This is a genomic window from Photobacterium kishitanii (assembly GCF_003026355.1).
In the GTDB taxonomy this organism is placed as follows: Bacteria; Pseudomonadota; Gammaproteobacteria; order Enterobacterales; family Vibrionaceae; genus Photobacterium; species Photobacterium kishitanii.
Window position 1 is genome coordinate 115,344 of the sequence record NZ_PYON01000010.1, and the last position, 49,806, is coordinate 165,149.

The 49,806-nt window shown below is 41.2% G+C and carries 53 protein-coding genes (1 of these 53 cut by a window edge); 20 read left to right on the forward strand and 33 right to left on the reverse strand.

Features of this window, described 5'->3' with window-relative positions; genetic code table 11:
• Positions 1 to 495: the 3' end of a uracil-xanthine permease family protein gene (locus tag C0W29_RS13055; protein ID WP_045042387.1), read on the forward strand. The gene continues 915 nt to the left of window position 1, outside the view; only the last 495 of its 1,410 coding nucleotides appear in the window; its start codon lies off the left edge, out of view; the stop codon is at positions 493 to 495.
• A gap of 80 nt (positions 496 to 575) precedes the next feature.
• Here C0W29_RS13055 and envZ read toward each other — a convergent pair whose 3' ends face one another.
• Both envZ and ompR read right to left on the reverse strand, forming a co-directional pair.
• Positions 576 to 1,910, reverse strand: a complete 1,335-nt coding sequence (envZ, locus tag C0W29_RS13060) for a two-component system sensor histidine kinase EnvZ (protein ID WP_036789313.1) — start codon at positions 1,908 to 1,910, stop codon at positions 576 to 578.
• A gap of 3 nt (positions 1,911 to 1,913) precedes the next feature.
• On the reverse strand, positions 1,914 to 2,633 hold the full coding sequence (ompR, locus tag C0W29_RS13065; RefSeq protein ID WP_036789310.1) for an osmolarity response regulator transcription factor OmpR: 720 nt from the start codon (positions 2,631 to 2,633) through the stop codon (positions 1,914 to 1,916).
• A gap of 507 nt (positions 2,634 to 3,140) precedes the next feature.
• On the opposite strand from ompR, the gene greB reads away from it, so the two are divergent.
• Positions 3,141 to 3,614, forward strand: coding sequence for a transcription elongation factor GreB (gene greB / locus C0W29_RS13070; protein WP_045045208.1), 474 nt, complete (start codon positions 3,141 to 3,143; stop codon positions 3,612 to 3,614).
• Positions 3,615 to 3,761: 147 nt separating this feature from the next.
• Positions 3,762 to 6,104, forward strand: a complete 2,343-nt coding sequence (locus C0W29_RS13075) for a Tex family protein (RefSeq protein WP_166418989.1) — start codon at positions 3,762 to 3,764, stop codon at positions 6,102 to 6,104.
• A gap of 48 nt (positions 6,105 to 6,152) precedes the next feature.
• Here the strand turns inward: C0W29_RS13075 and C0W29_RS13080 are convergent, their stop codons facing one another.
• Both C0W29_RS13080 and bioH read right to left on the reverse strand, forming a co-directional pair.
• Complete coding sequence (locus tag C0W29_RS13080; protein ID WP_235869021.1) at positions 6,153 to 6,614, reverse strand: ATP-dependent Lon protease; 462 nt, start codon at positions 6,612 to 6,614, stop codon at positions 6,153 to 6,155.
• Between the two features lie 113 nt (positions 6,615 to 6,727).
• Positions 6,728 to 7,492: a pimeloyl-ACP methyl ester esterase BioH gene (gene bioH, locus C0W29_RS13085; RefSeq protein ID WP_045045209.1), complete on the reverse strand. Its 765-nt coding sequence runs from the start codon at positions 7,490 to 7,492 to the stop codon at positions 6,728 to 6,730.
• A 35-nt stretch (positions 7,493 to 7,527) separates the two neighbouring features.
• Between bioH and C0W29_RS13090 the strand changes: the two genes are divergently transcribed.
• Both C0W29_RS13090 and nfuA read left to right on the forward strand, forming a co-directional pair.
• Positions 7,528 to 8,238, forward strand: a complete 711-nt coding sequence (locus tag C0W29_RS13090) for a ComF family protein (protein ID WP_045045210.1) — start codon at positions 7,528 to 7,530, stop codon at positions 8,236 to 8,238.
• A 129-nt stretch (positions 8,239 to 8,367) separates the two neighbouring features.
• On the forward strand, positions 8,368 to 8,952 hold the full coding sequence (gene nfuA, locus C0W29_RS13095) for a Fe-S biogenesis protein NfuA (protein ID WP_107174181.1): 585 nt from the start codon (positions 8,368 to 8,370) through the stop codon (positions 8,950 to 8,952).
• A 68-nt stretch (positions 8,953 to 9,020) separates the two neighbouring features.
• On the opposite strand, the gene C0W29_RS13100 is transcribed toward nfuA, so the two are convergent.
• The 6 genes from C0W29_RS13100 to C0W29_RS13125 form a co-directional block, all read right to left on the reverse strand.
• On the reverse strand, positions 9,021 to 9,410 hold the full coding sequence (locus tag C0W29_RS13100) for a 3D domain-containing protein (protein ID WP_036789298.1): 390 nt from the start codon (positions 9,408 to 9,410) through the stop codon (positions 9,021 to 9,023).
• A 114-nt stretch (positions 9,411 to 9,524) separates the two neighbouring features.
• Positions 9,525 to 10,862 (reverse strand): MATE family efflux transporter DinF, encoded by a 1,338-nt coding sequence (gene dinF / locus C0W29_RS13105; protein ID WP_045045211.1) that lies wholly within the window; start codon positions 10,860 to 10,862, stop codon positions 9,525 to 9,527.
• A gap of 83 nt (positions 10,863 to 10,945) precedes the next feature.
• Positions 10,946 to 11,875, reverse strand: coding sequence for a heme o synthase (gene cyoE / locus C0W29_RS13110; RefSeq protein WP_045045212.1), 930 nt, complete (start codon positions 11,873 to 11,875; stop codon positions 10,946 to 10,948).
• A complete protein-coding gene (locus C0W29_RS13115) occupies positions 11,868 to 12,923 on the reverse strand; it encodes a COX15/CtaA family protein (RefSeq protein WP_045045213.1) in 1,056 nt (351 codons plus the stop codon). Before C0W29_RS13115 ends, cyoE begins: the two co-directional genes overlap by 8 nt.
• Positions 12,924 to 12,952: 29 nt before the next feature.
• Positions 12,953 to 13,486 (reverse strand): hypothetical protein, encoded by a 534-nt coding sequence (locus tag C0W29_RS13120; protein ID WP_045045214.1) that lies wholly within the window; start codon positions 13,484 to 13,486, stop codon positions 12,953 to 12,955.
• Complete coding sequence (locus C0W29_RS13125; protein ID WP_230850440.1) at positions 13,483 to 14,166, reverse strand: SURF1 family protein; 684 nt, start codon at positions 14,164 to 14,166, stop codon at positions 13,483 to 13,485. Before C0W29_RS13125 ends, C0W29_RS13120 begins: the two co-directional genes overlap by 4 nt.
• Before the next feature lie 70 nt (positions 14,167 to 14,236).
• On the opposite strand from C0W29_RS13125, the gene C0W29_RS13130 reads away from it, so the two are divergent.
• On the forward strand, positions 14,237 to 14,449 hold the full coding sequence (locus C0W29_RS13130) for a DUF2909 family protein (protein WP_036789288.1): 213 nt from the start codon (positions 14,237 to 14,239) through the stop codon (positions 14,447 to 14,449).
• A gap of 11 nt (positions 14,450 to 14,460) precedes the next feature.
• Here C0W29_RS13130 and C0W29_RS13135 read toward each other — a convergent pair whose 3' ends face one another.
• The 5 genes from C0W29_RS13135 to lexA form a co-directional block, all read right to left on the reverse strand.
• Positions 14,461 to 15,363, reverse strand: coding sequence for a cytochrome c oxidase subunit 3 (locus tag C0W29_RS13135; RefSeq protein WP_045045215.1), 903 nt, complete (start codon positions 15,361 to 15,363; stop codon positions 14,461 to 14,463).
• Positions 15,347 to 15,925, reverse strand: coding sequence for a cytochrome c oxidase assembly protein (locus tag C0W29_RS13140; protein WP_045045216.1), 579 nt, complete (start codon positions 15,923 to 15,925; stop codon positions 15,347 to 15,349). Before C0W29_RS13140 ends, C0W29_RS13135 begins: the two co-directional genes overlap by 17 nt.
• An 11-nt stretch (positions 15,926 to 15,936) precedes the next feature.
• Positions 15,937 to 17,526, reverse strand: a complete 1,590-nt coding sequence (gene ctaD, locus C0W29_RS13145; RefSeq protein WP_045045217.1) for a cytochrome c oxidase subunit I — start codon at positions 17,524 to 17,526, stop codon at positions 15,937 to 15,939.
• Between the two features lie 18 nt (positions 17,527 to 17,544).
• The gene (gene coxB, locus C0W29_RS13150) at positions 17,545 to 18,681 is read right to left on the reverse strand and encodes a cytochrome c oxidase subunit II (protein WP_036789280.1); all 1,137 of its coding nucleotides are present in this window, start codon (positions 18,679 to 18,681) and stop codon (positions 17,545 to 17,547) included.
• 282 nt (positions 18,682 to 18,963) lie between these two features.
• Complete coding sequence (gene lexA, locus C0W29_RS13155; protein ID WP_036789278.1) at positions 18,964 to 19,584, reverse strand: transcriptional repressor LexA; 621 nt, start codon at positions 19,582 to 19,584, stop codon at positions 18,964 to 18,966.
• A 350-nt stretch (positions 19,585 to 19,934) separates the two neighbouring features.
• Between lexA and plsB the strand changes: the two genes are divergently transcribed.
• On the forward strand, positions 19,935 to 22,373 hold the full coding sequence (gene plsB / locus C0W29_RS13160; RefSeq protein WP_045045218.1) for a glycerol-3-phosphate 1-O-acyltransferase PlsB: 2,439 nt from the start codon (positions 19,935 to 19,937) through the stop codon (positions 22,371 to 22,373).
• Between the two features lie 54 nt (positions 22,374 to 22,427).
• Here plsB and ubiA read toward each other — a convergent pair whose 3' ends face one another.
• On the reverse strand, positions 22,428 to 23,291 hold the full coding sequence (ubiA, locus tag C0W29_RS13165) for a 4-hydroxybenzoate octaprenyltransferase (protein ID WP_036789275.1): 864 nt from the start codon (positions 23,289 to 23,291) through the stop codon (positions 22,428 to 22,430).
• Entirely contained in the window at positions 23,285 to 23,827 is a 543-nt protein-coding gene (locus C0W29_RS13170) for a chorismate--pyruvate lyase family protein (protein WP_036789273.1), read from the reverse strand. The genes ubiA and C0W29_RS13170 overlap by 7 nt, the downstream gene beginning before the upstream one ends.
• 169 nt (positions 23,828 to 23,996) lie before the next feature.
• Here C0W29_RS13170 and C0W29_RS13175 point away from each other — a divergent pair, with 169 nt between their 5' ends.
• Entirely contained in the window at positions 23,997 to 24,419 is a 423-nt protein-coding gene (locus tag C0W29_RS13175; RefSeq protein ID WP_045042393.1) for a flagellar basal body-associated protein FliL, read from the forward strand.
• Positions 24,420 to 24,478: 59 nt separating this feature from the next.
• Here C0W29_RS13175 and glpD read toward each other — a convergent pair whose 3' ends face one another.
• From glpD to ftsY, 9 genes are all read right to left on the reverse strand, one after another.
• On the reverse strand, positions 24,479 to 26,011 hold the full coding sequence (gene glpD, locus C0W29_RS13180) for a glycerol-3-phosphate dehydrogenase (protein WP_045042394.1): 1,533 nt from the start codon (positions 26,009 to 26,011) through the stop codon (positions 24,479 to 24,481).
• A 230-nt stretch (positions 26,012 to 26,241) separates the two neighbouring features.
• Complete coding sequence (locus C0W29_RS13185; RefSeq protein ID WP_036789267.1) at positions 26,242 to 27,003, reverse strand: DeoR/GlpR family transcriptional regulator; 762 nt, start codon at positions 27,001 to 27,003, stop codon at positions 26,242 to 26,244.
• Between the two features lie 119 nt (positions 27,004 to 27,122).
• Complete coding sequence (gene glpT, locus C0W29_RS13190) at positions 27,123 to 28,493, reverse strand: glycerol-3-phosphate transporter (protein WP_036789265.1); 1,371 nt, start codon at positions 28,491 to 28,493, stop codon at positions 27,123 to 27,125.
• Between the two features lie 354 nt (positions 28,494 to 28,847).
• On the reverse strand, positions 28,848 to 29,687 hold the full coding sequence (gene glpG, locus C0W29_RS13195) for a rhomboid family intramembrane serine protease GlpG (RefSeq protein WP_045042395.1): 840 nt from the start codon (positions 29,685 to 29,687) through the stop codon (positions 28,848 to 28,850).
• 110 nt (positions 29,688 to 29,797) lie between these two features.
• Positions 29,798 to 30,118 carry a thiosulfate sulfurtransferase GlpE gene (glpE, locus tag C0W29_RS13200; protein WP_036789261.1) on the reverse strand — a complete coding sequence of 107 codons (321 nt, stop codon included), beginning with the start codon at positions 30,116 to 30,118 and terminating at the stop codon, positions 29,798 to 29,800.
• A 545-nt stretch (positions 30,119 to 30,663) separates the two neighbouring features.
• Positions 30,664 to 31,524, reverse strand: a complete 861-nt coding sequence (gene rpoH, locus C0W29_RS13205) for an RNA polymerase sigma factor RpoH (RefSeq protein ID WP_036789664.1) — start codon at positions 31,522 to 31,524, stop codon at positions 30,664 to 30,666.
• 178 nt (positions 31,525 to 31,702) lie between these two features.
• Entirely contained in the window at positions 31,703 to 32,635 is a 933-nt protein-coding gene (ftsX, locus tag C0W29_RS13210; RefSeq protein ID WP_045042396.1) for a permease-like cell division protein FtsX, read from the reverse strand.
• Positions 32,625 to 33,293 (reverse strand): cell division ATP-binding protein FtsE, encoded by a 669-nt coding sequence (gene ftsE, locus C0W29_RS13215; RefSeq protein ID WP_036789257.1) that lies wholly within the window; start codon positions 33,291 to 33,293, stop codon positions 32,625 to 32,627. The genes ftsX and ftsE overlap by 11 nt, the downstream gene beginning before the upstream one ends.
• A 4-nt stretch (positions 33,294 to 33,297) precedes the next feature.
• Positions 33,298 to 34,704: a signal recognition particle-docking protein FtsY gene (gene ftsY, locus C0W29_RS13220; RefSeq protein ID WP_045042397.1), complete on the reverse strand. Its 1,407-nt coding sequence runs from the start codon at positions 34,702 to 34,704 to the stop codon at positions 33,298 to 33,300.
• 84 nt (positions 34,705 to 34,788) lie between these two features.
• Between ftsY and rsmD the strand changes: the two genes are divergently transcribed.
• Together rsmD and C0W29_RS13230 are read left to right on the forward strand one after the other, a co-directional pair.
• Positions 34,789 to 35,394, forward strand: a complete 606-nt coding sequence (gene rsmD, locus C0W29_RS13225; RefSeq protein ID WP_036789253.1) for a 16S rRNA (guanine(966)-N(2))-methyltransferase RsmD — start codon at positions 34,789 to 34,791, stop codon at positions 35,392 to 35,394.
• Positions 35,391 to 35,657 (forward strand): DUF1145 domain-containing protein, encoded by a 267-nt coding sequence (locus tag C0W29_RS13230; protein ID WP_036789251.1) that lies wholly within the window; start codon positions 35,391 to 35,393, stop codon positions 35,655 to 35,657. Before rsmD ends, C0W29_RS13230 begins: the two co-directional genes overlap by 4 nt.
• Positions 35,658 to 35,716: 59 nt before the next feature.
• On the opposite strand, the gene C0W29_RS13235 is transcribed toward C0W29_RS13230, so the two are convergent.
• Positions 35,717 to 36,034: a putative signal transducing protein gene (locus C0W29_RS13235; RefSeq protein WP_045042398.1), complete on the reverse strand. Its 318-nt coding sequence runs from the start codon at positions 36,032 to 36,034 to the stop codon at positions 35,717 to 35,719.
• An 842-nt stretch (positions 36,035 to 36,876) separates the two neighbouring features.
• Positions 36,877 to 37,239, reverse strand: a complete 363-nt coding sequence (locus C0W29_RS13245) for a DUF4145 domain-containing protein (protein ID WP_373455548.1) — start codon at positions 37,237 to 37,239, stop codon at positions 36,877 to 36,879.
• A gap of 188 nt (positions 37,240 to 37,427) precedes the next feature.
• Between C0W29_RS13245 and C0W29_RS13250 the strand changes: the two genes are divergently transcribed.
• Positions 37,428 to 37,760: a DUF2500 domain-containing protein gene (locus C0W29_RS13250; protein WP_036789249.1), complete on the forward strand. Its 333-nt coding sequence runs from the start codon at positions 37,428 to 37,430 to the stop codon at positions 37,758 to 37,760.
• Between the two features lie 51 nt (positions 37,761 to 37,811).
• On the opposite strand, the gene C0W29_RS13255 is transcribed toward C0W29_RS13250, so the two are convergent.
• Both C0W29_RS13255 and C0W29_RS13260 read right to left on the reverse strand, forming a co-directional pair.
• Positions 37,812 to 38,816 carry an acyltransferase gene (locus C0W29_RS13255; RefSeq protein WP_045042399.1) on the reverse strand — a complete coding sequence of 335 codons (1,005 nt, stop codon included), beginning with the start codon at positions 38,814 to 38,816 and terminating at the stop codon, positions 37,812 to 37,814.
• Between the two features lie 151 nt (positions 38,817 to 38,967).
• Positions 38,968 to 39,690 (reverse strand): SDR family oxidoreductase, encoded by a 723-nt coding sequence (locus tag C0W29_RS13260; protein ID WP_045042400.1) that lies wholly within the window; start codon positions 39,688 to 39,690, stop codon positions 38,968 to 38,970.
• 206 nt (positions 39,691 to 39,896) lie between these two features.
• On the opposite strand from C0W29_RS13260, the gene C0W29_RS13265 reads away from it, so the two are divergent.
• The 3 genes from C0W29_RS13265 (at position 39,897) to C0W29_RS13275 (ending at position 42,355) form a co-directional block, all read left to right on the forward strand.
• Positions 39,897 to 40,742 (forward strand): LysR family transcriptional regulator, encoded by an 846-nt coding sequence (locus C0W29_RS13265; RefSeq protein ID WP_045045219.1) that lies wholly within the window; start codon positions 39,897 to 39,899, stop codon positions 40,740 to 40,742.
• Positions 40,743 to 40,863: 121 nt separating this feature from the next.
• Complete coding sequence (locus C0W29_RS13270; protein ID WP_107174180.1) at positions 40,864 to 41,751, forward strand: patatin-like phospholipase family protein; 888 nt, start codon at positions 40,864 to 40,866, stop codon at positions 41,749 to 41,751.
• Positions 41,752 to 41,878: 127 nt separating this feature from the next.
• Positions 41,879 to 42,355, forward strand: coding sequence for a Dps family protein (locus C0W29_RS13275; protein ID WP_045042403.1), 477 nt, complete (start codon positions 41,879 to 41,881; stop codon positions 42,353 to 42,355).
• Positions 42,356 to 42,501: 146 nt separating this feature from the next.
• Here the strand turns inward: C0W29_RS13275 and C0W29_RS13280 are convergent, their stop codons facing one another.
• Together C0W29_RS13280 and rhtB are read right to left on the reverse strand one after the other, a co-directional pair.
• Positions 42,502 to 43,728: an EAL and HDOD domain-containing protein gene (locus C0W29_RS13280; RefSeq protein WP_045045220.1), complete on the reverse strand. Its 1,227-nt coding sequence runs from the start codon at positions 43,726 to 43,728 to the stop codon at positions 42,502 to 42,504.
• A 92-nt stretch (positions 43,729 to 43,820) separates the two neighbouring features.
• On the reverse strand, positions 43,821 to 44,438 hold the full coding sequence (gene rhtB, locus C0W29_RS13285; protein WP_045042405.1) for a homoserine/homoserine lactone efflux protein: 618 nt from the start codon (positions 44,436 to 44,438) through the stop codon (positions 43,821 to 43,823).
• Between the two features lie 202 nt (positions 44,439 to 44,640).
• Here rhtB and C0W29_RS13290 point away from each other — a divergent pair, with 202 nt between their 5' ends.
• Both C0W29_RS13290 and C0W29_RS13295 read left to right on the forward strand, forming a co-directional pair.
• The gene (locus C0W29_RS13290; RefSeq protein ID WP_045045221.1) at positions 44,641 to 45,609 is read left to right on the forward strand and encodes an alpha/beta fold hydrolase; all 969 of its coding nucleotides are present in this window, start codon (positions 44,641 to 44,643) and stop codon (positions 45,607 to 45,609) included.
• Positions 45,610 to 45,765: 156 nt separating this feature from the next.
• Positions 45,766 to 46,569 carry a Cof-type HAD-IIB family hydrolase gene (locus tag C0W29_RS13295; RefSeq protein WP_045042407.1) on the forward strand — a complete coding sequence of 268 codons (804 nt, stop codon included), beginning with the start codon at positions 45,766 to 45,768 and terminating at the stop codon, positions 46,567 to 46,569.
• 66 nt (positions 46,570 to 46,635) lie between these two features.
• On the opposite strand, the gene C0W29_RS13300 is transcribed toward C0W29_RS13295, so the two are convergent.
• On the reverse strand, positions 46,636 to 47,094 hold the full coding sequence (locus C0W29_RS13300; RefSeq protein WP_045042408.1) for an EVE domain-containing protein: 459 nt from the start codon (positions 47,092 to 47,094) through the stop codon (positions 46,636 to 46,638).
• Between the two features lie 61 nt (positions 47,095 to 47,155).
• Here C0W29_RS13300 and C0W29_RS13305 point away from each other — a divergent pair, with 61 nt between their 5' ends.
• The 4 genes from C0W29_RS13305 to C0W29_RS13320 all read left to right on the forward strand — a co-directional run.
• The gene (locus C0W29_RS13305; protein ID WP_036789228.1) at positions 47,156 to 47,575 is read left to right on the forward strand and encodes a hypothetical protein; all 420 of its coding nucleotides are present in this window, start codon (positions 47,156 to 47,158) and stop codon (positions 47,573 to 47,575) included.
• A gap of 80 nt (positions 47,576 to 47,655) precedes the next feature.
• Entirely contained in the window at positions 47,656 to 48,237 is a 582-nt protein-coding gene (locus tag C0W29_RS13310) for a tRNA-uridine aminocarboxypropyltransferase (protein ID WP_045045222.1), read from the forward strand.
• A gap of 130 nt (positions 48,238 to 48,367) precedes the next feature.
• Complete coding sequence (locus tag C0W29_RS13315) at positions 48,368 to 48,835, forward strand: outer membrane lipoprotein (RefSeq protein ID WP_045042410.1); 468 nt, start codon at positions 48,368 to 48,370, stop codon at positions 48,833 to 48,835.
• Positions 48,836 to 49,529: 694 nt separating this feature from the next.
• A partial coding sequence (locus tag C0W29_RS13320; protein WP_146147153.1) for an amino acid permease occupies positions 49,530 to 49,806 on the forward strand: 277 nt, incomplete at its 3' end.

The following is a 49,806-nucleotide window of genomic DNA, read 5'->3' on the forward strand; positions in this document are numbered from 1 at the left end:
TTAGCAGATGGGCTTAACTCTGCAATGGCGGCAGTATTTAATAGCTTTCCCAACTCAACCTTTAGTCAAAACAACGGCATCATCCAACTAACAGGGGTTGCCAGCCGTTACATCGGTTATTTTGTGGCGGGTATGCTGGTGCTATTAGGCTTATTTCCTGATGTGGCAAATTTAGTACAGCTGATCCCTGAACCGGTATTAGGTGGCGCAACGATTGTCATGTTTGGCACCATTGCAGCTTCAGGTATTCGAATTATTTCTCGCTGTCATCTCGACCGCCGTGCAATTTTAATCATGGCACTGTCTTTTTCTATGGGTTTAGGCATTGCGCAAAAGCCAGAGATTCTGCAGTTCTTACCTGAGATTGTGAAAAGTATTTTATCTTCAGGCATGGCGGCCGGTGGTATCACTGCCATTTTATTAAATATCATTTTACCTGACGATAATGCAGCTGAACACGACCTAATTGATGATGCAAAGGTCGCTGAACACTAATTATTACGCCAATTAAAAAAGCCCGCCTCAAATGAGAGCGGGCTTTTTATTAGACGTTTTTTAAGCGTGCGCTTAAACCATTACTGTTTTAGTTTATGTAATGGCAAACTAATCTCAACTCTCAGGCCACCTTCACTGCGATTACGCACCGAAATTGCCCCTTCATTTTGATCAATAATTCGCTTCACAATCGCCAACCCAAGTCCTGTACCTTCGGTTTCATTACCTCGTGCAGAATCACCGCGAGTAAGAGGTTGAAACATCTTCGTGACTTGATCCGGTGCAATACCTGGACCATCATCCTCAACACAAAACCATGCTGATTTACGATCAACCGATGCGCCACTGGATAATTTAACCCAGCCATTACCGTAACGTTGAGCATTAATCACCAAGTTGGCAACGGCGCGTTTAAGTGCCACAGCATTGGCTAACACTGTACCTGGAATCGGAGTGAATTGCTGTTCAATAACGTTGCCATAACTACCTTCAGTATGGGCGACATCTTCTAACAACAGATTAAGATCAATATCTTCTACATCTTGTTTTTTAGTCGATTTTAAATAATCCATAAACTGACTAATAATCGCGTTACATTCTTCAGTATCAATGATCATTGAATCGGCTAAATAACTATCTTCAGGCGACATCATTTCAGTGGCTAATCGAATTCGCGTTAATGGGGTACGTAAATCATGACTGACTCCCGCCATTAATAAAGCCCGATCATCTTCAAGCTGCTTGATACCTTGTGACATTTGATTAAATGCCTTGGTAACCGATCGAATCTCAGACGCCCCTTGTTCCGGTAACTGTGGTGGTGTTTCACCGCGTCCAACCTGCAAAGCCGCTTGTTCCAGCTCAACCAAAGGCCGATTTTGAATGCGAATAAACAGCCAACCGCCTGCAATCACTAAAAAAGCAATAATTAAGCTATAACGAAATAATGGTGCAAAGTCATCTTCTTGCAGTTCTGATAACGGAATCCGCATTAGAAAGTTTGGCATCGCATCGGTTTTCATCCATAGCACGTAACTATGAGCGCCAAGCAATAACCGCACGTCTGTTGGTGAATGTAATTCACGCGACATTTCCTCACTCAAATAACTAATATGAGTGGCATCATTAAATTCTTCGGCTCCGGGAGAATTAGGAGCATGTAAGGTCACGCCTAACTCTTCAAGCAACTTACGTCGAATAGGTCGATTAAGATAAATAGTTTGGCCATCGGCCATTTTAATATCTTCTTTCAACATCAACTTTACTTCGTAAGCTAAAATTCGATTAAACTGCTGAATACTTGGAAGAAGCGCGTAGTTCACTATTGTTAGATACGAAAAAATCTGGCTTGCGATTAACAAGCCAGCTAACAAGATCAGTGTTCGCGCAAAGGTACTTTTGGGCGATAACCGCATGACTTATGACTCACGACCATCGGGTACGAATACATAACCTAAACCCCATACCGTTTGAATATAACGCGGGCGACTAGGATCTTCTTCTACCATACGGCGTAAGCGTGAAATCTGCACATCAATTGAACGTTCCATGGCTGAATATTCGCGGCCACGAGCCATATTCATTAGCTTGTCACGAGACATTGGTTCACGCGCATTGGTAACTAATGCTTTTAATACCGCAAACTCACCGGATGTTAGTGGCATAGGGGCATCACCACGGAACATTTCACGAGTACCAAGATTTAGACGGAATTCACCAAACTCAATCACTTTACTAGAAACACTCGGTGCACCCGGTGCTTCAATCGTTTGACGGCGTAATACCGCTCGAATACGCGCTAATAATTCGCGAGGATTAAACGGTTTTGGCAAATAGTCATCGGCGCCAACTTCAAGACCAACAATACGATCAACTTCATCGCCTTTGGCTGTTAGCATTAAAATAGGCAGCATGTTGTTAGCATTACGTAAGCGACGGCAGATAGACAAACCATCTTCACCAGGTAACATTAAATCCAATACCATCAGGTGAAAAGTTTCACGTGCAAGTAAACGATCCATTTGCTCGCCATTAGCAACACTACGTACCTGAAATCCTTGCTCAGAAAGATAACGCTCCAGCAACGCACGTAAACGCATGTCGTCATCGACCACTAATATCTTATAATTTTCCTGCATTTTTCACCTTCATCGATCACGATAGCGTATTGTTACTAAGTGTACGCGAGTCGTAAAAACTAACGCTTAATTTGACTGTGAACGCCCTTTTCTAAATAGCCATTGGATAAAAATATCGCCAATTTACTACATCGAAATGATCGTTATCATCACCGCCGACATTGATTGTAGGGTAGCAATAATCACAACACACAATAATCACTGCAAGCTATAAATTATACCATGCTAATTACTATCATGATTATGTTATTAAGATTCCAACAACATTCACCAACCACCCTTTCAGTATGCCTTTATAGCATGGCGCTTCATATCTGAACACCACTTTACCTGAGAGATTAATTTACCACGCGAACAAGATTACATTTCACATATTTTGCTATATTTTACCATTAATTCCCTTGGTGAATATCGACCCACTCTATCGTCGCAATTTAGCGGGATGCTACTTTCTATTTTGTGCTGGCAATGATAGAACAATGCCAAACCTATCGTTCGAGAATAATGATGAGAACCAATTTAATTACCCGTGAAGGTTTTAATAAATTAGAACAAGAATTAAATTATTTATGGCGTGAAGAGCGTCCAGAAGTCACCAAGAAAGTCACCTGGGCAGCAAGTTTAGGTGACCGCAGTGAAAACGCAGATTATCAGTATAATAAGAAACGGTTGCGTGAAATTGATCGGCGGGTACGCTTTTTACGTAAACGGTTAGAAGCCGTTAAAGTCATTGATTATTCACCACAACAAGCTGGCAAAGTCTTCTTCGGGGCTTGGGTCGAAATTGAAAATGACGCGGGTGAGCAAAAAACGTTTCGAATCGTTGGCCCTGATGAAATTTATGGTCGTAACGATTACATCTCAATCGACTCCCCAATGGCGCGGGCTTTATTGAGCAAACAAGTAGATGATGAGGCTATAGTGACGACTCCACTAGGTAAAAAAATGTGGTTTATTAATAATATTCGTTACCACGACTAAACAATTTATCATGTCTAAACCAGCATCTCGACCAACAAAAATCAATGGGTTAGATATGGCCTAACACACTCTTCACCGCGGCTGACTTGCCAGACCAAGATTCGGCCGTAGAATGGAAGCTTAACGATCAACAAGAGATATCAACGGATGAGCAACGCTATCAACCAACAGATCGCCACCGAACTGAATGTGCGCACGGAACAAGTGAATGCGGCAGTCACCCTTCTTGATGACGGTAATACGGTGCCCTTTATTGCCCGTTACCGTAAAGAAGTCACTGGCGAACTGGATGACACCCAACTACGTAATTTAGAGTCACGCTTAGGCTACCTGCGTGAACTCGATAGCCGCCGTCAGGTGATTCTAAAATCAATCACAGACCAAGGTAAACTGACCCCAGCATTGGCCGCTGAAATTAATAGTGCTGACAGTAAAACCCGCCTTGAAGATCTCTACCTGCCTTATAAACAAAAACGCCGCACTAAAGGTCAAATTGCGATCGAAGCAGGGATTGAACCATTGGCTGAATTGTTATGGAGCCAACCCCAACATACGCCAGAGCTTGCTGCAGAGCAATATCTTAACCCTGAGCAAGGTTTTGCCGATAGCAAAGCGGTGCTTGATGGTGCACGAGCAATTCTAATGGAGCGTTTTGCAGAAGATGCAGCGTTACTAGAAAAAATCCGCCGTCAATTAAATACTCATGCTGAACTCACCTCACGCATCATTGAAGGCAAGGAGCATGACGGCGCAAAGTTTAAAGATTACTTTGACTATAATGAGCCAGTAAAAAACATTCCCTCCCATCGTGCATTAGCCTTATTCCGTGGTCGAAATGAAGGCTTTCTACAACTATCACTTAATGCTGATCCTAATAAGGATGAAGTAGTCCGTAGCTCATATTGTGAAGTCATTATTGCTGAACATTATAACGTTAGCTTAGGAACCCAAGCCGCTGACACATGGCGCAAGCAAGTAATAAGTTGGGCATGGCGTATTAAAATTTTAATGCACATGGAAACCGAGCTAATGGGTATTTTACGTGAAAAAGCCGAAGACGGTGCGATTCAAGTTTTTGCCGATAATCTGCATGATTTATTAATGGCTGCCCCTGCAGGACCACGAGTAACGCTCGCACTAGATCCCGGCTTACGCACCGGTAGTAAGATTGCCGTCGTTGATGAAACCGGCAAGGTACTAGATACCGCGACTATCTACCCTCACCAACCACACAACAAAATTGCCGAATCAACCAAAACTGTTGTAGCACTGATTAACAAGCATAACGTTAATCTAATTGCGATTGGTAATGGCACTGCTTCACGTGAAACAGATGCGTTTGTGGCTAAACTTATCAAAGACAATCAGCTTAAAGTACAGAGCGTAATGGTCAGTGAAGCTGGTGCATCAGTTTACTCAGCATCAGAACTGGCAGCGAAAGAATTTCCAAACCTTGATGTATCTATTCGTGGTGCGGTTTCCATTGGGCGTCGCTTGCAAGACCCATTGGCAGAGCTAGTTAAAATCGATCCAAAATCAATCGGTGTTGGCCAATACCAACATGATGTTAGCCAAAGCATGCTCGCTAAACGCTTGGATGTCGTCGTCGAAGACTGTGTAAACGCCGTTGGCGTAGATGTTAATACCGCTTCAGCCGCCTTACTAACGCGCGTTGCTGGGTTAAACACCACTATTGCGCACAACATTGTAAATTATCGTGATGAAAATGGCCGCTTTGATGCTCGCACTGCACTGAAGAAAGTGCCGCGTTTAGGGCCAAAAGCGTTTGAACAATGTGCCGGATTCTTACGGATCATGAATGGTAAAAACCCACTTGATGGCTCTGCTGTTCACCCTGAATCTTATGCGGTAGTTAAAGCTATCTCTACAGCAAACAACAAGCCAATTGATGCCATTATTGGTAACAGTGACTTTTTGCGTAACCTTAAAGCGGTTGATTATACCGATGCGCATTTTGGTTTACCGACAGTTAGTGACATCATTAGCGAGCTAGATAAACCAGGTCGAGATCCTCGGCCAGAATTTAAAACTGCGACCTTTGCTGACGGTGTTAATGAAGTAAAAGATTTAATACCGGGCATGGTATTAGAAGGCGTGATCACTAACGTGACCAACTTCGGTGCTTTTGTTGATGTCGGTGTTCATCAAGATGGCTTGATCCATATCTCTGCCCTGTCTGATAAATTCATTTCAGACCCTCGTGAAGTCGTTAAAGCTGGAGATGTGGTAAAAGTTAAAGTGATGGAAGTTGATATTCAGCGGAAACGTATTGCAATGACGATGCGTTTAAGTGATGAGCCAGGCCAAGAAAAACCTAGTCGTCAATCAACCAACTCAGCAACACCTCGTCAGCAACCGTCACATCAACAAACTCGTCAAAATAGCACCCCTGCACCGCAAAAAAACACCCCACCCATGGGGGGGCTTTTGCCGCTGCATTTGCCAATGCTAAGAAAAAATAATCATTAGTAATCGGGTTATAAAGATCAACAGTCAGACTTCTGGTCTGACTGTTGCTTAAATAATTTCTAGATATTGGGCTGGCGGATTGGGTAATATTGCTTGCGCGTAATGATGACTCACCACCCCTTTAGTTCGCTCGCTAGCACTGATCAAAGCTAATTGCTCAAGCAGTTGACGTGGTAATTCAATGTGCATCGAATAACCTAATTCGTGCTCAGGAGTGACGTAATTATCAAGCGATAATACGCGTACTATTTGTGCAAGTTGCTGTTGATAACTCTCAAAAAATTTAGCTTTTGATTGACTATACTCAGGGTGCTCACTCGGATCCCAACTGGGCTTATTACGTTGTTTCTCCTCTGCAGTAAGAGCATTTTCCGCAGCGGCGGCACGACTTTCAACAACAGGCACAATCTTGTTTCGAACACGATTATCCCGCGCAACTTGATCTGTCAATGGATTCATCGTTGTCGCAAATACTGCAGTATTTGATTGTAATGGAGCAATCACCATCATTAAAACCCGCTGTTGCTATACCCAAATAGCGTTATAACGCCCTACTCACTATATCGACCACCAGCTACAATTATTTACCTAAAACTGCGGTTATTAATCCAACCCAAAATAACTCAACCAATAAAATCAGTCACCACTGCAATAAAATCATCTAAGTGAGAAATAAACGGCGCATGGGATGCATTGGTAAAAACATAACTCTGTGATTGTGGATATAACGTACTTAATAGCGGCTCTGTTTTAATCGGTACTAATGCATCCAAGCGGCCATATACACGTAACCATGGTTGAGATAATGCAGCCAATGACGGTCGTAAATCGACATTTTCTAATAACTCTAACCCTAGTGTTAATGCTGCCAATTGAGGTTGTGACCTTGATAATACTGCTGCCTTTAATTGTCGAATATCCTCTTTAGCAGTCTTACTTCCCAAAGCTTGTAATGCCAAAAAACGTTCAATCGTCACTGCAAAATCAGCGACTAATTGAGTTTGAAAATGAGTCAATACCTGCGGTTGAATCCCTGTCCAATCAGTGCGAGACATAAAACATGGCGAGCTCGCAACCGTAATTAACTGTGTCACCCGCTGTGGCGCAACCAAAGCGACTTTAGTTGCAATAACCCCACCTAATGACCATCCGAGCCAGCTAGCGGCTGCCGGAGCTTGAGCTAATAACAGCTCTACGATGTCATCCAATGACATCGCAGTAACATTAGCGTTATCACCATAACCTGGAAGATCACACCAGTGAACACAATAGTTCTCACTCAGCATTGGGATCACATCTTGCCACACTCCCGCATTCATTCCCCATCCATGAATGAGAACCAGATCCGGTCCTTGGCCTTCACTATGCCAATTAAGCTGTGGTGTCATTTATGCTTCCTCTCATCAATTCTTCATGAGTAATAATGATGCCAAACAAAGTGCTATCATGGCGAGATAATTTATACCATCAACTGCTGTTTCGACATTGCTCGCTATGCCAACTTCCCTTGACTCAAATCGAACGCTATTGGTGCAACCACTGTATAACCAACTTTCCAACGCCCCCTTATTGCCAACATTGCGGTACCACCACACTGAGTACTGTCGCTCATTGCGGTCGTTGCTTAAGTAAACCACCGCGATGGCAGCGCCTCTATCGTTTAGGCGAATATCGCCCCCCTTTACAACAACTGGTACATCAGCTTAAGTTCTACGGTAAATTTTGGTTAGCTCAACCACTGGCACAACAACTAGCACGTCAAATTACCCAACCGGCACCACTATTATTGCCGGTTCCTTTACATTGGCGACGTTACTGCCAACGGGGTTTTAATCAAAGTCATCAACTCGCCTTAGCATTAGCTACGATTTTTAATAGCCGTGTTAATCATTCTGCTTTTCAACGTCTACGTCATACTCCCTCTCAACAACAATTAACGAAGACTCAACGGCGTCACAATCTTCAGCAGGCTTTTGCATTACGTCAATGTGCCCTACCAGACCATGTGGCAATTATTGACGATGTCGTCACTACCGGCGCAACCGTAAATCAATTAACTCAACTATTGATTCACCACGGTGTTAAACATGTTGATATCTATACGCTATGCCATACTGAACAATCACTTAATTAATATTGAACAAAAAAGACGCGCATTAATTAATAAAACGTGGTCAAATAAAAAATGTCGCTTTAGAGATGCGACAATGACTCACAAAGAGTAGAATGAATAAAACTTACTAAATAAGTCAGGTATTACATCGTGTCCATGATCACTATTACTGAAAGCGCTCAGCAGCACTTCGGCAAACTTCTTGCCCAGCAGCCTGAGGGTACTAATATCCGTGTTTTTGTTGTAAACCCAGGCACTCAAAGTGCTGAATGTGGCGTATCCTACTGCCCACCAGAAGCGGTTGAAGCAAGTGATACGGAAATGAAACTTGAGCTATTTTCTGCTTTTATCGACGAATTAAGTCTTCCTTTCCTTGATGATGCTGAAATTGATTTTGTCACTGATAAAATGGGTTCACAGCTAACATTAAAAGCACCTAACGCTAAAGTGCGTAAAGTGGCTGATGATGCATCATTGATTGAACGTGTTGATTACGTACTTCAAACTCAGATTAACCCACAACTTGCAGGCCATGGCGGTAATGTATCCCTGTCTGAAATCACTGAAGATGGCGTTGCTATTCTACAATTCGGTGGTGGTTGTAACGGTTGTTCAATGGTTGATGTGACGCTAAAAGAAGGCATTGAGAAAGAGCTATTAGCCCAATTTGAAGGCGAATTAACCGGTGCTCGTGATATTACTGATCACGCCCGTGGCGATCACTCTTACTATTAAGTATTGCGAGCCATTAGTACAAATAGCAAAAAGCCGCATTCTAATGCGGCTTTTTTATTATGGTTCGCTTATGAATGAACAACGGTAATAGTTACCCGTCGTTTACCCCAATTCTTAGCTGCTCTAACATCTTTACCCATATAGATATCAATTTTGCGACTCCAGCGATGATGCATTTTATCAAGCACAACATATTCGCCAGGTAAGCCTGAAATCTTCACTTTAGAGCCTCGCTTTAAACCCATTTTAAGTAAGTCACGAGAAACTGCGATAGCTTTCATCCCTGGTTTTAAACGATCTCCCCAGGCTGCAATATTTGGACTAGAATCTGTTTGCGCTCGAACTGAATTATATGCTGTTGCTGTTACATTCAATTTTTTAAAACTGCTGGCATAACTATGAACACTGAAGGTTAAACTCAGTACCAACAATAAATAACCAATAATCTTGTTTGTCATTCGCACCACCTGGATAAGAAGTGAACGCATTTAAGCAAATCACAATCATGATTGAAAGTGTTTTTGTACAAAAAATCATCAATAACATTCAGTGTAATGATAAGTAGTTGTTTATTAAGTGTGCGGTAAAAATATATTTTTTCGCCATTGAGAAATAAAGATCAGCGCTAATATTCCCCCTCGCAAAGCCATAAAACCAATCATTGCCGCCCACAAAGCATGATTGCCATAACTGCTCATCAGCCACCAAATAACAAAAAATCCGCTGGTTGCTAAGAACATACTATTACGCATATCTTTGCCTCGCGTGGCACCAATAAACACCCCATCTAACAAAAAACACCACATCGCTACTAAAGGCACCGCGGTTAACCATGGTAGATAAATATCAGCTTGTTGTTGCACTGCTGGTATGTCTGAAATGATCCCAATAATCTGGGTGCCAAAGAAAGCAAATATTGCAGTCAAAGCTAGCGCAATCAATAAACTCCAAAACGTTGTACCCACTAAATAACGTTCTAATTGACCTTTATTTCTCGCACCAACGGCTTTCCCCACTAACGCTTCCATCGCATAAGCAAAGCCATCCATCGCATAAGATACCAGCATTAAGAAGCTCATTAAGACGGCATTAGCCGCGACCACATTATCGCCTAAATGTGCTCCTTGAAAGGTCATAAAGGTAAATGTCGCTTGTAAACATAAACTGCGTAAAAATATATCGCGATTAAGCTTAAGTAGCCGTCCTATACCATGACGTACACTGCTCAATTTTTGTTTTAACGGTGGTAAACCTAACTGTAGCCATTGTTGAGCCACAAACCATAATCCCAGCAGCATACCGCTGTAATCGGCAATCACTGACGCTGCAGCTGCACCTTGTACTTTCCAACCAAGACCGAGGACAAATATCAAATCAAGCGCTATATTGACGACATTAGTCACAATTAATAACCACATCGGTAATTTTGCGTTTTGCATCCCGAGTAACCAACCCATGATCACAAAATTGGCTAAAGCCGCAGGTGCCCCCCAAATACGGATTGAGAAATATTGCGCTGCGTACAGTTTTACTTCATTACCAGCGCTACTAAAGTGAAAAATAACTTGGCTCACAGGCTGATGTAGTGCGACTAACACTGCCCCAAATAGCCACGCTAATGCCATGCCTTGAACAAAAATAACAGCTTGAGCATCTTTATCAGCACTTCCTTGCGCTTGAGCTGTGATGCCAGTGGTTGCCATCCGTAAAAATCCGAGTAACCAAAAGGTCACATTAATCATGGTGCCGCCAACAGCTACGCCACCTAAATACCATGATTGATCTAGATGACCGATAACGGCAGCATCAACCAACCCCAGTAATGGCACCGTAATATTAGATAACACCATCGGCAGTGCTAACGCGAATACTTGATAATGTAGTGATTTATCTTTTAATGCGGCGAGCACACTTATCCCTTACCTAATGTATAAATAAGGCAACAGTTTACCATCAGAGGGAAAGACAATAGACTGATAGCTATAACAAAATATCAGTCGATGCCATTTAGGAGCGATATTAACCACCAGTGATCGACTAACAACACCACAAACAAGGCTAATAAATGCCAGATTGAATACCTAAATGTTGCCCATGCATGGCCAGTAGTATCAAAATATTTAAGCTTAATTGCATAACCAATAAAACCAAAATTCAACACGCTACTACCGATTAGATAAATGCCACCACTCATAGCGGTTAACCACGGTAATAACCCGACCGCAAACAGCAATAAGGTATAAAACAACACCATGGTTTTTGTGTATTCAATACCATGAGTAACTGGCAACATCGGAATCCCCGCCTTCGCATAATCATCACGACGATGGATTGCTAATGCCCAAAAATGTGGTGGGGTCCACGCAAACACTAACATCACTAATAACAGTGCATGTGGATCTAAACTGCCAGTCACCGCCGTCCACCCTAGTAATGGCGGCGCAGCCCCTGCTAAGCCTCCTATCACAATATTTTGTGGTGTCGCATGCTTGAGCCATACCGTATAAACCACGGCATAACCGACTAAACTCGCCATTGTCAGCCATGCGGTTAATGGATTCAGCAGCCACAATAGACCAAAACCTAATACCATTAATAAACACGCAAACAATACTGCTTTTGAGGTTGGGATCCGCCCTTTTGCTAAGGGTCGATGATAGGTTCGCGCCATTTGAGCATCAAAGCGACGATCAAGTATATGATTAAAAACGGCGGCGGCAGCAGCTTGTAAACCAATCCCAGCTAATCCAAGTAGCATTACTCTTGCTGAAGGAATAGTGGGAACAGCAAGGCACATACCAACTAACGCAGTGAGTAATAACATCGCCACAACTTTAGGCTTGGTCATGGTTAAGTAATCTTGCCATACTGCCGTAGCGACGGGTGATACGCCGATGCGATCAAGCCATTGTAATTTATCCATGTGGCAGCTCCTTCTTTAATGGTTGATGTACCTCCCACGGCAACCGCGAGCCGACACCAACACGATAACTAACCGTCACCATCGCAAGTAATAACCCTAGACCTGTGACGTTATGAGCTACCGCTACTGCTAATGGTAAACTGGCCACTACATTGGTCACGCCCAATGCGATTTGAATAATCAGTAATAGTACTAACCCTAAGCTATAACGGCGTAATAATGGCTGTAACCAACATAACCATGCCAGTGCTAATACTGCTACCGTGGTTATCATCGCCCCGATTCGATGCACAACATGAATAGATACTCGTTGGCCATAATCAAGCACGCCATACTGGTAACTATCATGCTGAGGTTGCAGCAACAAAAAGGCTTTCGCATCAAACAACTGTCGCCAATCGGCCTCACAAATAGGTAATTTACTACAGACTAATGCTGCATAATTAGCCGCAGTCCAACCGCCTAATGCAATCTGGGAAATAACCACCACCACACTGAAAATTGCCGCAATTCGCAACCAATATAAGGTTTTTAGCGTCATATTAGTTATTATTGATAATGGTAATTGAAGCTGTAACCGTAACAGCCACAATAAACTTACAATACTAAAGCCACCCAATAAATGCGCCATCACGACGACAGGCATTAATACCAAGGTTACGGTCCACATTCCTAATAAGGCTTGGATGAAGACCATAACTAATAACAATACAGGTAATAACTTAGGTCGTGATGGTTGTCGCCACGCCATAATATTAATAACAACAACAAATAAACCTAACATACCGGCAATATAACGATGCAGCATTTCATTCCATGCTTTTTGGGGCTCTAATGGGGTTTGAGGAAAGAATGCTGCTGCGGTTTGTTGTTCAAGTTCAGTTTCGGGAACGGTTAAAAAACCATAGCAACCAGGCCAATCAGGACAGCCAAGTCCCGCTTCAGTAAGACGAGTAAAAGCACCTAATGCCACGACGGCCAGTGCCAACACAAAACTAAAACTGACTAAATAAAAGAAGTAGCGATCATTATTATTGATAGTAATCATTCGTTATCCTCCCTAATAGCAGTAATGAGTTAGCCTATTTTTGAAACTTTCAACAATCGTTTCAAATCACGTAACACATCCTTACCTTGCATTAAAATAGCTTCTTCTCCAGCGACTAAGGGATAAGCCATCAACATATTACCGTGAGGATCGGCAATATATATCGTGGTTAAACCGTATTCTAATTGGGTTAACTGTTGCTGTAATGATGCATCCACCTTGCGCTGATCTAACCCTTGTAACAATGCCGCCGGAATCGTACTTTGATTAGCGACTAGCACTAAACTATGTAATCGTTGACTATCAGCACCAACAGCTTGGGGAACTTGACGCAAATTAAATAACGCCCCTTGGCAACGTTCATCACAAGTCGGTGGTAGCCAATAAATTAATTGCCATGTTTGCGGCATCGCAAACTCAGTAACCGTTACTGCTGGCTGTAATAATTGGCCTCGATTAGTCACTCCGCCTTGATACCACTGCTGATGTAGCATCAGTTTCGCAATGATGATAGGTAACGCAAATACTGCTGCGACCACTAACAATAATTGATATTTTTTCATGCTGTCCGCTCCCTGCGTAACCACCATAAACAAAGCAAAACTACCGCGATGGCTAATAAAAACCACTGCATCGCATAGCCATAATGTTTTTTAGGCCCCATAACTACTGGCTGCCATGTTTGAATTAATGCAATTGGACTTGATGCGGATATTTGAATAACCCACGGTAACAACGGCTGTTGTAGTTGTTGAGTAAGCCAATCTAAACCAATATTTTGTACTCGTAATGGCCACTGTCCGTCAGCAGCATCCGGCTTAAATTGTAATAATTGCTGCGCGGGAGCAATCACTCCGTGAATAATCTGGTGACCATTAAGTTGCGGTAAGGTCGGCAATATTTCACGGTATGGCGGTGCTGCAATCCAACCAATATTGACTAATACTCGCTGCTGCTGACTCATAAAAGGTAAGTAAAGGTGGTAACCCGGTCGCCCACGATAGAGCTGATTATCCAATAAGATCGGATGTTGATTATCAAACTCACCTTCAAGAGTAATGCTATGCCATAACGGCTCAATCGGCAGTTGGGCTAAATCAGTGATCACAGTTTGTTGACGATGGTGAATTTGTGATTGTAACCGTTGTTTTTCATCAGCACGGTTTATCTGCCACCAACTCAATTTGAGTAACAACGCCACCACTGCAATTGAAAAGATAATAAAAGCGACACTTCGCATCATTACATATCCTTTTTATCGCTCACCGTTAAAACCAGCTATGCTTTAAACAATCCCCAAAGGAGCACTTACCATGCTAATTAAGTCTTTATTTATCATATTATTACTATTAATGGTGATTAGCTTATTTCGCGCTTTACCCCCCATATTAAAAGGCCAATCATCATTACCTTTATCGCATTATTTTGGGCGCCGATTACTGATTGCGGTGATCTTATTTAGCCTATTAATCGTTGCTTTATTAACTGGGGTTATTCAACCAAATCCAACCCCTTATACTCTCTAGCCTAACTACCACTATAAAATATAAACAAACACAAATAAGCATAACCACACCACATCCACAAAATGCCAATACCAAGCACCAGCCTGAAACGCGAAATGATGCTCGGGAGTAAAATGGCCGATTAAAACTCGGCACCACACCACCAATAATAAAATCGCGCCTAACGTGACATGCACGCCATGAAACCCAGTTAACATAAAGAACGTATTACCATAAACACCGCTGTCCAAACGGAGGTTTAACTCATGATAAGCATGGATATATTCCACTGCTTGGAGATACACAAATATGCCACCAAGTAACACAGTAACTAATAAAAATAAGCTTAATCGGCGTCGTTGATTATTTTCTAATGCAAGATGGGCAATGTGGAGTGTTACGGACGAGGTCAGAAGAATAATGGTGTTATATAAAGGTAATCCAACCGGCCCCATTGCTTGAGTTTCAGTACCATCAGGGGTTAATACTAATGGCCAATCCGCGACAAAATCAGGCCATAACACAATATTAGTCATTGCATTATTACTTGCCCCTCCCAGCCACGGCACCGCAATCATTCGAATATAAAATAACGCCCCAAAAAACGCCCCAAAGAACATCACTTCAGAAAAAATAAACCAGCTCATTCCTTGCCGAAATGAACGATCCATCTGGGTACTGTATAACCCCCCCATAGACTCGGTGATCACATCTCGAAACCACCCTGTCAGCATCAATAAGATCAATCCCACCCCAGTTAATAAAATCCATGGCCCCTGTCCCGCAAGTAAATTACCCACCGTTGCTCCAGCACCTAAGGCAATTAAAAATAATGCTATCGCTCCTAAAATAGGCCAACCGCTAGCCGCTGGAACATAATATTCATTAGAATTCGCTACTGCTGGTTGGTTAGGGTCATCATAAGAGTTCGACATTTGTCACCTCATTATCTAGCTCATCAGGTTGAGTAAGGGGCGTTAAATCAGGCGTCACGTCATAAAGGGTATATGCCAATGTGAGTACCTTAATATCACGTGGCAAATCAGGATCGACATAAAACACCAAGGGTAATTCGGCTTGCTGACCCGCCGCTAATGGTTGATGGTTAAAGCAAAAACATTCAATTTTATTAAAGTATTGTGCCGCTATCCCTGGGGTTACCGAAGGGACGGCTTGTCCAATAGATGCTTGATGATGAAGATTTTTAGCATCATATTTGATTATTTTCGTCTCCCCAGGGTGAACATCTACTTGCGTCACCTGGGGGGTAAATTGCCACTTCACATCAGGGTTAATATAAGCAACAAATTCGACTGTCACAGTACGACTACGATCAATCTTATCGCTAGCCGTGGTTGGCGTTGTTGCCGTTTTGCCATTGATACCGGTAAGGTCACAAAACACGTCATATAACGGCACTAACGCAAACGCGAACCCAAACATTGCTACGGCTGCAAACACCAATGCAATAACCGAGCGTCTTGATTGTGGCTCCATATCAACCTCCGCTAATCAATTTTAGGCGGAGTTGAAAAGGTGTGATATGGCGCAGGAGATGGCACAGTCCATTCTAAACCCTCCGCCCCTTCCCAAGGTTTTGAGGCTGCTTTTTCGCCCCCTCGAATACATTTCACCACCACCACGACAAATAACAATTGTGATAAGCCAAATAAAAAGCCACCAATACTGACCACTGCATTAATGTCGGCAAACTGCAGTGCATAATCAGGGATTCGACGTGGCATACCCGCTAAGCCAAGAAAATGCATGGGGAAAAATAGAATATTGACTGAAATTAATGAACACCAAAAATGCCACTGCGCTAACCGTTCATTAAACATATGCCCGGTCCATTTAGGTAACCAGTAATAAGCCGCTGCCATAATTGAAAAAATAGCGCCAGATACCAGTACATAATGAAAGTGTGCCACCACAAAATAGGTATCATGATATTGAAAATCAGCCGGCGTGATCGCCAACATCAATCCAGAAAATCCACCAATGGTAAATAGCACAATAAACGCAATCGCAAACAGCATTGGTACTTCAAAGGTCAGTGAACCCCGCCACATAGTTGCAACCCAATTAAACACTTTTACGCCTGTCGGCACCGAGATCAACATGGTGCAATACATAAAGAAAAGTTCAGCCGCAACAGGCATTCCAGTGGTAAACATATGGTGGGCCCAGACTAAGAAACTCAACCCTGCAATCGAGGCTGTGGCATACACCATCGAGCTATAGCCAAAGAGTCTCTTCCGTGAAAACGTAGGGATAATTGCCGAAATAATACCGAAACTCGGCAAAATCATAATATAAACTTCAGGATGTCCAAAAAACCAAAATATATGCTGAAACATTACTGGATCACCACCACCAGCGGCATCAAAGAAACTGGTAGCAAAATATTTATCGGTTAGCACCATGGTTACTGCACCAGCCAAAACGGGCATTACCGCAATTAATAAGAAAGCAGTAATTAACCATGTCCATACAAATAATGGCATCTTCATATAAGTCATACCGGGGGCACGCATATTAATAATAGTGACCACGACATTAATCGCCCCCATGATCGAACTAATCCCCATTATATGAATCGCAAACACGAACAATCCGGTACTAGCAGGGCTATAAGTGGTCGACAATGGGGCATAGAATGTCCAGCCAAAATTAGGCCCACCACCTTCCATAAACAGCGATGCCAATAACAAACTGAAAGCGAATGGTAGAATCCAAAAGCTCCAATTATTCATTCGGGGCAATGCCATATCTGGCGCGCCAATCATTAATGGAATCATCCAATTAGCCAAACCAGTAAAAGCTGGCATCACCGCACCAAAAACCATGATCAAACCGTGAACCGTGGTCATTTGATTAAAGAAATTCGGTTCAACTAATTGTAAACCTGGCTGAAATAACTCTGCTCGAATCACCATCGCCATTGCGCCGCCAATAAAAAACATCGACAAACTAAACAACAAATACAACGTACCAATATCTTTATGATTAGTGGTAAATAGCCACCGCTTAATCCCTGCTGGCGGGTGATGGTCGTGGTGATCAATTGTTGGTTGTTGGCGCAATATATCCGTCATGCTTATCATTCCTTATAACTACTGGCCATTTTTAATCGCTGCTACATCCGCGGCTTGTACGGTTTCTCCGGTATTATTTCCCCAAGCATTACGCTCATAGGTAATTACGGCAGCTAACTCTTTAAGGCTTAATTGCGGACCAAAAGCTTGCATTGCGGTACCTGTATTACCATGTACCACAATCTTGATATGTTCATTTCGGCGTTGAGGATCAATCGAAACCCCTTCAGCAGCAAGTGCAGGAAAAGCACCAGGGATCCCTTTACCATTGGTCTGATGACACATAGCACAACGGTTGTTATAGGTTTTCTCGCCAAGAGTCATCAGCTCATCCATCGGCATCGTCATCGCTAACAGTTGTTGTTCTTGTTCACGTGCTTGGCGCTGACTCGCTTGGGTTTGTTGTAGCCATTGATCGTATTCAGCTTGCGGTTTAGCAATCACCACTATCGGCATAAAACCATGATCTTTGCCGCACAACTCTGCACATTGGCCGCGATAAATTCCGGGCTTATCAATACGCGTCCATGCTTCATTAATAAAACCAGGATTCGCATCTTTCTTAACCGCAAACGCAGGTACCCACCAAGAATGGATCACATCTTGCGAAGTAATTAAGAAACGGATTTTTTTGCCGATGGGCACCACTAATGGATAATCAACTTCTAATAAATAATTGGCTCTTTTAGGACGCTGGTTATCTATTTGAGCGGCACTGGTGGCAAGGTGTGAATAAAATTCAACCTCTTGATCAAAATAGCGATAATGCCATTTCCACTGTGAACCTGTGACTTGAATAGTAAGATCAGATTTAGACGGGTCTTCCATTGCCAGTAAGGTTTTAGTGGCTGGAATTGCCATCGCAATCAAAATAAGAAATGGGATCAGAGTCCAAATTATTTCAACTTTAGTGCTTTCATGAAAAGAAGCAGCAACAGCACCTTTAGACTTGCGATGATGAAAAATAGACCAAAACATGGCCCCAAAAACCACCACCCCGATAGCAATGCAGATATAAAGGATCGTCATATGTAGCCCAAATACATCTTGGCTTATTGCAGTAACGCCAGGCGTCATATTGAGTTGCATTGTCTCACCCACGAGTGGTGATGAAAATACGATTAATCCACTACTACCGATCAGTTTACGTATCATCGTTCTGACCTCCTTTGTCGGCTACATCTCGCCTTCCTTAGCATATGCAGCGACAAATTTCATCCACCCGCAGCAAAGCTAAAATAACATTCCTCTATGTTTAACTTAGGCACTAAATGGTAATAGCGCAAAAAAATACCAACAAAAAACTACTAACAACTCACTAGATAAGCTTATGATATACGAGATAAAATATTAAAAATCATTTTACGAGGCAAAAAAAAAGCGCAGCTTAGGCGCTACGCTTCTGTGGTGTCTACTCAATCTGTCGTTAGCTGATATTTACATCCAATCAGCGTTACGGATCACGCCAACAGCAATACCTTCAATGGTTAAATTCTGATGTTCTAAATCAACTTCAATTGGCGAAAATTCTTCATTTTCAGCATGAAGCAGGACTTTCACACCTTGCTTATCCAGTCGTTTAACCGTTACTTCGTCATCAACACGAGCAACAACAACTTGGCCATTGTGCACATCTTGAGTTTTATGTACCGCAAGTAAATCACCGTCCATAATGCCGATGTTCTTCATGCTCATACCATTAACGCGCAATAAGAAATCTGCTCGTGGTTTAAACAAGGTTGGATCAACCTCATAATGAGCTTCAACATGCTCTTGGGCTAAAATCGGCTCACCTGCGGCTACGCGGCCAATTAAAGGTAAGCCTTTTTCTTCTGTTGCATCATCCGCAATTAATAAGCGAATTCCACGTGATGCACCTGGAATAATTTCTAACACACCTTTACGGGCTAAGGCTTTTAAATGTTCTTCTGCAGCATTGGCTGAACGGAAACCAAGTTCACGGGCGATTTCTGCTCGTGTTGGTGGCATTCCACAGTCATCTATCTTTGCTTTGATTAAATCAAAGACTTGTTGTTGTCGCGGCGTTAACGGCTTCATGAGTCACCTGTCTTTTTATACAGTTGCTGTGAGTATATCCAGTGTTCAGAGACAATAAAAGCCAATTGTTTACGAAAACAGCAATTTGAGTAGGAATTCAAAGCCATTCAGTAACTTGGATTGAAAAAATATAATGCTATTGTTTATGGCAATAATTCCAACAGAATCAATCATCTTTCATTAACTGGTCATGCCAGATCGATTTTTAATCCAAAAGTTGTCATAAAAATAAACCATAACCTAGTCAAAAAAGTGGTATTTTAACGTTTATTTACCGCATATCTCCTGCATGAAAGTTGCATTTTTCTGCAACTGTGCGGCGTATTAAGATTCAGAGGCTAATTATATCTATGTCAAGTGGGCAGAAAATCTATCAACAATTATTAAAATTGCCACTTTCTTTGTTGGTAAAACCTCATTCGATTCCATCTGATCCAGTTGCTGACCTAGAACTCGATTTAGCACGCCCAATCGTCTATATATTGCCGTACCGTTCTAATACTGATCTATTAACTCTACGTAGCAGTGCACTAGCATCAGGATTACCTGATCCATTATCGACATTAGAAATTAATGGTAAATCATTTCCACGCTTTGTTTGTGTCGCAGAAAGCCCGAGTGTGTTCGGTAATAAGAATGGCCTGCCGCAAGATTCAATCACGCTATTTAGTGAACTGTTAGAGTTACATAAACAAGACAGCGAATTAAATATTCAATTGATCCCTGCTTCTATTTTATGGGGTCGAGCGCCGGGTAAAGAGTCAAAAACTAAGCCTATTTTACGTCCTTTAAATGGCCCCAAAAAAACCTGGGCTATTTTAGGCCATGGTCGAGATTGCTTAGTGCGTTTGAGTACCCCGGTGTCTTTACGCTATATGGCGGATAATCACGGCACTGATGATGCAATTGCACAAAAGTTAGCACGAGTGGCTAAGATTCACTTCTCGCGTCAATTATTAGCAACCTCTGGCCCTCGATTGCCTGATCGCAAACTATTATTCAAACGCCTGTTAGCATCAAAAGCAATTGATAAAGTAGTACAAGAGGAAGCGTTAAGCCGTCAAGTGCCGGTTGAAAAAGTCCGTCGTGAAGCGATTGCAATGATGGAAGAAATCGCAGCCGATTTCTCTTACCCACTGATTAAACATGGCGAGCGTTTCTTAGGTTGGTTGTGGAATAAGCTCTATCAAGGACTTAATATTACCAATGCACAACGTATCCGTCGGTTAGCGCAAGATGGTCATGAAATTGTCTATGTTCCTTGCCATCGCAGTCATATGGACTATTTATTACTGTCTTATGTGTTGTATCAAGAAGGCTTAGTACCACCGCATATTGCCGCCGGTATTAACCTAAACTTCTTCCCTGCCGGACCTATATTTCGTCGGGGTGGCGCGTTCTTTATTCGCCGCAGCTTTAAAGGTGATCGTCTTTATTCGACGGTTTTCCGTGAATATTTAGCAGAATTGTTTGCTAAAGGCTATTCAGTTGAATACTTCAGTGAAGGCGGACGTTCTCGTACCGGGCGCTTACTGCCAGCCAAAACAGGCATGTTATCCATGACCATCCAAGCAATGTTACGCGGCTTAAATCGCCCAGTAACTTTAGTGCCAGTTTACATTGGTTATGAGCACGTGATGGAAGTGGGCACCTATGCCAAAGAGCTTCAAGGTAAACGTAAAGAAAAAGAAAATGTCGGCCAAGTGCTGCGTACATTGCGTAAATTACGTAATTTCGGCAAAGGTTACGTTAACTTTGGTGAGCCATTATCACTCAATCAATATTTAAATGATAACGTACCGGGTTGGCACAAAGATATCAATCCGATAGAGCCACAGCGTCCGAATTGGCTCTCTCCGACGGTGAATGATTTAGCGGTTAAGATGATGACTCACATTAATGATGCCGCCGCGACTAACGCCCTGACATTATGTGCATTGGCGCTATTATCATCACGCCAACGGGCATTAAGCCGTAGTTCATTAGAACAACAAATTGAATGTTACCTTGAACTACTGCGTAATGTGCCATATTCAAACCACTGTACGACACCAAAAGACAATGCTACCCAAATGGTCGATCATGCAATTACGATGGATAAATTCTTGGTTGAACGTGACGTATTAGGTGAAATCATTTCCCTTGATCGTCAACAATCAATCTTAATGACCTACTACCGTAACAACATTATTCACTTGTTTGCGTTGCCGTCATTAATTGCTCATATTGTGGTGCAACAACAGTGCTTAACTCGCGCTGATATTCATCAACAAGTCGAGTTACTGTATCCGTTCTTAAAAGCTGAATTGTTCTTACGCTTTGATGACCAACAATTACCGCTAGAAATAGATCGCTTAATTGCCGAGTTAGTACGTCAACGATTATTGCTCATTAATGATGACACCATTGCGATTAATAATGCCCGTATTGGTCCATTGCAGCTATTAGCACGTACCATTACTGAAACGCTGCAACGTTATGCAATAGCACTGACACTACTTAATGCAGAGCCGCAATTACCTAAAACTGACTTGGAACAACAAAGCCAAGTCCTTGCTCAACGTTTAAGTCGCTTACATGGTATTAATGCACCAGAATTTTTCGATAAAGGGGTGTTTAGTACGCTGGTGAAAACCCTTCGTAGTGAAGGCTATCTCAATGATGAATGCCACGCAGTCACTCATCCAGTCGAGAAACTGGCAAGCTTATTAACCTCATTAATTTCACCTGAAGTGAGATTAACTATTCAAGCGGTGATGCACCCTGATGAAGAATTAGGTAACGACTAATTATTAATCACAAAAAAAGCGCCTACCGGCGCTTTTTTTATCGTTCAATAATAGTTATTGCCACAACACACTCAAGCTGATGCCAATAAAGATCACCATACCAACGTAATTATTATTTAAAAACGCTTTAAAACATTGCTCGCGCTGACGACCTTGAATGAGCATTTGTTGATACACAAACAATGCTGACGCCAACAATAACGCCCAATAATACCACTGGTTAAGCTGTAAAATACCACCAATAGCAATCAATAACATAATCGTTGCTAACTGCAATATTCCAATAATTAATTTATCAAACCTGCCAAAAAGAATCGCCGTCGATTTAATTCCTACTTTAAGATCATCATCGCGATCAACCATCGCATACAGAGTATCGTAAGCTATAGTCCACAAAATATTAGCCACAAATAATAACCATGCCACCATAGGTAACGTACCTGATTGGGCGGCATAAGCCATTGGAATTGACCACCCAAATGCTGCACCCAATACCAATTGTGGTAGATGGGTATAACGCTTCATAAATGGATAAGCTGCAGCAAGAATCACGGCCACCACAGACAGCATAATGGTGAGATTATTCATAGTTAGTACCAGTAAAAAAGACACTAAGACCAATAAACTAAATAACCCTAATGCTTCACGTTCTGATACTTTTCCTGATGGCATTGGCCGATTAGCGGTTCGTTTGACATGGCCATCGACGTTACGATCCGCAAAATCATTGATCACACATCCCGCGGCACGCATAAATACCACTCCGAGCACGAACACGAGTAAGACGTCTAATTTAGGTAGACCATCCCCAGCTAAAAATAATGCCCATAACGTTGGCCATAATAATAATAAACTGCCAATCGGGCGATCAAAGCGGGCTAACTGCCAAAAAGCTCTGGCCTTGGTTATTTCTAACATCCTTTTTCCTTAGCATATACTGGTGATTGGCTTAAAAACAACTCTGCCACCAGCATTGGCTTGTCATTGATCCATAATCGCGACCTACGCGCCCATCGAGGTTGCTGCTGAGTACCAAGATTAGCAACTTCTAATGCATCTCGACGCGAATTTTTATCATTAAAAACACGATAACCTAACGGACTATTGCCAAGATCAACGAGGTCTTGTTCCTTACCACTGAGGGTTGTCATTGGAATTAATGTTCGCGCAAAGACCCATGGCTGTTGATCACCATAAAGTATCACTTCTCGTTCTAAACAATCACTATCACCTACACGTTGCCGTTCCATTACTGACAAATTATCGTTACTGATAATAGTCTGCGCTAACACCGCCACTGTAAAATGTTGGCAATATTGTGCTAAGCGACGCGACAGCGATTCGGACTCCAGCAACCAGGCTCCATGTGATGTTTGCTCTAATGCCCATGACTGTACCGAGTACCATTTAGCACTCTGAAGCATAGGACTATACAACTGCTTGAATTCCGACATTTTTTATACTACAAAATTAACAAACACGTGATTAAAACACTTGGTTGAAAGCGGTTAATTTATTACCATATTGATCTGCTATTGTAGCAAGAGGTAACGAGTTCGAATATCGTTAACCATGGTAGATTACACCTTGTTAAGCCTAAATGTCCCTAACTGCATGAGTATAATGATGAAAAAAACTGTTTTTGTAGCGAGTTTATTGATGGCGATAACATTACTCTCGCCAATCACTTATGCAAAACAGCCACCCAGTACCCCTACTCAGTCAAATATTACCTATTACACCTTAGCACCTGATATCACCACCAACTATGTTACCACCAGTAACCGACTGGGATATATTCGGCTTCAAGTCGACTTAATGATCACCGATAACAGTCAGCTCATCAATATTGAGCATCATGCGCCATTGATCCGCGATACCATTATTAGCATCATCAGCCAACAATCAGAACAACAGATAAAATCATTAGCTGGACGTGAAAAGATTCGCCAATTAAGCAAACAAAAAATCAATCAGTTGTTACTCACCGAAACAGGCCACCCTGCGGTCAATGAGCTGTTATTTACTAAATACCTGTATCAATAATTACAGTCATAAAAAAAGCGCCCATCGGCGCTTTTTAGTAAATAGGGTTATCATTAATATTACGCCGCAGCAATTTCTTGTGCTTGATGATCTGTAATATAGTCACCAATTAGCTGCTGTTGTGCAGCCGTTAAATATAAACCTAGCTTACTTCGACGCCATAAAGCATCAGTCGCGGTTTGCACAAATTCATGGCTAATTAAGTAATCAAGCTCACACTGATACACCCCTTCACCAAAGTGCTGTCCCATATCTGCTTCACTATTAATATCTGCGAAAAGTATTTCTACACACGAGCCATAATTATGTGCCATACGCTGACAACTAAATGGAGTTAGCCATGGGTATTGTTGCTGTAACTGCGCCGCTAACTTATCACCATCAAAATTAGCACTACCACCAGGTAAGTAACTATCCTTGGTCCAAGTTGGCCCCATCTTGGCATAAAATGGCGCCAGTTTTGCCAATGCTGATTCTGCTAGCTTGCGGTATGTGGTTAACTTACCCCCAAAGACGGATAGTAATGGCGCTTCATCCGCTTGTTGCTCTAACTCTAAGGTATAATCACGGGTTACAGCCTGCGGCGAATCTGATTCATCATCGCATAAAGGCCTTACACCACTCCAATTCCACACCACATCTTCACGCTGACATTGATGGATAAAGTGGCTGTTATAGACCTTAAGTAAATAATCAATTTCTTGATCATCAATCGCCACATCACGCGGATCACCATGATATTCAACATCAGTAGTGCCAATAACGGAGAAACGATCTAAATAAGGGATCACAAACACAATTCGATTATCTTCATTCTGAAGGATATAAGCTTGAGGTTGATCGTGTACCCGTGGCACTACAATATGTGAGCCTTTAATTAACCGAATATTACGCGGTGATACTAAATCAGTACTGTGATCATAAAATGATTTTACCCAGGGGCCAGTCGCATTTACGAGCCCATGAGCACAGCGTTGGAATGTTATTCCAGTTAGCATATCTTTAATCGTCACTCGCCAAATATCGCCTTCACGGACGGCTTTCTCAACCCGGCAACGATTACGAACTTCTGCGCCATGTTTCACCGCTTCCATGGCATTTAAAATCACTAACCGCGCATCATCGACCCAGCAATCAGAATATTCAAAGCCTTTTTTAATCGTTGGTACCAGTACTGAGTCAGCGCCAAACGACAATCCTTGGCTAGCGGGTAAAGTAGTGCGTTTACCGAGGTGATCATACAAAAACAATCCTGCACGAATCATCCATGCTGGACGTAAATGGGGCTGATGCGGCAGACGAAAACGCATCGGCTTAGCAATATGAGGCGCTTTTTTTAGTAACACTTCACGCTCTGCCAACGCTTCGGCGACTAACCGAAACTCATAATGCTCAAGATAACGTAAACCACCATGAATTAATTTTGAACTCGCGGATGAAGTCGCTGAGGCAAAATCATCAGCCTCATAAAGACCAACACTCAATCCTCGACCTGCTGCATCTGCCGCAATGCCAGTACCATTAATGCCGCCCCCAATCACAATGAGATCCAGCAGTTGATTATTTTCGAGGCCGCTTAACGCTACTGTCATAATGTTCACACTCATCCAAATAAATATAACAAAACGAACCAATAATGTTCGTTCGAAACCAATAGCATGATAATAGCGTATCTTTTGATCTAATCCAGTATTGGTTGATATTGTTGTGACATAAGTTTGATCATTAGCGCAAATTGGGTTTTTATCACGATTACCGATAAAAAAAACGGGCTTCTCTTAAAGAAGCCCGCTATTTGAAATCTAGCTATCGCGATGGTGGCTTACACCACCACCTCAAAATGAATCTCGTTTTCTTGTAACCGCTTCATCAAGCTTGATGGCGGTAACTGATCAGTAAACAGCATATCAACTTGGCTAATATCGCCTAAATTCACCATCGCATTACGGCCAAATTTAGTATGGTCCACACCCAACATTACGCAGCGACTATTTTCAATAATCGCCTGTTTAACCCGAACTTCATGATAGTCAAAATCAAGTAATGAACCATCAAGATCAATACCACTGATCCCTAAAATACCGAAATCCAAGCGAAACTGTGACACAAAATCGAGCGTAGCTTCACCGACAATACCACCATCACGATTACGTACCTCACCACCAGCTAAAATAACTCGAAAGTCTTCTTTAGCCATTAGCAAGCTCGCAACATTGAGGTTATTAGTCACAATGCGTAAATCGTTATGATTCATTAATGCGCGCGCAACCGCTTCTGGAGTGGTACCGATATCAATAAATAATGTTGCACCATCGGGAATATGGCTCACCAATGCTTGGGCTATACGATCTTTTTGCTCTAATTGTAATACTTGGCGAGTGGTATAAGCGGTATTAACCGAACTGGAAGGAATTGTTGCACCACCATGATGACGGCGAATTTTATTTTCATCCGCCAGTTCATTCAGATCTCGACGAATAGTTTGTGGGCTAACGTTAAACCGCGCCACAAGATCGTCAGTACTGACATATCCCTGGCTCATAACTAAATCAATAATTTCTTGATGACGTTTACTTTGCTTCACGGCTGGAAAGCTCCTATCTATACCTGCCATATTCAGCAATGAAAGGTAATAAAAACAAGGCTTCGCCAATGCGAAGCCTTTTTATATTACTCACAGCGCTACTAAGAAGCCAAACTTAATCAACCATTTTGTTGTTGTATCTCAAGTTGCTGCTGTCGATAGGCCTTCTTTTCACCAACCATAGTGATAATAAAAAAGAAAATAGCTAATACACAAGAACCGGTTAAAACAATAAAACCACCATCCCAACCAAAGTGATCAACGGTGTAGCCTAACAATGCGTTGGCAGCCACTGCCCCACCTAAATAGCCAAAAAGACCGGTTAAGCCTGCCGCTGTACCAGCCGCTTTTTTAGGTGCTAACTCTAACGCATATAAACCAATTAACATCACTGGGCCATAAATGAGAAAACCAATCGCTACCAGCGCCATCATATCGATACTCGGATTACCAGGAGGGTTAAGCCAATACACCAATACCGCTACCGTTACTAATGCCATAAATAAAATACCAGCAGGAGCACGACGACCTTTAAACAACTTATCAGATATCCAACCACATAATAACGTACCTGGAATACCCGCCCACTCATAAAGGAAATATGCCCACGATGATTTATCAACCGTAAACCCTTTCGCTTCCCCTAAATACACCGGTGCCCAGTCTAATACGCCATAACGAATCAAATAAACAAACGCATTCGCAATCGCAATAAACCACAATAATTTATTATTGAAAATGTACTTAAAGAAAATTTCTTTGGCGGTCATTTCGGTTTCAAAAGACTTATCATAGCTTTCAGGATAATCATCTTTGTATTCTTCAATCGGTGGTAAGCCACAAGATTGCGGCGTATCACGCATTACCAATAGAGTAAAACCTGCAACTAATAACGCAAAAAAAGCGGGCACATAAAATGCCGAACGCCAATCATCATTAAACGCCCATAAACCAAATAAGAACAATGGCCCAATTAAACCACCGCCAACGTTATGTGCAACATTCCATACTGAAACCAAGCCACCCCGCTCTTTATGCGACCACCAATGCACCATGGTGCGCCCACAAGCAGGCCACCCCATGCCCTGAAACCAACCGTTTAAAAATAACAGCACAAACATCGCAGTAATACTACCTGTCGCCCATGGCATAAAACCAAAGCACAACATAACTATTGATGAAAGTATCAATCCAGAGGCTAAAAAGAAGCGAGGATTAGATCGATCCGATACATTCCCCATTAAAAATTTAGATAAGCCATAAGCAATTGATACTGCAGCTAATGCGACCCCTAACTCACCCCGACTATAACCATACTCTTCAATCAAATAAGGCATCGCTAAGGAAAAGTTTTTTCTAACTAGATAGTAGCCAGCATAACCAAAAAAAATACCGACAAACAATTGCCACCGCAACCGCTTATAAACCGGATCGATACTTCCATCTGGTAAGCGCTGTTTATGCGCTACTGGAGTAAATAAACCAAACATAGATGTTCCTTTCTGTTATCTCGTTACTGTAGTGCCATTACCGTATAGCAATACGCTGATAGCATCTTATTAGTGATAATTGTTAATATTCCACTCAATAAATAACCATATTATTTTCGAAGTCGCTCAAAACGATGCGAATTATTGCGCGAATGATTAATTAAAAATGTGAAAACAGTCAAAGACAGACAGATAAATATGAATAGATATGAAAATTAGCAGGATTTATATCAACTATGGACTCACTATCAACTAATCAACAGATTTAGTTAATATCAATAGCGTGTTCACTACCGTAATAATGCCGTCAAGCTAAACATCATTACGGTAGTTCACCAATAAACAGCGGGGAGATTAACGTTTCGGGGTCAGTAATTTGGCATCAACTAACGCGATACCACAACCCGTTAATAAACCAAATAGGTGGGCCATATTCGCAATTGAAAGGCCAGCAGGTTCAGCAAAACCAATGATCAACCACACCAGCATAAAGATTACATAAGAGCGCGCAATCACTAATCCACGTTGGGGGGCAAGCCAGCCCATCCACCAAATATAACCAAGTAATGCATAAACCACCCCAGATAAGCCGCCAAAATTAGGCCCGTCGAGCCAAAATTGGCCAAAACCTGAAATCAAGGACGAAATAAGAAATAGCTGCACTAATTTAGCAGAACCACTATGCCGTTCAATTTGTCCGCCTAATAACCACCACCATAGGCAGTTAAAAATTACATGTAAGGCAGAGAAATGAAGTAACGCATGACTAAAATAGCGCCATAACTGCCATTGATCGCCATTCATAAACGGGAAATGGAACCAATCAAATAGCAGTGATTCAAACCCTAGCAGCCACAACCCATAAATCACTAACGATGCGACCATCACCACTAATGTAAACGGCCCAGCTTGAGCTTTGACCATCGACACTAAACTCGGACTCGAATAATCAAATTTTGCGGTACGACTTTCAGCGACTCGCCATGATGCTTCTTGGTATTTGCTATTATTGGGGTCAGCAATAAATGCATTCAATTCAGCTTCGGCTTCAATAAGATACTGGCTATCTTGCAGCCATAACGCAAACTTACCTTCAGGCTCCGGTGCTAAAGTCAGTTCAATACCTCGTGAAGCCATATAATCAATAAATGCCTGAGCATGACGAGGGTTATAAAATTCAGCTAAGCGATGCATAGTTATCACTCTAATGGATTGGATATTATAAGTACTAAAGACCAAAGGTGGTTACATTCGCAGTGTGTAACGCGCCCTATTATTACTCATTTTATCAATGGCAAACTTAACTAAGCTTGTACCATAGGTAATGCTTCACGACGCCAAGCCTCAAAACCACCATCAATACTATACACTTGCTCATAACCTTGATTAACCAAGTACTGAGCGGCTCCTTGACTACTCACGCCGTGATAACACATGACTAATACCGGTTGCTCAAAATCCACCTCATCCATAAATGTCACCATGGTGTCATTAGTCAAGTGAAATGCAGTTTCAGCATGGGCAAGACGATAAGATTGAGGATCGCGAATATCCACTAATACCGTATCAGGTTGCTGTAATAACTGCTGAGCATCTAGTACTGAAAGATGTTGAAACTGTTCCATAATATTTCCTTCTAATTACACCAATAAAGACTTGGGCAAAAACCTATACGCCAGTAATAATCGGGATCAATAATCGCCTCGGATCGCCATCACATGATCCTGACACTGACTTCGCCCAAATAACGTATTAGTGATCATTGTACCTCAGCTTAACGCTGCTATCTCCCACCAAAAAATAAGGCTTTATCCACAATATAGAGACCACCAGCAACAGTAACTCTTCAATACCGACAAGGGCTTGTCGTTGATAACAGTTTCACAGTGAATACAAAGTAACCAGTTGTGGAAAAACCTGTGGATTGCGTTGATAATGTGGTTGCCAATAAAAAGATCCACTACATGTAGATTGGATCCCACTATAAGCTGTGGGTAAGTTAACGAGAAACACACACAACTATTCACAAATGTGACTTATCACACATAAAATCAGCGAGATAAGCAGTTAACCGACATTAATGGTTATCCACTGTTGATTTAGCTGATCAGCGACCATAAAAAAACCGACACTGAGGTCGGTTTCTAGATCGTTAATGTCGAGCTGTGAATCAATAAAAATCACCCACGGCATCTTTAAGCTTTTTCATGGCATTTTTTTCTAACTGACGAATACGCTCAGCTGATACACCATAATTATCGGCTAAATCTTGCAAGGTTGATTTCTGATCATCTAACCAACGCGAACGGACAATATGTTGGCTACGCTCATCAAGACTCGCTAATGCTTGTGATAAGCGATTATTGGCATGACTTTCCCAATTACTTTCTTCATAACTCAAGGCAACATCTGAGCCTTTATCTTCAAGGAAATAAGCGGGAGCCATTGGCGTTGAATCACGTTCATCATCATCATTTTGCATTTCAAAAGTGGGATCTTGGGCAGCTAAACGTGATTCCATCTCGCGTACTTCAGCAGGTTCAACCCCTAACTGTTCAGCGACCATGTTAACTTCGTCGTTATTAAACCAACCTAAACGCTTCTTTGATTTACGCAAATTAAAAAATAATTTCCGTTGAGCTTTGGTGGTTGCCACTTTCACTATTCGCCAGTTGCGTAAAACATACTCATGGATCTCTGCTTTGATCCAATGTACGGCAAAAGACACTAATCGCACGCCAACCTCAGGATTAAAGCGTTTGACCGCTTTCATCAAGCCGATGTTACCTTCTTGAATTAAATCAGCAATCGGTAAGCCATAGCCAGAGTAACCACGAGCAATATGCACCACAAATCGCAAGTGAGACATCACTAATGCTTTCGCTGCATTAATATCATCATCATAGTGCAGCGCTTCAGCAAGTTCTTTCTCACGCTCAGGCGTTAGCATTGGATAACGGTTTACAGTCTGAATATAACTTTCAAGACTATCCGCCGAAACTAGAACTAATTTCGACATCTCATTTGACATTCGAAAACCTCGTGTAATTTTTGTGCGATCACAACGGTTATTGAGCATATGCTAGCGTTGTGTGAACCGACAATGATGCCTGTAAACATAGTTCAAATGCAAGCCGAAGCGCAAATATATATGGTTATAGGCATCACTTTTTCTTATCGTACTGTTTTAAAACTATTAACAATGATAGTTATACTGGGTTAATCTCACGCAAGTGACGCCCAGCAGCAAGACGGGCAGCCATCAAGCCAAGAAACGTTGCAATCATCACCATGATCAGACTTTCATCCCAACTTAAACCTAGCATTCTAAAGTGGCTACCATAAAGATCCGACAGTTTCGCAACAGCATCACCCAACAACAGTGTTACACCTTGGGTTAAGCCCCATGCAATTAACGCTGCAATCAAGCCATACCACACCCCGACATAAAGATAAGGTCGTAGAATGTAACTGTTCGTCGCTCCGACCATCTTCATGACCTGAATTTCATCTTTATGACTTAACACTTGTAAACGTAAGGTGTTACCGACAATTAAGAACACCGCAAACAGCATTAAGCCTGACATCAATAACGCCAATGCTATCGCTAACTGCTGAATAGCCGCTAAACGTTGTAACCAATCACTGTCTAAGCGCACTTCAGCAACCTGATCTTGCTGACCCAATTTTTGCGCTAATTCATTGGCTTTCGCTGTCGTTTGCCAATCACTATTCGGCTCAACAATGACCACTGCTGGCAAAGGATTATTTTGTTCATCAAACAAATTCAGTGCTTTTTCAAAGCCACCGTTTTGACGAAGCTGCTCTAAACCTTGAGCTGCTGTAATATATTGAACACTATTAACTTGTGACCAATTTTTAATTTTATCTGCTAATGCCTGACCATCATCATTACTAACATCATGCTTCAAATACAACGTAATTTGGCTCGGGTTCTGCCATGCATCAGCCACTGCGGTAATATTTTTGGCCATTAAATAAAAGGTACATGGCAAAGTTAACGCAACAGCCAATACAGCTAAGGTTAAAAAATTACCTAATGGGCGACGAAACATGTCTTTTAGTGCAAAACTTGCTTGCTGGCGATGAATTGCAAAAAAACCAATAGATTTACGCGCCATGTGCCAGCTCCCTTAAATTACCTTTATGTAGATCTAAACGACGATAATTACGACTGGCAAGTAATGAAGTATCATGAGTTGCCATTAATACCGCGACCCCAACCCGATTAAACTCTTCAAACAACCGTAATACTTGCTGTGATAACTCAGCATCAAGATTACCGGTTGGTTCATCAGCCAACAGTAACATCGGTTTATTTACAATTGCGCGGGCAATGCCGACACGCTGTTGTTCACCGCCAGATAATTGGATAGGCAAACATTTTGCCTTATCCAATAATCCAACTTTATCCAAAGATGCGCTCACACGGCGTTTGATATCATGTTCAGTCATCTGTTCAACCCGCAATGGCAACGCAATATTATCGAAAACACTGCGATCCATTAGAAGCTTATGATCTTGAAAAATAATACCAATATTGCGGCGCAAGAATGGAATTTGCTTATTTGGTAAACGAGTAATATCGTGACCATTGAACCAAATCTTGCCGTCACTTGGACGCTCAAGGGCACAAATTAATTTCAGCAGTGTGCTTTTACCGGCCCCAGAGTGACCTGTTAGAAAAGCCATATCTGCTGGTTTCAAGTGAAAATCTACTTTTTGTAGGGCTTGCCTACCACCCCGATAAGCTTTACTTACCTGCTGAAATCGAATCACTTTATTATTCCTCGTTGCTAAATAATGCTTCTATAAACTCATCGGCCGCAAACGGTCGTAAATCATCAATGCCTTCGCCAACACCAATATAACGAATTGGAATATTGAATTGATCAGCAATTGCAAAAATAACACCACCTTTCGCGGTACCATCTAATTTAGTAATGGTGATCCCCGATACTGGTGCCACTTCACTAAATAGTTTTGCCTGACTAATGGCATTTTGGCCCGTACCGGCATCCACTGTTAACATAATTTCATGCGGCGCTTCGATATCTACCTTCTGCATCACCCGCACGATCTTACGCAACTCTTCCATCAAGTTACCTTTGTTTTGCAAACGCCCTGCGGTATCAGCAATAACAACATCAACATTTTTTGCTTTGGCTGATTCAATCGCATCAAAAATAACTGATGCGCTATCAGCACCTGTATGTTGAGCAATCACTGGGACATTATTACGCTCACCCCATACTTGTAATTGTTCAACAGCTGCGGCACGGAAGGTATCACCCGCAGCCAGCATCACTGATTTACCTTCAGCTTGAAATTGCTTAGCTAATTTACCAATGGTGGTCGTTTTACCAACACCATTAACGCCGACCATTAAAATAACATAAGGCTTTTTAGTCATATCAACCACTAATGGTTGTTCAACTTTAGCTAGCATCTCACCCAGTTCTTCTTTTAATAAACCATAGAGAGCTTCACCATCATTTAAATCGCGACGTGATGCTTTATCGGTAAGGTTATTAATGATTTTCAATGTGGTATCCATCCCCACATCGGCTATCAAGAGTTGTTCTTCCAACTCTTCAAATAATTCATCATCAATTTGCTTGCCACGGAACAAACCGAAGAAACCAGCGCCAAAGTTGGTTTTAGTGCGTTTTAAACCACGCATTAAACGGCTAAAAAAGCCTTCTGATTTTGGTTTTTCCTGTTCAACAGCAGCAGTTACCACTGGGGTGTTGATGTCATCATCAGTAGTTATTGTACCACTAACATCCGCCTCAACCTCAGTATCAGTACCAGATGTTAGTGATAACTCACTTTCATCATTAAGCTTATCAACTAACGGTTGTTGACTATTGTCTACTGCTACATTTTGTTCATCAACCACACTATCGGTTACGATAGTCTGTTTTTGATGATCATTTTCTTGCAACGTTGCAGCCAATTGGCGATCATTAGTTTTAGCTATTAATTCTGGTTCGATGGGTGTTTCTAGCTCAGAGTCATGATTATGACTGGCTTTCAGCCCCTCATCGTCAGAGGAATGTGTTGATTTTGGGCTATCAACCGAGCCATCAACTACTGATTGATCAGTAGCTTGTTCCTTTGATGCGTCGTTATCTTCAGAGCTAAATCCTAGCCATGAAAATAATCCGCGTTTCTTTTTTTCTGCCATTGGCAAATCCTAGCGCTTGATTGGTACAATTTACGGCCTAAAAACAGGTGTATACTATCATTTTCTTAACGGTCAAAAAAATCTATGACGCAGCGAAGACAGCAAACAACTCGCAAAACACAAAATAATCGTCCTGGTGGGTTCGTTAGAATCATCAGCGGACAATGGCGTGGACGCAAATTACCCGTTCATGATGTCGAAGGACTCCGCCCAACCACTGACCGTGTCAAAGAAACACTTTTCAACTGGTTAGCGCAAGACATTTATCAATCTAAATGCCTTGACCTCTTTACTGGTAGTGGCGGCTTAAGTTTTGAGGCACTTTCACGTGGTGCAGAAAGTGTCACAATGCTTGAACTTGATAAAAAAGCAGCCGCACAACTCGAATTAAACCTCAACACAGTAAAAGCAACCAATGCCACGGTAATTAACAGCGATAGTTTACGCTTTTTGTCACAAACAGGTACGCCACACGATATTGTTTTTATCGATCCTCCGTTTCGCAAAGATCTTATTCAAGATGTTATCACAGCGTTAGAAAATAATGGCTGGTTAACACCACATGCAATGATTTATATTGAAGCAGAAAAGGAATTAGGTCAGTTGGCAATCCCTAGCCACTGGCATTTACATCGCGAAAAAAGCGCTGGCCAAGTGTGCTACCGCTTATTTGCCAGAGAGGAACCATGAAAGCACTGATCATTACTGCCAAAATAGCGATAGCCCTAGTATGGCTAATATTGTTCATTAATATCGTCCACCCTTTCCCAGGAGTTTCTGCAATAGCACTTTATATCATGACCGCATTTTTGTTCATGATGCACGGCTTACAGATGCTCATTTTCGTTGGCGCTTTTGGTGATAAAATCAATATGTCGCGTTGGGAGCATTGGTCAATTTTAATTTTTGGTATCTTCGCGCTGCTTGATATTCGTCGCAAGCACATGATGTAACACCAACCAAGCGGGCAACATCATTGATGCTCGCTTTTTCAACTTATTACGAACACATGCTACTCGTCTCTATCCTGCTGACACTGCCAGCACAGCTCAAATTGTCCCTGATTAAGCTCACCACAATGACTGCAATACCAATCACGATAATCGTTACGTAAATAACCATCAATAATCGCCAACGCTTGTTGTCGCTGGCTCTCAGTTACCCATAACTGCACTTCCACCACACTCATTGGTAATTCACCAGCAGCAGCAGCTAATGCCTCTCCTGTTAAGCGTACCGATATCCCCATATTCTCTAATAAACCCTTGAGACTATGAGCTTCTAAACTATTACTGGCACGATATACGCTTTGCCATTGCTGCTCTGTCATCCACCTTCCCCATCACGTGAATTATCATTAATTAAAGATAGCAACCGCCACTCAAGCATCTGTCTCTAATCTTAAACCCACTTTGTAGACAGTTAAGTCTCACAGCATGAGAAAAGCCACCAATAGCAAACACAATAGACCGCCTAAGCGTAAAAACAACCGATAATAAACTGCCACAACAAAAAATAAAAACAATTAAAACAATCAATTAAAATAAAAAAACAATTAAAAACACACTAATGATCACTAATAGTACCAACTCAGCGTTAAGTGATAAAAAATATCACGAAAAATGTTTCGCATAATGAAAAACCACCACGTTAACTATTTTATAGACGTAAGACATTACCCCCACCGACATAAACAGCATAATATAACCACCAAACAACCCTACCACTGAATATTAGTGATTTTTATCAACTTATAACAATAAACATCAAAAAAACCACAACAAGAAAATAATAAACACCTAAAAACAACAACTTAAATAAAAAATAGACCAAAAATAATTTGATAACATTAAATTTACAACACAAAAAACATTGTTTTAATAGTGATAAACAGCTCTTATTGCCACCTAAAAATGTTTTTATAGCAGATATATAGCAATCAAACTTGTAAACACCACTAAAATCATGTTATCTTCATTGTCAAGAGAAAACACACTCACCATCAAGGATCGAAAATATGCTTACACACTCGCAAAAACAAGGCCTTGTAATGATTGCTGTTGTTGTTGGTTTAATGACACTGCCAATTATTTACTAAGACTTATTCAAGAAACAAAAAAATAGCGCCTAATGGCGCCATTTTTTTATCTGGGTTATTAATATGCCTCATTGTCATAATGTAATATGTTGCCAATGATAAAAATAAAAACCCAATGCTGCTAAAGTAATACCACCAAGAAGTACCACTGCCACCCCCCATACTAAACGGCTACTACGTGGCATTAGCTCTTGCTCACACTCTGAACATAGATCCATAAAACGCTGATAGTCATTAGATGCCGATAGTGGAATGTTATCAGCCATTAATTGCTGGCGCATGGTTGCAATTTGATTAAGCTTATTAACCATATCGTCAGGAAAGCGATTATCACAACTATGAACTAATTGGGTTAAGTCAGTACCTTTAGCATGATAATGTTGACGCAGTAAATCTTCTAGTCGTCGAGATTTATCAATAACTTGCTCAATATCCATTATCATCACCTCCCTCGTATTCAATTATGGTTACCTTACCTAAGCTACCAATCCAACATAGTGTTTTAGTAAAATAATTGTATTGAGATCACGATTTTATTATCCATAGCTAGGGATGTAGAAATTTGCTGTGAATAATAGCGCGATATTTATCTAATATAGCTTATTAACTACCAAGGAGCTTGGGAATGCCGACATGGATTATGGTCGTATTGTGCCTGCTATTACTATTAGCATTATCTTATTTTATTTATAACTACCGCCGCCACACTTTAGGTCTTGACGCACCAGAGAAAAAAGTTGAAGTACAAATTCTCGATAAACAAAGTAACCGTATTATTGGTGCGCAACCAGGAGAGGAAGATGAGGAATATTGGTTTTATGTCCAACCATTAGCGGGAGGCCCAAAGCGTGAGTTCATGATTGGTATTCATTATTACCACGCTTTAAACCCAGGTGATATCGGCACGATGACCTACCGTGGTCAGCAATTTGTTCATTTTGCACTACAACGCCAATAAATTAAGTCTCTGTTTGCTCACCCATACGTGAGCAAACAGATTGTTATTCCGTTATGGTACTAACCAAGCAGTATAACGACTACGACCCAATAACCAGCTAGTGACTAACGCTAAGCTCGCTGCAATAAATGTCCATACCGGAATCGCAATTAACGGATTAGCGAAATAGAGATCATATTCTCGTAATGGCCACAAAAAAATCGGATGAATCAAATACACCCCAAGACTGTATTTACTCAACCATGCCAATTTATTTCGAGTTGGTAAGCTTAATTTATCACTCACCATTCGACATAACATAAAAATAGTCGCTGCAACCAATACCGTATTGAGTGTTTTATACGACATCCAACGCGCCATCTTATATTCACCAGCAGCGAAGCTATTACTGATCACATTATAATCAGTCACGATTACCGCGATCACCGCTAATGGCAATAGCACCACTAAACTTGGCCAACGATACTGATAAAGGCAATAACCTAATAATAAATAACCGCTATAAAGTAAGTAAGTATCACTCCATAAACCATCAATATAAAACAGATATAAACCAGTGATCAGCAGCCATACCATAATGACCCCTTTAACTTGCCCTGGTTCCGCCTTTTTAACCCACCATTGAATAACCGGAACAATAAGATAAAGAGGAATAAAGTAATAGAAAAATCCAAGGTGATAATAGGTTTCATGAACAGGCATTTTTTTCAATACTGACCAACTAACAGCGCTATCAAAACCGCTGACAGTTAACCCTGAAAACAATGCATAAAACACCGACCATACTAAAAATGGCACTAATACTTTGCCGAGGCGACGCTTAATATAATAGACGGGTTCAAAAGGACGCTGATCACTGAGCATTAGAGCACCACTGATCATAATAAAGACGGGAACCGCCCAACGACTCAAGCTATTGATCGTAATAGCACTGATCCACTGCCAATCAGGCAATTGACCAATTTGGTCACGATAAGGGCCTAAGACATGGATCACTACTACCGCGATGGCAGCAACCACCCGCAGTAAATCAACAAACCATATTTTTTCTCTCACCAACGTCTCCTTAATAAGCAAAAGCAGAGCCATAATCATTTAAGGCTCTGCTTTGAATATAGCAGCCGTTGCATAGCAAGTATCTAACACTTCAATGAATTAGCCGATAATTCACCGTTATATGACACTCACTTTACGGTTATTTAACGATTTATGGTTGTTGGCGAGTTGCAGCTAAGACTATCTCACGAACACATAAATTTTGAGGTTGGTTATAGGCATAGCTAATCGCATTAGCAATATCTTGTGGCGCAATGACGCCACCCATGCCATCTTTCCACTCTTCATAGCCCGCTTTAATTGCATCACTACTGGTGTGAGTTAATAATTCAGTTTCCACCGCACCTGGTGCAATGGTAATAAAACGCACATTATCATCAGCGACTTCTTCACGAATATTTTCAGTAATAGCATGCACTGCAAATTTAGTACCGCAGTAAGCGGCATGATTCGGGAACGTTTTACGACCAGCAATTGAACTGATATTAATCACGGTACCACTCTTACGCGCTTTCATGCCTGCAAGTACAACATGAATCCCATTGAGCATTCCCATCACATTCACATTGAACATGGTTTGCCATTCTGCTGGATCTTGTTCATCAGCAAGACCAAGTAGCATCATACCGGCGTTATTAATCAAGCAATCGACTGGACCAAATTTTTGCTCAGCTTCTGCTACCGCTGCTGCAATTGCCTTTACATCAGTTACATCAACTTTACGGCATAGCGTATTTGGCAAATTGAGGGCTTCCATTTGCTCAACACGACGTGCTAATAGCAATAATGGATAACCTTCTGCTGATAGTTTACGCGCAGTTGCTTCACCAATACCTGAACTTGCACCAGTAATCACGACTAAAGATTTTGACATAATTTTGTTCCTCTAGAATAAACCGCATTCTCGATGCAGCCAGCAAAGGTGCTGTTGATGGCAATAACTATAGAGCTAATTATCGATACTGAAAAATATCAATTTCCTTGGTTTATCATCAAAAAAAACTATGGATAGATCACCACCTTCATAAATTTCAACAATATGATAGGCTAATAGGGTCTTTTTCAACTGAGTATTAATTGATGGATTTACGTCTATTACGGTTTTTTATTGCTGTTTATGAAGAAAAAAATATTACCTTGGCCGCCGAGCGCTGCTGTGTATCACAACCTTCAATATCTAGTGGTATCAAACAATTAGAACAAGAATTAGCAACCCAACTTTTTGTTCGTCATAAAAAGGGGGTCAATCTTACTGACGAAGCACATTACTTGTACCCATTAGCAATTCGATTACTGAATGACGTCAATACCTTGCCACAATTATTTCAGCAACGAACAGAAAGGTTGCCACTAACATTAGCTAATTTTGCTGACCTGAGCCAAAGCCAGTTAGCCTTGATTTTCGCGCAATTACAACAGCAAATCCCCAATATCTTATTGGAGTTAGTTGATCATGATCGCCCCGCTGATGCCCGTATCACGCTTGACATGTTCAAAGCGGAAGATGAAATCTTCTTACCATTATGGGAAGAAGATTATGTGTTATGTATGCTACCCAATCACTCCCTAGCAAGCTTAACCAGTGTCTCTCCCCAACAATTACACCAACACGATTTTATTGAGTGCCCCCCTTGTGAAGCCCACCAACAGACGATTGGTTTACTGGCATGTGATGGTTTATCAGTTAATTTAGTTGCTAAAGCGGAGCACAAAACCCAAGTAATGCATTTAGTTCAAGCGGGATTAGGGATATCTTTTCTACCGACAGGTGTATTAGAAGCGGCGACGCAATTAGTCACCGTACCTCTTGAGGGTCCACGCATGTTCCGTCGCTTAGGATTATGCTATCCCGCCACTAAAACTCTTAATCCAGCTTTAGCCGCTTGTATTAAAGTATTGAGCCTAGGTGCTAGTAGCGAGGCTTAAATTAATAATAAACGGTTAAGTTTTACCTATTACAGTAATAAGAAAAATCGAATTTTTTATTACTGCTAATCTATTTATGCTGCGTACTAGGTTAAAGTCAGCTAAATAGATAGGTTAGGTAATGAATACAAGTCAACACACTTCCCACGCTTTGGTTGTCGAAGGTGGCGCAATGCGCGGCATTTTTGCCAGTGGTGTGCTGGATGCATTTCTTGAGAATAACTATCTACCCTTTGACTTCGCGATTGGGGTTTCTGCTGGTGCAACCAACTTAATTGGTTATTTATGTGGTAATTATGGCCGTAGTCATAAAATCATTACCCAATACTCACGCGATCCACAATTCATCAATTTTTCTCGTTTTACGCATGGCGGCCACTTAACTGATATTGATTGGCTATGGCGTACAACTTCGCGTTATTTGCCGCTGAACTTATTCAAATACGAACAGCGTCAGATTCCGCTTTACGCCACCACAACGAATTTAGAAACGGGACAAGCCGAATATATCAAAGTGACCCGTAATAATATTATGCCGTTAATGGAAGCGACTTGTGCTTTACCTGTTGCTTATCGTCATAATCCAACTCTTAATGGGGTTGCTATGAGTGATGGCGGTATCGGTGATTCCATTCCAGTAATTGAAGCTTATCGCCGTGGTGCTCGCAATATTACCGTCATTTTATCTAAACCATTAGGGTTTCATAAACACGAGACTAAACTTCCGTGGTTAATCAAATCGATGTTTCATGACCACCCAGCTTTTGCAGAAGCAGTCATGACACGGCCAAGCCGTTATAATGCGGCGCTTGATTTTATTAATAATCCGCCAGCAGATTGCACCATTACCGTTATTGCGCCGAATCAAGACTTTCATGTGGGCCGTTTAACGCGCAACCTTAATAAATTAGAGCAAGGTTATTTGCAAGGTAAGCAAGCTGGCCATCGTGTTTGCGGCATTATTCCCTGCGAAGGCGAGCACTGTGGTTCAACATCACTGGTTGCTTAGAGTTAATAGTTTAAAACTATCATTACAATAGTTAGCAACAGTTATACCTATTAAACAAAGACATCTATACTAGCTTCATCAAAACGAAATACATGTTCGTTTTTAACCAATTTATGAGGAATGTACCATGGCTCACCAAACCAATTTAATCGGTCTTGACAGTGATAAAGCCCAAGCGCTGGCCGCTGACCTCAATCAACTTCTGGCTAACTACCAAGTATTTTATATGAATACCCGTGGTTACCATTGGAATATCAAAGGCCAACAATTTTTTGAGTTACATTTGAAATTTGAAGAAATCTATACTGATCTTCAAGTAAAAATTGATGAGTTAGCTGAACGTATTCTAACGTTAGGTTATACCCCAGATCATAGTTTTAGCCGCTATTTGGCGACTAGCGAAATCAAAGAACAACAAAATATCAGTGATGGCCAACAAGGTGTACAGGGCTTAGTCAGTGGTTTTAGTATTTTGCTCGGTCAACAACGTCGTATTCTCATTACTGCAGGTGATGCGAATGACGAAGGTACAGCAGCATTAATGGGCGATTATATTCGCGAACAAGAAAAGTTATTGTGGATGCTTAACGCTTACTTACAATAATAATTAATACAACATGTTAGTGAATTAGTCGCTCATTAACATTAATAATATACTTATGTGATGTGGGTATATTTATCTAAGGCGACCCGCCTGACTACTGCAATACATTATATGGTTCTTTTGGGGTCTTTATGGCCCCGTTTTTTTTATTTTCGTCCACCATCAAGTTGAGCACACTTTTCAGCCCATGCAACAGCTTGTAAATAACTATCTTGCACCTGTTGTCCTGATAGGCCTAATCCTCGACATTCTGTCATTACTTGCTGCCAGTCTGCTTTATCAAAGGCATCAACTAAATTTAATACTTGTCCCAGATCCCCTTGTCGATGTAATAGTGCCGCCTGAATATTAGGTTGTAACTTTAATAGCACTAACAGCTCAGCTAACGAACTATCTAATAACGCATCCAATAATGAAAACATGCCCGCTAAAAATGCCTGCTCTGTCGATATCACTAACAAACTGTAATCAACTAATTTTTCACACATTTTTGCACGTTGTAATGACAACGCATATAACGCTTTAGGTTTATCTAATGCAGCATGGGCAGTTGCCACCATGCCAACAAACATCCGTAATTTTTCCTCGCCTAAATACACCAGTGCCTGATGAAATGAACTGATTGGCTCAATCAATCGATGGTTAGTATGATTCACATAACGGAGTAATAAATAAGACAGTGAAACATCACTACTAATAATCGTTTCGATATCAGTGAAATTAACTGGCTCACGACTAATAGCTTGTAATAATTGAATAGTGGTTAATTCAGAAGCAGCAACTTTACGCCGTTTTAGAAGTTCTGGGCGACTAAAATAATAGCCTTGAAAAAGATCAAACCCCGCCATAAGCGAGGTTTGAAAATCAGCATACGTTTCAACTTTTTCAGCTAAAAACTTCACCTTCATATGACGATTATTACGCACAAAATCACAAGCTCTTTCTATGCCAAGCACTAATAAATCAAGTTTAATAATATGGACATAACGAAAGAAACGTTGCCATCTACTATCATATTCAAAATCATCTAACGCAATAATATAACCTTTATTGTAAAGATGTTTTATTGCTAAAAACAGCGCATCATCAGGGATGCAAGTCTCTAAAATTTCGATAACAACTTTATGCTTGGGTAACAATAGTGGTACTAAATTAACTAAACAGTTTTGCGGGAAATTAATAAAATTCCGTTGACCTTTATAAGCACGATCATCACCAATTGCCATATAATTTTCCAGCACCAGCCGACATGTTGCCTCATTAGCATCAATATTCGGAAAGGCATTACACTCACCATCACGAAATAATAATTCATGACCAATCGTCTGCTGACGACGATTAAAAATAGGCTGGCGAGCAACATAAGAAAACATGGTAATAATACCTTTCGACTACAGTGATTAACAATCTATTATCAATTGCAATAAAAGATATTATTGCTTTGATTTACGTTGGTTATCTTGATCTAGGCACGCGCTAAAGCAAGTAATGCCCCACAGCCAATAAACATCGAACCAAAAATACGATTAAGGCGCGTCATTACTGTTGCAGAGCGAATATAACTGGTAAAACGAGACGCCAAACAGACATAAAACATCATTACACAGGCATCAATAACCAGTGTCGTCACCCCTAAGATCAATAGTTGCGGTAATTGTGGTTGGGTGGCATTAATAAATTGAGGAAATAAAGCCACTAAAAAAACAATGGTTTTAGGGTTAGTCAAATTCACCAACACTGCTCGTCGAAATAAACAACCACTCGTCACTGACTTATCGACATTCTCAATCGCCAGCGTGCTCTGTTCGCGCCATTTTTGAATACCTAACCACACCAAATAGCCAACACCAACCCATTTAATCACGGTAAAGGCTAATGCTGATTGAGCAACTAATGCGCCTAACCCAACCCCAACTAATACGATATGAACCGCCATTCCCAATTGCAAACCAACAATTGATGCTAATGACTTACGCCAGCCATATACCATACCATTACTGATCGAATTCACGGTGCCAGACCCAGGTGCGAAACTAAAGACGATTGCAGCAACAACGTAGGCAAGCCAGATCTCAACACTCATTTATATTCCTTTATTATTATATTGAACAGTTAAAAAATGTTGTTATACCTTGAAGCTTGATTAACAAGCAACTAATTGCTTCGTTACGCTACTGACAATAAATAATGTATACTGGCAAAGATGATAATAAGCAACGAGATAGCTTATCGTCGTAAATATCATTCAATACTTTGCCTCATAGTTCACAACTTTCGGAAACGTTATGACCAGCTCTGCCCTGCATTTTTCACAAGAAGCAACCTTCAGTAATATGATGGCAGGCCCGATCGCTGCATTGTGGCAACAACGGCATCAAGGTACATTGCAAGGTATTAATAACTGCCAGTTAAGTTGGGTAAGTTTAACGCCGGGTCACAGTAATAAAGTGATTGTAATTGTGAATGGCCGCATTGAAAGTTATTACAAATACCAAGAGCTTTTTTTTGATTTAGTTAATCAGGGCTATCATATTTATGCCCTCGATCATCGTGGTCAAGGTATGTCACAACGACTAACCGCCGATACTGAAATGGGTTATGTCGGCCACTTTAATGATTATGTTAATGACCTACACACTTTTATTACTGATATTGTCAAACCGCAAGGCTACCAACATCAGTTCCTATTAGGTCACTCGATGGGGGGAACGATTAGTAGTTTACTCCTTGCGCGCTATCCTAAACTGTTTGACCGCGCCGCATTAAGTGCACCAATGCATGGCATCTATCTCAAACCAAGTTTACGCTTTTTTGCTGAACCATTAGCGCGCCTCAATGATCGTATTCATCGTCTGCCCACTTATGCGCCTGGCCAACGACCTTATTACTCAAAACCTTTCGTTAATAATCCACTGACACACAGTGAAATACGCTTTCAATGGTTTAAAAATCTCTACCAACAATATCCCCAATTACGCTTAGGTGGCGCCAGTAATCGCTGGGTATGGCAAAGTATTATTGGTGCTCGTACCAGTATTGCTGAGGCGAAAAACATCACGACCCCAACCTTAGTATTACAAGGTAGTGCTGATCGCATTGTTGACAATCAAGCCCACCGCCATTTTTGCCAACAAACACCGTACTATAGTCGATTAATCACTATCGCTAACGCACGTCACGAATTATTATTTGAAAGTGATCAGTATCGTAATATTGCCTTAACTGAAATTTGCAACCACTTTGCGATGTCATAACAGTAAATAGCCTAAAAAAGGCTATGCCATCACAAAAATAAAAACGGAAATATTTATTACTAACAATAACCCCTTTTTATCTCTCATAGTGGTTTAAAATTAGCGACTCATATTAGATCTCGTTATCTTTCATCTTTCTGTTTATTGAGAGCCTTCATGTATCAAATTGTTGCTTCAGATTTAGATGGCACATTACTAAATCCCGATCATAAAATTGCGCCATTTACTCGTGATGTATTACAGCGCCTTGCTCAACAAAAAATAAATTTCGTGTTTGCAACTGGTCGCCATCATATTGATGTCGCAGAGATACGTGAAAAATTAGCGATTCCCGCTTATATGATCACTTCCAATGGCGCACGCGTGCACAATACTCAAGGCGAATTAGTCTTTCAACAAAACCTCAGCGCTGAAGTTATTCGTGGCGTGATTGAATTAGCTAAAGATGATCCAGCCTTACATATTCATATGTACCGTGGTGATCAGTGGCTACTCAATCATGACAATGAGCAATTAAAAGAATTCCATGACAGTTTTAGTTATCAATTATTTGATATTAATAACCCACCAGTAGATGACGTTGCTAAGGTATTCTTTACTCGCGAAGATGGCAATCACGAAGCACTGGCGAAATGGGAACAAATATTTAATGATAACTTTGGTGACAAAGCCAATATTGCATTTTCTACGCCATGGTGCCTTGAAGTTATGGATGCCGGTGTATCAAAAGGCCACGCACTTAAAGCTGTAGCTGAAGCTCTTGGCTACCAATTAGCAGATTGTATTGCCTTTGGTGATGGCATGAATGATGCTGAAATGCTAGCAATGGCAGGTAAAGGGCTAGTGATGAGCACTTCCCATGAGAAGGTCAAATTAGCATTGCCTAATAATGAAGTTATTGGCTCTAACGCCGACGAAGCTGTGGCGCATTATTTAGAGCAACACCTGTTAACAAAGTGATTTTATTAATACTGCCAATCTAAAGCGATGACAACTATAGTACCTTATTGTTGTCACTGCTTTTTCTCAAAACTGGCCTGTCATCGCCAATATATGCTGCCACTGAGCTGATGTTACCGGCATCACACTGAGCCGATTACCTCTTTTCACTAATGGCATCTCCGCTAATTCCAGCGTTTTTTTCATCCGTGCTAAACTTACTAATCTTAGATGTTGCTGATATTCGATATCAACCATCATCCACGGTGGGTTTTCACGCGTCGCTTTAGGGTCAAAATAAGCACTTGTAGGTTCAAATTGGAAGTGATCTGGGTAGGCCTCTTTGACAACCTTGGCGATTCCAACCACGCCAATATCTTTACAAGAAGAATGGTAAATTAAGACCTGATCACCACATTTAATCTCATCCCGAAGCATATTTCGAGCCTGATAATTACGAACACCTTCCCACGGTGAAACTTTTTGTTGTTTTAAAGTGTCTATTGAAAAGGTATCTGGTTCGGTTTTAAATAACCAATACGCCATGGATTTCCCCTAATTGCGCTAATTTCAATGTTGAAATTGAGCCTACCATAGAGAGTACATAATGACATACCCACGCTTATCACTTGCCCTACTATTAGCTGCAACCACATTATCGGGCTGTGCCAGCTGGATGCCCGCTGCTTTTAAAAGCGATCCTGCAGAGTCACAATGGGTGGGTAACTATAAAAGTGATACCGAGATGGGATTAACTACACATCTTCACTTAGCAGATGATCATGCAGCAACAACGACTTACACTTATACTAATGGCGATCCTGATTTATTAGAAACAGGGCATTGGCAAGCAATTAATCCAACCAGTGTTAAAGTCACTATGACGACCCACCAAGGACGACCTTTAAATAGCGAACGTATTTATAGTTATGATCCCCACAGTGAGCAATTAAGCACTCAGCAAGAAACAGTAGATGGTCAAACTTATCAATTAGGTGTCGAAGGGTTAATTCTCCAACGTCAATAAACGCTAATATTATTCTCTATCGTGACTCAAAGGTGGCGTTATGCCACACTGCCACCTTTATTATTGATCACGAGAAAAATATGGCTTGTCAGCGTTGCGGGTTTAAATTTAATTGTATTTGCGCTCTCGAACCGCAATTACAATCAACGGCCGACTTTGTACTGCTTACCCATACCCGCGAATGCAGCAAAGATACCAATACGGGTGTGCTAATGACCCGCACCTTACCCAGTTGTCGAGTTGAAATTTGGCACCGTACACAGCCGCCGCAAGCATTATTAGATCAATTACAAGATCCTCACTATCAAGCTTGGTTAGTCTTTCCTAGTGATGAACAACATCCTGCGATGTCTTTAACACTACCAGCTGCCAATAACGCTAAAATATTATTAATTATTCTTGATGCGACTTGGCAAGAAGCACGCAAAATGGTCCGTAAAAGTCCGTGGCTAAACCAATTACCTCGACTTGCTTTAACGCCGCAACAGTCATCAAGTTATGCTTTGCGTCGCAATCAACAACCAGGACACCTTTGCACTTGTGAGGTCGGGATTGAATTATTAGTACTCTTACAACAACACCAAGCAGCTGAGCAACTACAAACCTATTTTAATCACTTTATTAATACCTACCATGCCGATAAAAGTGGTCATGCAAAATAAGCACTCAATAACTTAAATCACACGAATAGTTGTTTTTGTAATATCAGATTTACCGCTTTATTTTCTAAATAAAAAGGCTCAGATTAGCGACAACCATTTTATACACCGTATTTTTAGTGAAGCATATACCATGAAAACCAAAATTCTCGCTGCTGTCATCATAGCCTCGACCTTAGGTCTTGCTGGCTGTGCTGCAAACCCTTATGGCAATGCCTACAATGTAAATGACGCCCGCCAAATGCAACAGGTTTACTATGGTACTGTAGTACGTACGCAAGCCGTTACCCTTAATGGTAATGGTAATGGCATTGGTACATTAGCAGGGGGCGCTATTGGTGGCATTCTTGGTTCTGGTGTCGGCGGCGGTAAAGGTGCAGAAATAGCGACTATTGGTGGCGCATTGTTAGGTGGCTTCTTAGGTAATGAAGCGGGTAACCAAGCCACAAAACGCAACGGCGTTAACTTGACCATCAAAATGGACAGCGGTCGCACCGTTTCTATCGTGCAACAAGTCAATCCACAAGTGATGTTTCATGCCGGTGAGCGTGTACAAGTCAATCTTAGTGATGACGGCACTTCACGAGTTACTCCAGCTTAATCACAACAGCATTAGTTTACAAAAAGGAGCATTAGCTCCTTTTTTATTATTTACCGTTTCCTTTGTACTTAATCCCACAACTTTGCCCTCGATTTTGATCGTAACAATCCCCATACCTTGTATTTATTGACTCACATTGCCTTTATTTAGAGCTAAATCGTCATCACAGGTTATTGTTTATGATTATTTAAAAAAAAACCTTCTAAAACATAAAACATGTAACATCACAATTAATGCATAACTATTTTATGCTCATAGCAAGATAACCATGATTTGTATTATAAATACCACCAGATGAGAATTTCAACCCACTGTTATTAATGGTCTTTTGATTGATATGGATGATTGGTTAGTAATGAAATATCAATTTTCACGCAATTAAGCGATCGAATAACGATACTCTTTATTAATTTACACTCTAAATATGCAACGTTTCTTTGCGCTTTTACGGTTTTTTTTTTATCAAAATAGCAGCATCATAGCACTCGTTAAATAGCTAAACGGTGATGCAATTAAGTAATAACGATAGAATAAAGTATCTTTAATTTATTTTTTTGGTTAGGTAAGACAATCAAAAAAATAATTTAACTATTACTTTTTCTTTATATTATTTAATCCGCATGACTTTATTTTCATTACGATAAATAAACTATGTAAATAGCGTTTATATCCTTCCTAATCATAGGTGAATATAATGTCATCAGATACTGGCACTAAAAAAATGGGTCTTGTCGGCTTAACTGTACTTGTTGCAGTTAACATGATGGGCTCCGGTATTATTATGCTACCAGCAAGCTTGGCGCAAGTTGGTGCAATTTCGATGTTATCTTGGATTGTGACCGCGTTAGGCGCAATGTGTATTGCTTATACATTTGCTAAATGTGGTGCATTTTGTAAACGCTCTGGCGGTATGTCAGCTTACGCAGAAGAAGCACACGGAAAATCATCTTTCTTCATCTCTTCTTACACTT

What these genes read in the sequence shown, in the direction of transcription:
- C0W29_RS13265 (WP_045045219.1), top strand. Translation starts at nt 39,897, where the DNA reads ATGGATTTACGTCTATTACGGTTTTTTATTGCTGTTTATGAAGAAAAA.
- glpD (WP_045042394.1), bottom strand. Translation starts at nt 26,011, where the DNA reads ATGACAGTAGCGTTAAGCGGCCTCGAAAATAATCAACTGCTGGATCTC.
- lexA (WP_036789278.1), bottom strand. Translation starts at nt 19,584, where the DNA reads ATGAAGCCGTTAACGCCGCGACAACAACAAGTCTTTGATTTAATCAAA.
- plsB (WP_045045218.1), top strand. Translation starts at nt 19,935, where the DNA reads ATGTCAAGTGGGCAGAAAATCTATCAACAATTATTAAAATTGCCACTT.
- cyoE (WP_045045212.1), bottom strand. Translation starts at nt 11,875, where the DNA reads ATGGATAAATTACAATGGCTTGATCGCATCGGCGTATCACCCGTCGCT.
- C0W29_RS13315 (WP_045042410.1), top strand. Translation starts at nt 48,368, where the DNA reads ATGAAAACCAAAATTCTCGCTGCTGTCATCATAGCCTCGACCTTAGGT.
- ftsX (WP_045042396.1), bottom strand. Translation starts at nt 32,635, where the DNA reads ATGGCGCGTAAATCTATTGGTTTTTTTGCAATTCATCGCCAGCAAGCA.
- C0W29_RS13300 (WP_045042408.1), bottom strand. Translation starts at nt 47,094, where the DNA reads ATGGCGTATTGGTTATTTAAAACCGAACCAGATACCTTTTCAATAGAC.
- rhtB (WP_045042405.1), bottom strand. Translation starts at nt 44,438, where the DNA reads ATGAGTGTTGAGATCTGGCTTGCCTACGTTGTTGCTGCAATCGTCTTT.
- coxB (WP_036789280.1), bottom strand. Translation starts at nt 18,681, where the DNA reads ATGATACGTAAACTGATCGGTAGTAGTGGATTAATCGTATTTTCATCA.
- C0W29_RS13115 (WP_045045213.1), bottom strand. Translation starts at nt 12,923, where the DNA reads ATGATTACTATCAATAATAATGATCGCTACTTCTTTTATTTAGTCAGT.
- C0W29_RS13260 (WP_045042400.1), bottom strand. Translation starts at nt 39,690, where the DNA reads ATGTCAAAATCTTTAGTCGTGATTACTGGTGCAAGTTCAGGTATTGGT.
- C0W29_RS13305 (WP_036789228.1), top strand. Translation starts at nt 47,156, where the DNA reads ATGACATACCCACGCTTATCACTTGCCCTACTATTAGCTGCAACCACA.
- glpT (WP_036789265.1), bottom strand. Translation starts at nt 28,493, where the DNA reads ATGTTTGGTTTATTTACTCCAGTAGCGCATAAACAGCGCTTACCAGAT.
- C0W29_RS13310 (WP_045045222.1), top strand. Translation starts at nt 47,656, where the DNA reads ATGGCTTGTCAGCGTTGCGGGTTTAAATTTAATTGTATTTGCGCTCTC.
- C0W29_RS13120 (WP_045045214.1), bottom strand. Translation starts at nt 13,486, where the DNA reads ATGAAAAAATATCAATTATTGTTAGTGGTCGCAGCAGTATTTGCGTTA.
- ctaD (WP_045045217.1), bottom strand. Translation starts at nt 17,526, where the DNA reads ATGACGGATATATTGCGCCAACAACCAACAATTGATCACCACGACCAT.
- ubiA (WP_036789275.1), bottom strand. Translation starts at nt 23,291, where the DNA reads ATGTTAGAAATAACCAAGGCCAGAGCTTTTTGGCAGTTAGCCCGCTTT.
- ftsY (WP_045042397.1), bottom strand. Translation starts at nt 34,704, where the DNA reads ATGGCAGAAAAAAAGAAACGCGGATTATTTTCATGGCTAGGATTTAGC.
- C0W29_RS13235 (WP_045042398.1), bottom strand. Translation starts at nt 36,034, where the DNA reads ATGACAGAGCAGCAATGGCAAAGCGTATATCGTGCCAGTAATAGTTTA.
- C0W29_RS13245 (WP_373455548.1), bottom strand. Translation starts at nt 37,239, where the DNA reads ATGGATATTGAGCAAGTTATTGATAAATCTCGACGACTAGAAGATTTA.
- C0W29_RS13080 (WP_235869021.1), bottom strand. Translation starts at nt 6,614, where the DNA reads ATGATGGTGATTGCTCCATTACAATCAAATACTGCAGTATTTGCGACA.
- C0W29_RS13230 (WP_036789251.1), top strand. Translation starts at nt 35,391, where the DNA reads ATGAAAGCACTGATCATTACTGCCAAAATAGCGATAGCCCTAGTATGG.
- C0W29_RS13270 (WP_107174180.1), top strand. Translation starts at nt 40,864, where the DNA reads ATGAATACAAGTCAACACACTTCCCACGCTTTGGTTGTCGAAGGTGGC.
- C0W29_RS13295 (WP_045042407.1), top strand. Translation starts at nt 45,766, where the DNA reads ATGTATCAAATTGTTGCTTCAGATTTAGATGGCACATTACTAAATCCC.
- C0W29_RS13090 (WP_045045210.1), top strand. Translation starts at nt 7,528, where the DNA reads ATGATGCCAAACAAAGTGCTATCATGGCGAGATAATTTATACCATCAA.
- greB (WP_045045208.1), top strand. Translation starts at nt 3,141, where the DNA reads ATGAGAACCAATTTAATTACCCGTGAAGGTTTTAATAAATTAGAACAA.
- C0W29_RS13170 (WP_036789273.1), bottom strand. Translation starts at nt 23,827, where the DNA reads ATGTCGGAATTCAAGCAGTTGTATAGTCCTATGCTTCAGAGTGCTAAA.
- C0W29_RS13140 (WP_045045216.1), bottom strand. Translation starts at nt 15,925, where the DNA reads ATGGAGCCACAATCAAGACGCTCGGTTATTGCATTGGTGTTTGCAGCC.
- bioH (WP_045045209.1), bottom strand. Translation starts at nt 7,492, where the DNA reads ATGACACCACAGCTTAATTGGCATAGTGAAGGCCAAGGACCGGATCTG.
- C0W29_RS13135 (WP_045045215.1), bottom strand. Translation starts at nt 15,363, where the DNA reads ATGTCGAACTCTTATGATGACCCTAACCAACCAGCAGTAGCGAATTCT.
- envZ (WP_036789313.1), bottom strand. Translation starts at nt 1,910, where the DNA reads ATGCGGTTATCGCCCAAAAGTACCTTTGCGCGAACACTGATCTTGTTA.
- C0W29_RS13125 (WP_230850440.1), bottom strand. Translation starts at nt 14,166, where the DNA reads ATGATGCGAAGTGTCGCTTTTATTATCTTTTCAATTGCAGTGGTGGCG.
- C0W29_RS13275 (WP_045042403.1), top strand. Translation starts at nt 41,879, where the DNA reads ATGGCTCACCAAACCAATTTAATCGGTCTTGACAGTGATAAAGCCCAA.
- rsmD (WP_036789253.1), top strand. Translation starts at nt 34,789, where the DNA reads ATGACGCAGCGAAGACAGCAAACAACTCGCAAAACACAAAATAATCGT.
- rpoH (WP_036789664.1), bottom strand. Translation starts at nt 31,524, where the DNA reads ATGTCAAATGAGATGTCGAAATTAGTTCTAGTTTCGGCGGATAGTCTT.
- C0W29_RS13075 (WP_166418989.1), top strand. Translation starts at nt 3,762, where the DNA reads ATGAGCAACGCTATCAACCAACAGATCGCCACCGAACTGAATGTGCGC.
- C0W29_RS13290 (WP_045045221.1), top strand. Translation starts at nt 44,641, where the DNA reads ATGACCAGCTCTGCCCTGCATTTTTCACAAGAAGCAACCTTCAGTAAT.
- ompR (WP_036789310.1), bottom strand. Translation starts at nt 2,633, where the DNA reads ATGCAGGAAAATTATAAGATATTAGTGGTCGATGACGACATGCGTTTA.
- C0W29_RS13280 (WP_045045220.1), bottom strand. Translation starts at nt 43,728, where the DNA reads ATGTTTTCTTATGTTGCTCGCCAGCCTATTTTTAATCGTCGTCAGCAG.
- glpG (WP_045042395.1), bottom strand. Translation starts at nt 29,687, where the DNA reads ATGCATCGCTTAGCTGAATTTTATAACCCTCGTCATGCTCAGGCATTT.
- C0W29_RS13175 (WP_045042393.1), top strand. Translation starts at nt 23,997, where the DNA reads ATGATGAAAAAAACTGTTTTTGTAGCGAGTTTATTGATGGCGATAACA.
- C0W29_RS13100 (WP_036789298.1), bottom strand. Translation starts at nt 9,410, where the DNA reads ATGACAAACAAGATTATTGGTTATTTATTGTTGGTACTGAGTTTAACC.
- glpE (WP_036789261.1), bottom strand. Translation starts at nt 30,118, where the DNA reads ATGGAACAGTTTCAACATCTTTCAGTACTAGATGCTCAGCAGTTATTA.
- C0W29_RS13250 (WP_036789249.1), top strand. Translation starts at nt 37,428, where the DNA reads ATGCCGACATGGATTATGGTCGTATTGTGCCTGCTATTACTATTAGCA.
- C0W29_RS13130 (WP_036789288.1), top strand. Translation starts at nt 14,237, where the DNA reads ATGCTAATTAAGTCTTTATTTATCATATTATTACTATTAATGGTGATT.